We start from the raw sequence: 57,671 nt of genomic DNA, 5'->3' as shown, positions 1-57,671 counted from the left end.
ATTCCGGATCTCGTAGCGGCCTTTTTCCTGGCTGAAGATGGCAATGGTAGACCAGAACTGTGCGATCTCGAAAATGACCTCTGCTCCGTAAAAAGTAAGGAACTCCCTGTCGTGGGTGGCCTGGTAATACTGCCATACATTATAGGCAACGGCTGCGTTTATGTGCCGCTGTAGAAAAGTGTTATCCGGCACCCATCTGCCCGACTTTGGATTGAGGTGAATGATCTGGCTCTCTTCGCGGCCATTGCTGCCGCTTTGCCACGGGTACATAGCGCCGCGATAACCTGCCTCCACTGCTGCGTACCTTGCCTCAGGTAGCCTACGATACCGGTACATTAGTAAGGCTATTGTAAGGTCGGGCAGGCGCAGGTTCAAAAAAGGGAAAATGAAGAGTTCATCCCAGAAAATATGCCCACGGTACGCCTCGCCGTGCCACCCGCGAGCCGGCACACCAACATCACGCCCCACTGTATTGGCAGAAACGGTTTGCAGCAAATGGAACACATGTAAACGCAGCACCGGTTGCACCTCCTGGTTACACGCCATTTCAAGATCACACCGCTTCCATACCCGTAGCCACGCGCGGCGGCTGGATGCCAGAAGCTGGTCAAAACCGCCTAGGCGTTCGATCTTTTCGCAGGCTTCTAGTAAAGGCTCTGAAATGGCAAAATCCCTGGAAGTATAAATCAGCACGACTTTCTCCACAGCTATGGCCTGCTTCTGGCTACAACTGACCCGAAGCACCTGTTCAGCATAATCAGGCTCAACTATACTTTGCCGCGGTACCTCCTGCCTTTTACCATCATAGTATACTGTAGTACGCGCAGCCTGCGCCATTCTTAACTTAGACTGCGTGGTCTGGGCAACCAGGTATATGGTGTCTTCGTCCAGTTGGTCTGCTTTAATAGGCTCCAGGTGCCTGCTCTCCAGAGAGCGGTAGCGAGCCACACCACTGTTGATCACTCTTCCATCCAGGGCAGTTCTTATTTCGATCTCACCGGACCAGTTAAGCGGGGTTAATTCCCAGGCCTGGGCAGCCAGGTGCGGGTTAGCCATACTTACAAAGCGCCGGCTCACAAGCAGTGTCTCACGCTGGGCTGTATCCTGAAAACGAATGGTTCTGGTTAGCAATCCCTGCTTCATATCGAGTTCCTGGATAAATTCCAGCACTTGAACTTTTGACAGGCTAAACCATTCTTCTCCAGCAACTCTGAACGAAAGCGGCAACCAGTTGGGCCAGTTAACCAGGTCTTCGTTCTCTATTTTTTCACCGGACACCGTAGATACCAGCCGGTTGTAGCCTCCTGCCAGGTAAGTGCCGGGGTAATGCACTTGCTCATCTGCATTCTCCTCCTCAAAGGCTCCCCTTGTGGCAAAGTGCCCATTCCCAAGCGTACAAAGCGCCTCCCGCAAAGGCTGCTGTTCGGGGTCCCAGGCGTCGTATGTTATTTTCCATTCAGACATCTTCTTGTTTGCTGAGGTGTTCAGTCAGACTTTTAAGAAACTCCTCAACCTCCTCTACACTTTCCAGCCTGTACTCGGCCGCCGTCTGCTCATCGTGCTCGCCTACCAGAATACCTATCCCTTTCCCTTGCAGTTCGGCAAAGGCATCTTCGTCTGTAATATCATCGCCGATGTAGAGTGGCACAATTCCAGGTTTATTCAGGCCGAGTTCTTGCAGCAGCCAGCTCACGGCCTTGCCCTTGTGCCAGTCCAGGTTGGGTTTTAGTTCGATGATCTTTTTGCCAAGACCTTCTTTTAGTTGGGGATGTTCTTTTAAGACAGTTGCCGTAACCTGCTTTACTTCGTCTATGTGGCTGTCGGACACGTTGCGGTAATGCACGGCAATGGCGTAGCGTTTACGTTCCACCATGGCTCCCTCAATGTGGCCGAGTTTCTCTTTTAGCTTTTCTGCGGAGGCATCAAGCGCTGGTAATGCTGTTTTCGCACCGCCAGGTTCTGTTTGCATGTTGCCTGGTCCGGAGATGTCGAAGCCATGTGAGCCAGCAAAGTATAAATTATCAAGCTGTACCAGCCTTGCCACATCAGCCCTGTCGCGGCCGCTTACGATGGCCACGCTGCATACCTCTGCCAGGCCTTGCAGCGTTTGGCGCATGCTGTCGCTAAGTATGGCTTTATCCGGGTCTTTTACGATGTGAGTCAGGCAGCCGTCGTAATCCAGGAACACGGCAGGCTTTTTACCAGCCAGCAGGTCCGGTATACTTTGCAGTGCAGAAGGTAGTTTTTGCGGATCGTGCTTTACAGGGCCAGGTTGATTTTTCATGTGTTGCTTATCGGAAATTTTTGCAGCGCCACTGTGGCGCCGTGTTCTAAAAGTTCGGATGGATTACCTGTGCGATCAACGCCTACTACCAGTGCAAAGCCACCTGCCTTACCGGCCTGTACCCCTGCTATGGCATCTTCAAAAATAGCCGTCTCTTCAGGAGAAACCTTCAGTTGCCGGGCAGCTTCCACAAATACATCCGGGGCTGGTTTGCCTTTCAGGTTTAGCTTTATCGCCTCCACCCCATCTACGCGCGCATCAAAAAGGTGTTCTATTTTGGCGGCGGCAAGTATGGTTTTGCAGTTTTTACTCGCAGATATCACGGCTGTCTTTTTACCCGCTTTACGCTGTTGCTTAAGCCACGCAATTGTGTCTGGGTATAATTTAACGCCGCCTTGCTTCACCAGTTCCTGAAAGTATAGATTTTTAAGATTTCCCAGGCCTGCCACTGTTTCTTTGCCGGCTTCATCTTCCGGGTTGCCTTCCGGAAGTATAATATCCCGCGAGGCAAGAAAATTACGCACCCCATCATACCGCGGAATACCATCAATGTACTGCCGGTAATCCGTTGCTATTTCCAGCGGCGGGTATACTTTACCATCGCGTGCAGCACGTTCGGCCAGGTAGTCGTCAAACATTCTTTTCCAGGCGTTGGCATGTACCTGCGCTGTCTGGGTTATTACGCCATCCAGGTCAAGTATCAGTGCTTTTATATTCTTTTCTGATAGGAGTTGCTCTATACTTTTCTCCATTTAAATAATGGCCTTTGCGATTTATACTTTATTTATACTTTGAGCTCTGTTATACTTTTTGCTTTTCATTATTCTCGTCTTTCATCCATTCCTCCCCTTCCGGTATATCTGGCTGCTGTTTTCCGAAGCGTATTTTTTTATAGATCTCAGCGATCCAGATCACGGTACTGGACAATAAAAATATAACCAGCAGATCAGGAATCGGTAGCGGATCGAACCGGAACAGGTTACTTAAAAATGGTGTGTAGACCACCAGCAGTTGCAGGGCCACCGACACCACAAATGCGATGTTTACATACTTGTTGCTAAAGGCCCCAATGGTGAACAAAGACCTGTCGATGGAGCGCATGTTAAAGGTGTTGAAGACTTGGGTCATGGCGATAACGAGGAAGACCGCAGTGCGGGCTATTTCGGCGCCTTGGGGCAGGTAGTAGTAGAAGGCACCCAACGATAGCCCCAGCATCACCGCACTCATCAGCAACAGATACGGAACAACAGATTTATCCAGGATGTTAGCATCTTTTTCTACAGGCTTCTGTTTCATTATCTCGCCGTGGCCACGCTCTGCTGCAAGGCCCAGTTCCATGACCCCGTCGGTTACCAGGTTTACCCAGAGTATCTGCGTGGCTGTAAGCGGAAAAGGCAAGCCCATGGTTATGGCTACTATAAAGACAAATACGAAGGCAAAGTTGGTAGTGAGCAGGAAAAAGCTTGTCTGCCGCACATTCTGAAACACAATACGGCCCTCGCGGATAGCACGCACAATGGTGGCAAAATTATCGTCTGATAGCACGATATGGGATGCATCTTTGGCCACATCGGTTCCCCGTATGCCCATGGCTATGCCTACATCGGCACGCTTCAGGGCCGGGGCATCGTTCACACCATCGCCGGTCATGGCTATTAGGTGGCCTTTTTCCTGCAGGTGCTCGGCAATGCGCAGCTTGGTGTTGGGGCTTACACGCGTAAAAACAGACACATTATCTACCAGTTCATCAAAGTCATTTTCCCGGTCTTCCAACTCATCTTCCTGCATGGCCTCCGGATAATCCGAATTCTCATTTTCAGGTTCCAGAATGCCTACCTCCCGGGCAATGGCTGCGCCGGTTTTCTTATGGTCTCCGGTTAACATCATGACCCTGATACCTGCCGACTTGCAGGCTCCTACTGCCTTCCGCACTCCACCTCTGGGCGGATCGACAATGCCTGTAATGCCTACCCAAACCAAACCGTCTACCTGCTCTGCACTAACGCTATCTATTCCTCCTTCAGCTTCTTTATAGGCTAGTGCCAGCACGCGCATGGCATGGTCTGCCCAATCGTCCATCTTGTCCTGGATCTGTTGCCGCTGGTCTTCTGTCAGCTCCCGGGGCCCATCTGAGTCTAATATGTGGGAGCTTAGCTTTAATATTTTTTCCGGCGCCCCAACTACCAGTATTTCCCTTTTCCCGTCGGTTTCCACCAAGGTTGCCCTGAACTTCTGTTCTGAGCTGAAAGGTAGGTCATCCAATTGTTGAGCCTCAGGTAGCGCGCCTTCATTTTTAGCTTCTGCTTTTTTGGCAAGTACAAGCAGGGCTATCTCAGTCGGGTCGCCGGAAGCCTTATCGTCTTCGCTTTCCTTATCATTTTCTTCATCTGATCCTGCTTTATCCTTATCACCTGAGAGGCGCGCGTTGTTACACTCTTTAGCTATGAACAAAAGCTTTGCAAGCACTGCGTTTTCTGAAGTGCTTACCGACTCCTCATTATGCGTAATATCACCTTCGGTTGCATAGCCGGAGCCAGACACTTCCAGCTCAGTATCATCACCCAGGAAAATGCTTTTTACAGTAAGTATACTTTTGGTGAGCGTGCCGGTTTTATCGGTAAGTATAACAGAGATAGAGCCCAGCATTTCGGTAGCGGTAAACTCACGGATAATGGCATTCTGATCGGCCATGCGCTTGGCTCCTATAGCAAGCACAATAGAGATCACTGCCGGCAAGCCTTCCGGAATAGACGAAACTAGTGTAGCCACCGTTATCAGCAGTACTTCTTCAAAGGCATAATCCCGCACATAATAGCCAAGTACAAACACCACCAGCGAAGTTACAATGGAAATAACTGCCATCTGCTTGGCCAGCCGCTGTGTTTTTTTCCGGAAGTTAGTGGAGGTTGTTTTGATGTCGCCCAGCGATTTGGATATCTTACCGAGCTCAGTGTGCGGGCCTGTTCCGGTAACCACAGCAGTGGCCGTGCCGCGCGCCACATGCGTGCCTTTAAACAGCATGTTCAGCCGGTCACCCAGGTTGCTTTTCTCGGGCAGCGGGTCTGTTTTCTTTTCAATAGGGAGCGATTCTCCAGTAAGCGAGGCTTCTACGGTTTGCAGGTTTTTACCGGAAACCAGACGCGCATCGGCGGGTATGCTGTCTCCTTCTTCCAGTTTGATGATGTCGCCGGGCACCAGTTGCTTTGCCTCAATGGTTTTGGGTTTTCCATTACGCAGTACAGTGGTCTCCTGCTTAATCATGTTCTTCAGGGCAAGTATGGCCTTCTCTGCTCGATACTCCTGCAGAAAACCAAGTACAGCATTAAACAGAATAACGCCAAGTATGACGTATACATCCACGCGCTGGTCGGCATACCAGGCTACGCCTGCAGCCAGGAAAAGTATAAGTATAAGAAAGTCCTTGAACTGCTTGAGGAAAAGCAGCACAGGATTTATACCTTCCTTGCCGGTTAATTCATTGGGGCCTACTTTATTCAGCCGCTGATTTGCCTCTTCTTCCGTCAGCCCTTCTTTTGTGGCCTGCAGCTTATCAAGCGCCTCATCTACAGGAATGCTATGATAGGGATACCTTTGATCTAACTCCATACATCAGGCTGATTTCAGCAAACGGTTTATTATAGTTTATTACGTTTACATGCTAAGGAATACCTTCCGTGCGTTCCTGAGGTGGAATATCCGGGCCCTGCTCCGGCCTTGTTGAGCTTGTTCTGCCACCAGTAATATATCCTGTTGGCCCCGGAGGAGTGCGTTTGCCATCATCCTCTCGAAGTATTCCTTTTTTCTCTGCCCCTTTACGGGAAGTGTGCTTCTTATCGTTTTTCATAAGTATAATCTGAATTAAATTACCTGCAAAGGCGGTGTATTATACTTTGCATAATAGCTTTTATACATCGCTTTGCTGTTAGTTTAAGTGTTTACGGTAGTTAGTACCTGTCAGGATACAAACAGCTTAAGTATTAGCAGGTTTAGCTGCTGCTAAATAACTTACAGAGCATACTTTTTACATCCTGAACAAATCAGCTCCATACTTTGCACGTCGCATAATATTCATTTTTTTGCATATACCTGATTTATACCGTTAATTTGAGAGATGCCTGTAAAGTGTAAAACAAGTATAAACACTACTTTCGCAACCCGAAGCCCCGAAAAAGAGTAGTTGAGCCCGAACAGGAATCACGAACATACCCGATACACGATGTTAAAAAATTACCCTCCAACCAAAGCCAAAACCTGGCAGAAACTTCAAGATCACTACAAGGCTCTACAGCCTGTGCACTTGAGCGAAATGTTTGCCCGGGATGAGCAGCGCTTCGAAAAATTTTCCCTGCAGTTTGAAGACATACTCTTTGACCTATCAAAGAACCGCGTAACCAAGGAGACGCTGGACCTGCTGGTAGAGCTGGCGGAGGAAATGGATTTGCCGGCTGCGATAGAAAGTATGTTTGGCGGTGATAAAATTAACGCAACCGAAAACCGTGCTGTACTGCACACGGCACTGCGTAGTTTTTCGGCAGAAGGCTTGGAGGTTGACGGTGAAGATGCCTCCGGAGAAGTAAAAGACGTGCAGCAGCAAATGAAGCGCTTCTGCGACAAACTGCACAGCAGCGACTGGAAAGGCTATACCGGAAAATCCATCAGCAAGGTAGTAAACATTGGTATTGGCGGCTCGCACCTGGGTCCGCAAATGGTAACAGAGGCGCTAAAAAGCTACCAGAAAGATGGCATCGAAGTATACTTTATCTCGAACGTAGATGGTACCGATGCCTCAGAAGCACTCAAAAAGCTAGATCCGGAGACGACACTATTCATCATTGCTTCCAAAACCTTTACCACAAAAGAAACCATTGCCAACGTCGAGACTGCACGCGACTGGTTTCTTAAATCTGCCGGTGACAGAGAGCATATAAAAAAGCATTTTGTAGCCTTATCTACAAACACCAAAGCAGTCGCGGAGTTTGGCATAGCCCCGGAGAATACGTTCAGGTTCTGGGATTGGGTGGGTGGCCGTTTCTCGTTGTGGTCTGCCATTGGACTTTCTATTGCCTGTGCAATTGGCTACGACAAATTTGAGGAGTTGCTGCGCGGCGCCGAAGCCATGGACAAGCACTTCCGAAAAACTGACCTGCGCAAAAACATACCTGTGCTAATGGGCATGCTGAGCATCTGGTACACTAACTTTTTCGGGTGCCAGACCCATGCCATACTTCCTTACGACCAGTACCTGCGGCTGCTACCTGAGTTCCTGCAGCAACTGCTGATGGAGAGCAACGGAAAAAGCGCCAGCCGCGACGGAAGTGATGTAAATTACCAGACGCAGCCTGTAATTTGGGGGGCAGCCGGCACAAACAGTCAGCATTCTTTTTTCCAGCTCATACACCAGGGTACATTTCTAATTCCATGTGATTTTCTTGCACCCGTTAACAGCAACAACCCGATTGGCCAGCACCATACCATGCTCCTATCTAACTTCTTTGCCCAGACAGAAGCGCTCATGAAGGGAAAAACAGCAGAAGAAGTACGAGCAGAACTGGAGGCTAAAGGCAACCTGAGCCAGCAGGAAATAGAGGACCTCATCCCTCACAAAGTTTTCGAGGGCAATAGGCCAACCACCTCTATTATGTTCCATCAGCTAAACCCTTATACGCTGGGTGCGCTGCTGGCCATGTACGAGCATAAAACGTTTGTGCAGGGCGTTATCTGGAACATCTACAGCTTCGACCAATGGGGCGTGGAACTTGGCAAGCAACTGGCCGGTAAAATTGAGGAAGAACTTTTGGATACAGGTGTAAAAGGCAACCACGACAGCTCCACCAACAGCCTGATAGCTTACTACAGAGAACACCGCAAAAAATAAGTATAGCTAAAAAGTATAAAGGTTCTTCTAAAACTGCGTATGACGAAAGTACTATGGTAGCATCTTTATACTTTTTGGTTCTAACTTAATTCTCTCTCTGTGCAGATTACGCTCTATCGGTTGGTATTACTGCTGTTTATGGCCTTTGCTTTGGGTAGCTGTGCCGACGAAAACTTTTTTCAGAAGGATGCCCTTGCCACAGTAGAAGAACTAAAAGAGCTAAGCCCTGCCACTAATGATAGTGTTTGGGTGATACCCGGAAGGCATTATGACCGCAGCGGCTTCCATCGTTTTTTCTGGGGAAACCACAACCGCGACATTTGGGCAACACCGGTTAAACTGCCTGTATTTAACTTACACACCCTGCACGGAGGCCTTAAAGTAGAGAAAAAAGGCGGCGGTTACCAATCCACAAGTTTCGAGCTTTCCGATAGCACAGGCCGCGTATACGCTCTCCGGTCCATCGATAAAGACCCTATACATGTGGTAAGCAAGTTCTGGCAACCTACCTTCGTCAGCAATGTGCTCCGCGACCAAACCTCAGCCGGCAACCCCTACGGCGCCGTGGTAGTTCCCATACTTGCTGAGGCAGTCGGACTACCTCACTCAAGCCCCAATTTATACTATATCAGTGCCGCCGATACCAGTTTTGGAGAGTATAATAAGCTTGTGCAAGGCAAAGTGTTTTTGCTGGAAAACAAGTTTGAAAGTCCTGCTGATATAACGCTATACTTTGACGGTGTTGTGGATTTTGAAGATTCTGAAGATGCCCTTCGAAAGCGCTTCCAAAGCAACCACTACCATTTCGACCAGAAGACTTTTGCAAAGGCCAGGCTATTTGATATGCTGCTCGGCGACTGGGACCGGCATAAAGGCCAGTGGGACTGGGCCGTGAAACCGCAGGGGCACGACACCTTATTTGCTCCGATACCAAAGGACCGCGACCAGGTTTTTTTCAGGATGCACGATGGTCTGATACCTTCCATTGCCACGAGCAAAATAATGGCCCGTAAATTCCACTCCTTCGACGACGACTTCAGCGATGTAAAGGCCTACATGATAAATGCCCGGTTTATAGATGAAAGATTGTTAAACGAAGTTACCCGAGAAGAATGGCAGAAGATTGCCCAGCAAATGCAACGCGATTTAACAGACCAGGTGATAGAAAAAGCAGTGCGCCAGTTGCCTGCTACTGTTTATACTTTAAAAGGAGAAGAGATAGCACATAACCTTAAAAGTAGAAGAGATCTGTTACCCAAAGCTGCAGAGAAAGCCTATGCGCAACTGGCCCAAAAAGTAACTATTGCCGGATCAGATAAAGAAGAGCATTTTGAAGTAAAACGCCTGGATGATGAACGCACCGAAGTAACCGTAACACGACCTGCCTCGGGCAATACCCCTTCAAAAGTAATTTACCACCGCATTTTTAACCGCAAAGAAACTAAACAGATCATACTTCACGGCCTGGTCGGGGCAGATAAATTTATACTTTCCGGCAATGTAAAAGAGGGTATCCTGGTGAAAGTATACGGAGGCCTTGGCGACGATGAAATAACGGACAGATCAAGTGTACAGGGCTGGAAAAAGTATACCGAAGTATACGATACCGAACGAGGAAACGAAATAGAATTCGGCTCAGAAACAAAAGACAAAACCACCCGCGACGTACGCGTTCATGCCTTTGACAGAGAAGGGAATTGATTGTTAATTGCTGGTTGTTCGTTGATCGATATTCGGGAATGTAGAAACGCAATACATTGCGTCTTTTTTGCTACAAGGCAGCGCATTTTAAAGTTCGCAATAGCAGACATCTCAAAGTATGAAGTATAATTCACGGAAGTCTGAAGATTTCCCATAACTCTAAGTCACAAGCGATACTTCGTGTAACACATGCACCAAGGGGATAATAATCAAGGGAAAACCAATATCCAATAACGAAACTTACCGCCCTGTAGCAAATAAGACGCAACGTATTGCTTCTCTACATTACCAATAACGAACAACCAATAACGATCAACGAACCTTAGCTCTTTTTACAAGGTAAGAATACAGCACTTTATCGAAGGGTTCGCTGATATCTACAGGTATAAAATCGATCTTATACTGTCCGCATTTTAGAGCCAGCTCTTTTTTGTAGCTTTCTACGGCAGTGCGGTAGTGGTCGCGAACCTGAGAGGGTTGCAGCTTTAACTCCTGCCCTGTTTCAGAGTCTACGAAAATGTATGGCCGCTCTGCAAATTCGAACTCCTCCTCTGTTTTTCGGTCCATCACATGAAAGAGCAATACCTCATGCTTCTGGTGTTTCAGGTGCTGGAGGGCAGCGAAAATAGTATCGCTATCGTCGAGCTTGCTTAGCATGTCGCTGAAGATGATGACCAGTGAGCGCTTCTGTATCTGCTGCGCAATCTGGTGCACTACCTCTGCCACATTGGTGTCTTTGGCAGTTGGCTGTTGCTCCATTTGCTTTTGCAGTAATAACAGCAACGTGTGCAGGTGCGATGCGGTAGAGCGAACTGGTGTTTGCAGCTCTATCTTATCCGAGAAAGTAACCAGACCTACAGCGTCGCGCTGCTTGCGCAAAAGCGTAGCCAGTGCAGCCGCGCAAAGTATAGAAAAAGTGAGTTTGCCGTTGTTTTCGGCGGGGTAATACATCGACGGCGACACGTCCAGCAGCATGTGGCAGCGCAGGTTCGTTTCTTCCTCATAGCGTTTTACAAACAGCTTATCGGTGCGGGCAAAAACCTTCCAGTCTATGTGGCGGGTACTTTCGCCGCTGTTGTAGAGGCGGTGCTCCGAAAACTCTACCGAAAAACCATGGTAAGGTGACTGGTGCAGGCCTGTAATAAACCCCTCTACCAACTGCTTTGCCAGAAATTCCATGTTCTCGAATTTCTGAATGTCGGCTAGCGTTAAGGGCTTTTTCATAAAAACAGGGGCAGTTTAGTTAGAGCTTTTACCTGCTTCTGAAACGGCCAAAGGCGTATCTTGTTGCTTTAGCTCCTCCTTTTCCACCTCTTTTAACTTAACCCTGGCAATGCCGTCCCGGATAAGGCCTATCTCTTCGGCAGCGGCTCTGGAAAGGTCGATGATGATGTGGCGGCTTTTCGCTTTTCTGTCATTGATCTTTACTACTACCGTTTTACCGTTTTTAAGATTGGTTACCTCTACCAGAGTGTTAAAAGGCAGTGTAGAGTGGGCAGCCGTCAGTAATTTTTTGTCGTATTTTTCGCCGTTTGCAGTACGATGCCCGTGCATGCGGTCGGCGTAATATGTAGCTTTACCTTCTGCGGTGTATGATGTGGTATTATTGAAAAAAGAGAGCAGAAGTACTAGTATAATTGAACAGATATTCATAATATACTATAGTTGGTCCGGTGGCAAATATAATATTTAAAATTTAAGAAATTTAAATTCCAAAATTTTTATATATCAGAAGTATATGTTACTTTTAGATTCACTAAGTTGAATTTAACGTTATTTAAGACGGTGGAAGAGAACAACGAAAAAGCTGAGATTTATTCCCAAAGAGTAAGAGCCGGGAAGAGAACGTACTTCTTTGATGTGAAGTCAACTCGTTCAAACGATTTCTATGTGACTATTACGGAGAGCAAAAGAAAGTTTAAAGACGAGACTTTTTCTTACGAGAAACACAAGATTTTCCTTTACAAGGAAGACTTTGTGAAGTTCATGGAAGCGCTTCAGGGGACTATTGATCACGTTAAATCAGAACTGTTAACAGAGGAAGCACTTGCAGCCCTTGAGGCCCCTGCCCCTGTTGCAGAAGTAACTACTGAGGAAACTGAGACAGCTGCCACTTACGATGGCGAGCTGAAGTGGGAATAACCCCTCTGCTATTTTTATAGAATTTATACTTCGAGATAATGAAAGCTCATGGCATCACCATGAGCTTTTTGTTTTTATACCCTCTGCAGTTTAGCCAATCAAAGTATGATCAACTTCTCTGGTGCGGGTATCCAACCCGTGCCGTAAAGTGGGTGCGAGTCTCCAGACTCGCTGCTTCTCGGACTTGCTTCGGGAGAGGGGTTAGGGGCAATGCCGTCAACTTAAGCAAAAGCTGTCATCTCGACGAAAGGAGAGATCTCTTTAAAATTCTTTCTGAATTAATTCTGGATAGATTTCTCACGGTGTTCGAAATGACAACAGAAATATTTAACTTCTTATTTGCAGCATTGAGGGTTAGGGGTGGTTGGCCCCGGTAGAGCAATCTAACACACAACAATTTAACAATTAAACCATTTAACCATACAACCTACAGCATAACTCCCTAAAAACTATTATCTTTGCACCCTGAAATTAATAACTAAGAATACATGGGACTAAGATGCGGTATTGTGGGACTTCCGAACGTTGGAAAGTCTACGCTGTTTAACGCTATTTCTAACGCCAAGGCAGAATCTGCCAATTATCCATTCTGTACTATCGAGCCAAACGTAGGGGTAATTACTGTGCCCGACGAGCGTCTGCAGATACTCGAAGAACTGGTACACCCGGAGCGCGTGCTGCCAACCGTAATTGAGTTTGTAGATATTGCCGGCCTTGTGAAAGGTGCCAGCAAAGGCGAAGGCCTTGGTAACAAATTCCTGGCTAACATCCGTGAGGTTGACGCCATTATCCATGTGGTGCGCTGCTTTGAAGACGAGAACATTGTGCACGTAGACGGTAAGGTAGACCCGATTGCTGATAAAGAAATTATCGATACAGAACTGCAGCTAAAAGACCTGGAGTCTGTCGATAAGAAGATCTTGAAGGTTATCCGCTCTGCGAAGTCAGGTGATGCGAAAGCAAAAAAAGAACTGGCCAGCTTGGAGAAGTATAAAGCGCACCTGGAGTCTGGACAAAATGCCCGTAGCCTGGATGTGAATGAGGATGACCTGGAAGCTGTAGAAGATCTGAAGCTACTTACAGCCAAGCCTGTAATATATGCTGCCAACGTAGACGAGAACTCTATGAATGATGGCAACAAATATTCTCAGACCCTGGCTGAGCACGTGAAGAACGAGAACGCTCAGGTAGTATTGATCTCTGCCTCTATCGAAGCGCAGATCGCAGAGCTGACCGACCCGGAAGAAAAAGAGATGTTCCTGGCAGAGTATGGCTTAACGGAGTCTGGCTTGAACAAGCTAATTAAAGCATCTTACAGCCTGCTTAACCTGATCACATACTTTACAGCCGGACCTAAAGAAGTACGTGCCTGGACAGTTGGCAAAGGCTGGAAAGCTCCTGCTGCTGCCGGTGTAATTCACACAGACTTCGAGAAAGGCTTTATCCGTGCCGAAGTGATCAAACTGAAGGATTACCAGGAGTATAAGTCAGAAGCCAAGATAAAAGAAGCCGGTAAAATGGCCGTAGAAGGTAAAGAGTACGTGGTACAAGACGGTGATATCATGCACTTCCGCTTTAACGTGTAAGCTGATTACCAGCAATATATAAAATAAAAGAGGCCGACTTACATCGGCCTCTTTTATTTTACTGCACTGTTTTGGTTTTCTCAGCTTCTTTCTCCCATCCTTCCGGACGTATCCAGCGAACCGGTGGTGCAGGTTCTGATTTCAGCTTTACTTCTTCAGTTTTCAGTAACTTCAGGGCCTCCTCTACTGCACGCTCCAGCTGCGGGTCGCGGCCGGCAATTACATCGGCTGGCTTGTTCATGATCTCAATGTCAGGTGCTACGCCTTCGCCTTCTACTGCCCATTCTCCCTGTATGTCTACAAAGCCTCCACGCGGAGCCACCATACGGCCACCATCAATAAGCGAAGGCGTATCCCAGGTGCCAACCAGTCCGCCCCAGGTTCTGGTACCAACCAGCGGGCCTATCTTCATCTTACGGAACAGGTAAGGCAGCAGGTCGCCACCTGAGCCAGCCATCTCATTTATGATCATAACCTTTGGCCCCCAAATGCCCGACATTGGCGTTGTAAACGGACGGTGATCGCCAACTTTGCTGTTGAAGTAGCCGTGCAGGTCGCGGTTCATAATATCTACCATGTAGTCGGCAGCAGAGCCACCTCCATTGTTGCGCTCATCAATCACAGCTCCCTTCTTGTCCTGCTGGCCGAAGTAGTAACGGTTAAAAGAAGTATAGCCAGCCTGGCTGGTATTAGGCACATATACATAAGCTAATTTGCCTCCTGAAAGCTGATCTACCTTGCGGCGATTACCTTCAACCCAGGCGATGCGGCGCAGACCACCCTCGTTGCTGATAGGCACTACCGTTACCAGGCGAGAGCCCTCCATGGTTGGTTTGCTGTTGATGCGCAGTACCGTTTGCCTGTCGGCAGTTGCCTCAAAGAACTGGTACAGGTTTTCAGGTGCTTTTACTTCTACGCCATTTACAGCCAGTATATAATCTCCCTGCTTTACGTTAATGCCCGGTGCACGAAGCGGCGCGCGCAGGTCCGGGTTCCAGGCTTCGCCGTCGTAAATGCGACTGATGCGGTAGTAACCTTGTTCTGTTTCGTAATCTGCACCCAGTAAGCCAATTGGTACCCGTTTCACATCCGGAAAATCACCTCCGGAAGTATAAGAGTGACCCACCGAAACTTCACCGCCCAGTATATCCACAATGTAGTGCAGCTCCGAACGATGGCGCACATGCTCCAGCCACGGGCTGTACCACTGGTAAATTTTATCCCATGGTGCACCGTGCACATTGTCCACGTACAGGAAATCGCGCTGGTAACGCCATCCTTCCCTGAATATCTGCTTCCATTCTGCCATTGGGTCTACTTTTACCTTCAGGTCAGATACTTTGAGTTTACAGTCGCTGGCTTTGGGAGCAGCGCCTGTGGTGCTTACAATGTGCCAGTTGCTGCCGCTGCGGTAAAGCATGTTCTTACGATCAAATGAAACAGAGGCTTCGTTAACCTTAGTCATATACTCTGTTGACTTTTGGTCTTTTAAGCTGTAGCGGTGCAGGTTATCTCCGGACTGGTTTGGTATACTTTCCATGTAAAACACCTGCCCTTCCGGCCCGGTGAGCAACGCGGTATAATTACGGGCAGGTACATCAATCGGGATAATTCGCTGGTCCAGGCCTTCCATGTCGATGCGCACCTGCACAGTCTTCTTCACAACTTTCTCTTCCTCCTGCTTCTGGTTACCGTTCTTCTTTTTAGGGTTCTGCTTCTCCTTCTGCGCCTTTGTGTTCAGTTCTTCCTTTTCATTCTCGGCTCTGGCTGATTCCTCATCGCTGCGGGGCAGTAACGGAGATGGCGTATCTTTAGAAAGCACCATCAGGTAAAGGCTGCGGGTAACAGGGCGGTCGTAGCTGCTCATATCAAGCCAACCGGTGTTTAAGCCAAAGTTCGTACTGGCCAGGAAGTATAAATACTTGCCGCTCTCATCCCACACCGGCGAGATAGCATCTGCCATTTTATCTGTTAATTGCAGCGTTTGGTTTGTCTCTACGTTGTGCACCTTTACGGCCTTAAACTGGTTCTCTAAAAGGCGGGTGTACGCTATCCATTTGCTGTCTGGAGACCACACAGGCACCATCGATCTGTTGGGGTGCGCATAGCCTTCTGTATCTGCTTTCTTTATTTTGCCGCTTGCAACCTCTACATACCACAAGTTATAGTCGGTGTCTGTAAAGGCAACATACTTGCTGTTTGGCGACCACTCCGGCCTGAAAAAGAATGTCGGGTTCGGGATATCGATCGTGCGTGGTTTGCTTAGCCCATCCTGGTCGCCGATCATCAGTTTATACTCGCCGGTGGCATCAGAGAACCAGGCTATCTTTTTACCATCAGGAGACCAGGCCGGGTAGCGGTCAGCGGCTCCGGAGGTGCGGGTAATGTTGCGCCAGTCTCCTTCTTCTTTGGGTACTGTAAAGATCTCGCCCCTATGCTCGAACAGAGCACGCTTGCCAGTAGGGCTTAAAGATGCATTAGACAGCCTTGTGGCGGCAACATCTTCCCAGCGTTCGCGCGCCCAATGGAAATCGCCTTTTACCTCAATGGCTAACTGCTTTGTATCGTTTGTTTTTGGGTTGAGATGGTGCAGGTAACCACCCTGCTCATACACGATAGTGCCGGCAGCGGCAGCCAGGTTCTTGCAGTCGAACTGCTTATGAAACGTATGCTGCTTTACCTCTTCTGTTTTCGGGTTATAAGACCAGATATTACTGGTGTAGTCACGCTCCGACAGAAAGTATATCACGCCATCCAGCCACACCGGGTTTGTATGCCTTTCCTGGTTAGCTTGTGGGGTAAGCTTCAGGGAGTAGTCTTTCATGTTAACCAACCAGATAGGCTGTGCCTGTCCGCCACGATAGTTACGCCACTCCGCATCCCAGGAATTGATTGGCTGGTAGGCTATAAAGTTACCATCGTGGGATAAGCTGCCTTTGCTGGCCTGCGGTATTTTAAGGGCTTCCGGCATGCCTCCCTTTACCGATACTTTGTAGAACTTGGAGTTGGCAGTTGGATACCCGTCGCGACTGGAAACGAAAAGTATAAACTGCCCGTCAGGAGTCCAGCCTGAAACTTCGTCGTTGCCCGGGTGCCAGGTAAGCCTTTGCGGCTGGCCGCCCTCTGTTGGCATCAGGTATACATCGGTGTTGCCATCGTACTGTGCCGTAAAAGCGATCCAATTCCCGTCTGGTGAGAAGTGCGGGTTGGTTTCGGCGCCCTCGTTTGTTGTTAAGCGGCGCGCAAGGCCTAGGTCTGTGCTTGTCCCTTTCCGATCGACTATCCAAAGGTCGTTGGCATACACAAAGGCAATGTTCTTTTCGCTGAGGGCAGGCTGCCGAAGCAGGCGGGTGCCCTGGGCCTGTGCCATTTCCGGCATTGCCACCAATGCGCTTAAAGCAGCAAACTGTAAAAAGCTTTTATATCTCATATCCTGAATTTTTGCGATACTTAAATATACAAAAAAATGGATAGGATAAAGGGATCGTTTGGATTAGGAATGTAGAGGAGTTTTTAAGCTATGATGAAGTTAAACTGTTTGGCTTTGGCAAAGAGGGGCGCTGTCTTTTCTTTCCTTTGGGCTAACGTTTAGTGCAGCTGATGAACGAAGCGTAGCTGAGCATAAAAGCTGCACCTTGTTGGTGTTTGGTTTTTCTTTAGTCCGCCTGGTGTATCCAAACATACTTGCCTTCTTTCCAAGCAACTGTAGCGCCACTTTCTTCTTCGGTTCCAATGTAGAAAGCTGGGTTGTCAAGCTTGACGTCTCGGCTTCCTTCAATGTCACCTTCTTCCATGAAAGTAACTTCATAGGTTATGCTGTCAATAACAAGGTTCCAGTTCTTTACCCAATAGAAGTCATCACCACCGTTTCCGAAATTATTTCCAGCACCTATGATAAATTCATCATTAGTATTCCCGTGCTTTATTCTGATGCCCTTCTTATTGTTGATGATAACGGCAAAGGCTGTATCTGAATGACCATCCCCGTTGAAATCAGCTGTTAGGTATTGTGGATTGAGCCAGCTTGCTTCTTTATCAGATACCTTTGTTTCTAGACCACTTTCTATTGCGACTTGCTCAGTTTTAGCTTCTTCAGTTTCAGGATTGTTCCCTTGCTGTTCACATGAAAACAGGCCAACAACAGCTAGGACGCAAAGGCTCTTTTTTATCATTTTCCGTAAATTCAAATACACACCAACTACCAGCTAACAGGAGTACCTACTCCCACTATCTACACTATGTGTGGAGTGCAATTACTGTTGTTAACTCCTTTATTTAAACTTTAATACGTATGCCCGTACCCCGCATACTATAGGCTTATATAGACACAAACCACAACTTAACAACATTACCTCCTGTTAAAGAACAGTTCCTCATACCCTATCAAAAGATCGGCGCGTGAGCCGGGTGGGCGGTAATAGATAAGGATATCGTAGATGTTTTCGGTGGCGAAGTGGCTTCCTTCAAAATAGCTTTCGTCGGTTGCGGTGCCTGTGTTTGGCTTTAAAGTATAGTAGTAGTTGTAGTAGCCCTGTTTTAAAAGCATCTGCCCGCTATACTTATTTCCTTCGGCATTATACCTTAAGCGTGCCTCCTCTTTTTGATTCCAGTTGGTAAGGCCGCCGGTAATGTATACTGCGCCTGGCGCTTCGGCTGCTACATTCAGCTCAAAATCCACTAAAGTATAGTCACCGTTTACCTCACCACTGCCGTACTGCCTGTTGCCGAAAATGCGCATACCATTAATATCTGGCTCCTGGCTGTATACAGCTGTTTGCCTGCTTTTGCCGGGCTCCAGATCTACTGCAATGGGGTTAGTTTGCAGGTTTATACTTTGCACGCCAATACCGTTAAACGTAAGGCTTCGGGTATCGAAAGCCCTGAACTCACTAAGGCCTTTAAACAAGTCTTTTGGCTCGAAGAACACATACTCGAGGCGGCGTTGCGCATCATGTATAAAAGTTGGCCTGCTAATGTTTTTTGCATTGTCCCAGCGGTAGTTCTGCCGAAGTATGGCTTTAACCTCCACGGCTGGGTTAACGATAGGGTAATCTTTGTAGAACACGTTAAACTCTACCGGTTGCCTGGCTTCGCGGCCACTCGGTCCAAGCGGGGCTCCCAGTTTAGCGGTTACAATAACTGTGTTCTGGAAAACCAGCAGGCGTTGCGTTAGCAACAGGTTACCACCCTCCTCCTGCACTACCAGCAAGTAATTGCCACTGAGCTTTACCCGTGGCACCCGGAAACGGTAATGTACATAAGGCACGCGTGTATTTACAGAGTTCTGCACATCGGTAATAAAGAACTCATTAAAATCGTAGAGGTACTGCGTTTCATTCAGGTTTGAGGGCGTCCAGTTGGCATTGCAGTGCACCAGTTTAGCCAACAGGCGCTGCGGCCCCGCGTTCAGTCTGTCGAACTCCAGCAACAGCGGAAACTCCTGCGAAATAGAAGTTACCGGCGGGTTCAGCACCTGGTCAGCTTGGCCGGTAGCCAGGTAGGCCTGCACCGATTGTATGCTTTCGTGGTACACGTAATCTTTATAGCGCATAGCAGCCTGGGCAGCTGAACCGGCACCGCTGCTTTGCGCCTGCTCCTCCAGGGGTACGCAGGCAGTAAGGCTGCAGCTTACAAGTAATGCCAGCACGTACTTTAGTTTATACTTCTTCAATACTTTATACTTTTTCAATCGCATCTGATTATGATCACTTAAACCCCTGAAGTTCATCTGGTATTTCTGGTTATCAATATGTAAACAAATAATCTAAAGCCAGTTAAAGACTTCGGGTTTATACGGGTTTATAAAGAAAATAATTTTCCGGCAATTATCTTTGTATTCAAGAGCTTAAAACTACTATGAAAAAAATATTATTGGCAGGAGCCACCTGAAACCTGGGGCGCTATTACCTTAAAGCGCTTTAGCAACAGGGATATACCGCCAGGGTTTTGGCACGGTCAGTCCAGAAAGCTGAAGCCCTCTCTCCTGCCCCCCGACGAAGTTTTTATAGCAGATGCCACCCAGCCTCATACCCTGATTGGCTGCCGCGAAAGTATAGATGTGGTTATCACTGCCCTGGTTAAAAGCATCAGCCTGACAGACAAAAGCAAGAGCAGTTTTTATGATAGTGATTTTACTGCAAACAACAATCTTCTGCAGGAAGCACAACGCGCCGGCATAATGCAGTTTATTTATACTTAGGCATATAGTGTAGCCCAAAACCCACACCTTGCCTACTTTAAAGCCTATGCTGCTTTTGCTGATACATTAAAAGCCTCTGGCTTAGCCTATACTATACTGGAGCCTACTGCCCTTTTTTCTGCTTTTGAAGAAGAGGTAAGTATGGCCCGAAAAGGACAGATTGGCTCTTTAGGCGTTGGGGATAAACTGACAAACCCCATTTATAAAGGTGATCTGGCACAGGTAGCTGTGCAAAGTATAGGGCAGCCATCGGAGATCATACCTTTGGGCGGACAAAAAATGTACTCCAGGCTGGAGCTGATTCGCATTGCCTGTCAGGCAGCGGGCCACAAAGGTAAGATACCATTGGTGCCTTTTGGAGTAGTAAAATCCATGTTGCCGCTGGTAAAGCTTTTCAACCGCAACATGTTTGATAAGATAGCTTTCCTGGTAGCGGTGTCGGAGGTGGCTTGTGTTGCTCCTAAAGTTGGTTCTCATATGTTAAAGGCATACTTTAGCTTACCACACACAAAACCAGCAAAAGTATAAACTATACTTCAGTTTCCAGTACGGTCTTAACTTTCATACCAGCCACCAGTGTTTTTTGCACGGGGCATCTCGCTGAGATATCTTCAAGCCTTTTGCGCTGCTCTTCAGTTAAATCTCCATACAGCCGCAGGTGTTTGGTGACTTGGGTAAGTCTGGCATTTTCGTCTTCACACTGTTCGCAGTCGCTGGCATGTATCCGTTCGTGGCGCAGTTTCACTTCCGCTTTTTCCAGGGGCCAACCTTTGCGTTGCGCATACATATGCAGCGTTATTACTGTACAGGCACCCAAGCCGCTGAGAATATAATCATATGGGTCGGCACCGGGCTTCAAATCCATTGCCACCCCCGACTCGTCTATCACCATCCTGTCAGAACCAGCCGTGATACGCGCAACCATAGGAGCACTGTTGCTGGCGACTACCGTTACAAAACCTTCTTCTTCTAAAACACTCATGGCAGACTTAAGTTAAAAGTTAAGAGTTAAAGTATATGGATAAAGGCAGGTAAAGGTTTTGTTGTTCGTTGTTGGTGATTGTAGAGACACAATATTTTTCGTTTTTTTCATAAGTGTAAGAAGGCTTGCTCAGAAGACCTCACAGTGTTTTAAAAACCTGTGAGTGGCTGTGCCAGTAGCCTTTGCTTCGTTGAAACAAGACGCTCACAGGTCAGGAAGACGCTGTGAGGTCATCGCGGATTTATACTAAGGCTGATATTTAAAGTATAAAGTATGGCTCACTAAAGTCTGAAGACTTCCCATCATGCAGAGTCACAAGTCACCGCTGCGCCAAGGAAGGTTTATTACTGCGGCAAACAAGACGCAAGGTATTGCGTCTCTACATCTCGAACAACGAATAACCAACAACGAACAACCCATAACGACACTAAAACCGAAGTGTAAACCTGGTACCTTTGCCTAACTCCGATTGTACCGAAATGGAGCCTTTGTGCAGACGCATGATCTGGCGTGATAAACTGAGGCCGATACCAGAACCTGTCTTTTTAGTAGAGTAGAATGGAATAAATATCTTCGTTTGAGCTTCCTGCGTCATGCCGGTACCGTTGTCGGCAACCTCTATGCTAATGCGGCTGCGCTCGTCGTGGTAAGCCCGAAGTATGATCTTTGGTTCTGGCTGCTCCTGCACCGCTTCTATAGCATTTTTTATAAGGTTGATGAGCACCTGCTCAATCATAGAACTGTCTGCAGATAACAACAGCCTGTCCTGGGGTACATCAACCTGAAGCTTCACATGTTTCTGGGCAAGCTGCTCACGCATGAGTGTCTTCATTTCCATCAGCATCTCGTTTACGCTAAACCTGCTTAGCTGCGGCAACGAGATTGCGGTAAGGTTACGGAAGTCGTTCACAAACTTAATCAGCCCGTCAGAGCGTCTGCTGATCGTGTGCAGGCATTGGCTTACATCTACCAGTTCATCCTTCAGCATCGTGATCTCGTCTGCCTCGGTATCGGTGTAGCTGTTTAATTCTTCGTAGGCGCTTGCAGACAAGGAGGCAATTGGTGTTACTGAGTTCATGATCTCGTGGGTGAGCACCTTTATCAGGTTGTGCCAGGCCTCCATCTCTTTCTCCTCCAGTTCCTTTTGTATGTTCTGCAAAGAAGCCAGCCTGATTCTATCACCCAGTATGGAAAGCTCCATTACATGTACCGAGAGGTTTACCTGGTCGGCGCCATGCTTTAAAGGCACCAGCATTTTACCGTTGTGTTCGAGCAGTTGCAGACCCTGGGCCAGTTCCGGACTTTCTGTTTCGAGTTCCTGCACCTGCTGCAACTGGCCAACCTTCAGTAGTTTTTTGGCAGCGTGGTTTAGCAACATGATCGTACCGTCGGGTTTGTAGCTGATGATGCCGATGCCGATGTGCTGCACGATCATCTCGAAGTACTGTAGGTGCGCTTCTTTCTCGGCCCGCACCTCCCGAAACTTATGCATTACCTCGTTTAGCTTTAGAGATAGTTCACGCTGCCTTTTACCTTCTGCGCTTACCTTGAAAAGCTCAGTAAAATCATCGTATTTTACTGAGTTCAGAAAGCGCAGAAACAGTTTGTTTGTACGGTCTTGCAAAAGCACCAGTAGCCATACCTGCACAAGTATTGCAACACCCAATGCGATGTAGGTACCACGGTAAAATGGATCGAAGTTTATGCGGGCAAAAAAGTATATGGTTATGGCCAGCAGCATCACCCTGAACAAAAGCTGGAGCCTGTAATTGTTAAAGCTCATACTTTTCCAGTCTGCGGTAAAGTGCACCTCTTGACAAGCCTAACTCTTTGGCTGCTTTCGAAACATTGCCTTCGTGTTTTTGCATAGCCAGTTGTACTGCCTCCCGCTCCAGATCGTCTAGGTCCAGGCTTTGGGCTTCCAGTTGAGGAGGACCTTGAGTAGCTTCCGTCTCAGCCAGGAAAAAGAAATCATCCGACTCCAATTCCCTGTTATCGCTCATGATAGAGGCACGCTCCAGGGCATGTTGTAATTCACGGATGTTTCCGGGCCAGTTGTACCTTTTTAAGCGCTCAAGCGCTGCTGTCCCAAGCCGTTTTACTGGTTGTTTATACTTGTGGGCATAAGTTGCCAGAAAATGCTCGGCAAACAAAGGAATATCCTCCGCACGGTTGCGCAAAGGTGGCAGGTTCAGTTCTACGGTGTTAATACGGTACAGCAGGTCCTGCCTGAATTCGCTGCGTTGCACCATTTCTTTCAGGGGCATGTTGGTAGCGCAGATCAGGCGCACGTTTACCGGAATGGGTTTGTTGGTGCCCACGCGAATTACTTCGCGGCGCTGCAAAACGGTAAGCAATTTAGCCTGCATCGCCAGCGACAAGTTGCCAATTTCATCGAGGAACAACGTTCCGCCATCAGCTGCCTCTATTCTGCCTATGCGGTCTTCTTTGGCATCGGTAAAAGCGCCTTTCTTATGGCCGAACAGCTCACTCTCGAACAACGATTCTGTCAGGGCACCCATGTCTACGCTTACAAAAACCTTATCGGCCCGTGTGGAGCGCTGGTGTATGGTACGGGCTATTACTTCCTTTCCGGTTCCGTTCTCGCCCAGCAGTAATACATCGGCATCTGTTCTGGCTACTTTGTCTATGATAGAGAAAAGCTGGCGCATGGCTGGGCTCTGGCCTTGTATAATGTCTGGTTGGGGAGCGTTAACCTGGCTGGCTAGTGTGCGGTTTACTTCTTTTAAGTGGCTGACCTCTTTGTAAGATTTACGCAGCTTAGAGGCCGCAGAAAGTGTGGCCACCAGTTTTTCGTTTTGCCAGGGCTTTAGTACGAAGTCGGTTGCGCCTTCCTTCAGGGCTCGCACAGCCATCTCCACATCGCCAAAAGCGGTAATCATAATCACTACTGCTGATGGGTCGTAATTCAGTATCTCCTTTAACCAGTAAAACCCTTCCTGGCCGCTGGTTATGTCGTGGCTGAAGTTCATATCCAGCATGATCAGGTCGAAGTCTTCGTTGTTCATCAGGAACGGGATCTTCTTCGGATTCTTCTCCATCACCACTTCCCTGGCATAGTTCTTCAGCAGCATCTTCGCCGAGAAAAGTATATCTTCATTATCATCGATGACCAGAATACGACCAAGGTTCTTTTCTTCCATAAACCAGTTTTGTATGAGTGATTAAGTGAATGGGTGAATTCTAAAAGGAAAATACTATGCCAGCCCTTTATTTGGTTAAATATAGCTTTTTTAGGACAAAAGTGTTCACCACCGTGTCCATGCATGGACACTTTTTGTCCGCCCATGGACAGGGTATAGCTTGATAGAATGCCTATACTTTCCAAAAACTAACATTTATACTTTTGGCATAGCGCTTGGCAAGTATGAAAACATCCAGGCTTTAAAAACAACAGAACACCCAAACTTAAACTGACCACTAGTACAACCTAACACTATGAAAAAATCCGTTATCGAAACAGTTAATTTGCAGAAGAAGTATGTTACCGACACCGTGGAAACAACTGCGCTGGCAGGTGTAAACATACAGGTTGGCAAAGGCGAATTTGTAGCCATTATGGGACCGTCGGGGTGCGGCAAATCTACTTTGCTAAACATGCTTGGTATGCTGGATGCCCCCACTGCCGGAAGCCTGAAATTTATGGGTACCGAAATAGCCAGTGCAACCGAACGTCATCGCGCTAACCTGCGCAAAGAAAACCTTGGCTTCATTTTCCAGAGTTTTAACCTGATTGACGAGCTTACAGTGCACGAAAATGTGGAGCTGCCGCTTTTCTATCAAGGCCTACCTAAAAATGAGATAAAGCAGCGCGTGGACGCTGCGCTGGAGAGAGTGGGCATAGCGCACCGCCGCAACCATTTTCCGCAACAATTATCAGGTGGGCAGCAGCAGCGTGTGGCTATTGCCCGTGCAGTTGTTGGGCGCCCAAGTCTTATACTTGCCGACGAGCCAACCGGTAACCTGGATTCGCAACATGGACGTGAGGTGATGACTTTGCTCTCGGAGCTAAACGAGGACGGTGCGACGATTGTAATGGTAACGCACTCTCCTTCCGATGCTGAATACGCACACCGCATAATCAACCTGCTGGACGGACAAGTGATTACAGAACGCATACATGCCACCAGCGCAGCCTTAGCGCTTTAATTTCTCACACCAAAAGTTACCGCACTATGTTTAAGATGTATTTCCTGACAGCCTCGCGCTCAATCCTTAGAAATAAAAGCTACAGTATACTTAATATCGCCGGACTTACGCTGGGGATTACCTGCAGTATTCTGCTTTTCCTGGTAATAAAGTATGAGCTCAGTTACGATTCCTTCCACAGCAAAGCGGACAGAATTTACAGGGCCACTACCATCTCGAGCTACCGCGAAGGTGAAGAAAAGAGCTCTGCTGCACACTATCCGCTGGCAGACCTGTTGCGCACTAACAAAAACCTGGGTTTTGAGCAGATTACACAAACGCATGGCGAGGAAGGCGGTCAGATAAATGTGCTGGGTGACGACGGAAATTCCATTAAACGCTTTAGAGAAGAGGCGCATATTGGATTTGTAGAGCCAGAGTTCTTCGACATCTTTGATTTTGAAACAGGTAACCAGAGTGCGGTAGCCAGCCTTTCGGAACCGAATAATGTTATACTTACTGAAACCTTAGCCACAAAGTATTTCGATGGCAAAAATCCACTTGGCCGCCTGATCAAGTTTAACAACAAGCTAACACTGAAAGTAACAGGGGTGATACCTGATTTGCCAAATAACACTGACCTTCCGTTTAGCATGTTTATATCTTATAAATCTTTTATAGACTACTCACCTTACGGGGACGCTAAATCGTGGAACACTTTATCTAGTACACATCAGCTTTATGCCGTATTGCCTGAGAGTAAAACAGAAAAAGAGGCTACCGCAGAGCTTAATAACCTTTTAGTAAACCACATTCCGGACAAAAGTGCAAACCTTCCCAAGGAAGCATATAGCCTGCAGCCACTTAAAGATATACACTTTAATGCAGAGCTAAGCAACTACAGCAACCGAACAGTATCACGAGAGGTAATCTGGTCTATGGCACTGGTTGGTATATTTATGGTAATAGTGGCATGTATCAACTTCGTGAATCTGGCTACGGCACAGGCCATTAAACGTGCCCGCGAAGTAGGAGTACGAAAAGTAATGGGCAGCAGCCAGTTACAATTGATGCTACAGTTTCTGGGAGAGACATTCCTGATCACACTTACTGCTACACTTCTTTCAGTTGTGCTAGCGGAGCTCGCACTTCCATACCTGAACGAGTTGCTGGAACTTGAAATTACCTTCACTGTACTTCAGGATCCTGTATTGCTGTTCTTCCTGGTGGCGCAAGTGCTTCTGGTAACACTATTTGCAGGCATATACCCTGCTCTGATTATGGCACGATTCCAGCCGATTGCTGCGCTAAAGAGCCGCATTAACACCCAAAAAGTAGCTGGCCTTTCGCTGCGCAGTGCGCTAGTGGTGCTGCAGTTTACCATTTGCCAGGTGCTTATTATCTGCACTATACTTGTAAACGAGCAAATGGAATTCTTTAAAAGCAAATCGCTTGGTTTTGATAAGGAAGCCGTCGTAACAGTGTTTTTACCTACAGGCGAGGGTAAAAAGCTGATGCCTATGCGACAGGAACTGGCTAACCACCCAGCGGTTAAAAAAATCAGTCTGGCTTCTTCGCCGCCTTCTGCTAACTTCACTTTTACCGGTAATTTTAAGTTTAATAATTCCAGCGAGGATGTGCCTTTCCATGCAAACTATAAGATGGCAGATGAGAACTACCTTGAACTGTATGACATGAAGGTGCTTGCTGGTCGCCATTACAAAGACAGCGACTCTGCTGCGTATGTTATCAACGAAACCATGCGCCGCAAACTTGGCATTGAGAGTCCGGCTGAGGCAATAAACAAAACCATTGCTTTGGGTAATGGCGAAGTAAAAGGCTACATTATAGGCGTAGTAGAGGACTTCCATCAAAATTCGCTGAGAGACCCGATTGACCCGGCTATTATACTGGCCCGTCCGGATAACTACTGGTTTTTGTCTGCTAAAATAGACATGGCCAACAAACAGGAAGCACTGCAACACCTGGAGAAGGTCTGGAACAAAACATACCCGGATGATGTGTTTGATTACGAGTTTCTGGACGAGACAATTGAACGCTTCTATCAGGATGAAGCACGCCAGAACAAGCTCTTCAAGATATTCTCCATCATCGCCATCTTTATTGGCTGCCTTGGGCTGTACGGTTTAGTTGCCTTTATGGCAGCGCAGCGCACAAAAGAAGTAGGAATTCGCAAAGTACTGGGTGCCTCGATGTTCAATATCACGGTGCTGTTCTCCAAAGAGTTTGTAAAGCTGGTTTTGATAGCCTTTATACTTGCCGTACCAATTGCTTATTACCTCATGAATAAGTGGCTGCAGGACTTCACATACCGCATCACTCTGGATTATTGGCCATTTATACTTGCCGGTGTGGTTACACTTATTATTGCCATTATCACCATGAGTTCGCAAGCTATCAAAGCCTCCCTGACTAATCCTGTTGTGTCGCTTAAAAGTGAATAGCAACTAGTTTTAATGATCTTAAACCAGACAAAACTACCATTAAAACTATGAAATTACCTCTATTGATGGTGTTGCCGCTGGTATGCAATATAGCCGTGTCCCAGGATTGCGATTGCTCCTCAGCGTTCACATTTGTAAAAGTATACTACGAGCAGAACAGCCCGGCCTTTCAGAAGATGAAAAATAACCCACAGGAGTATAGTTAAGGTAAAGGAGGGCAGAATTCCACAGTTTAATTTCTATAAGCCTGATCAAAAAAATGAGCAACCCGAAAAGCCTTACGAGTTTAAAGCACTTGACAAGGAGACAAACTATATCAGGCTAAGCTCTTTTGACCGTGGATTGATAGACGAACTGAATGCCTTTTATGAATCTATTGCAAGCGATCTGAACAGCAAACCCTTCTTGATAATTGACCTGCGTAATAATGGCGGTGGCGATGAGCGTCGATATTTTAAACTGTTGCCCTACTTGTACACATAGCCGCTTACAGTGGACAATGTTGAAGTATGGACTTCTCCGGATAACATAAAACGTTACGAAGAGCAGTCGCAGGGCAAAAGCAGTACCTTAATTGAAAGAATGAAGCAAGCGCAGCCATACACCTTTATTCCACAAGTAGAAAATGCCGTTAACACCTGGAAGCTCGACAGTACCACTGCTTACCCTGAAAAAATAGCTGTTTTATTTAACCGGAACACTGCCAGCTCAGCCGAAGGCATGATTACTTATGCCAGGCAAAGTGACAAAGTTATTACGGTTGGCGAAAACTCCTAAGGTATATTGGCTACGGAAACGTAATGGAAACAACTACCCCTGCGGTAAATATGTACTAAGATGCACTACTACAAAGTATACCGTCAACTCCAAGTATGAGTATATAGGTATTGAACCAACCCATAAACCATCGGCCAGTCAAGACTGGGTAAAGTATGCTCATTCTCTTTTCCAGAATTTTTAGTTTATATTTCTGAAAGGATGAATGGGATCTTGATAACATATTTCACCTTACGATACATCGCACAGTACTTGAATTAAACTACATTGAAAGCAAAAGCGCCATACTAAAGGAGTATGGCGCTTTTGCATTTACTAAAGTATGAGATGCTGATTTAGTACCTCCCTTTTGGAGCAGCATCTGACAGGAAAGTAGTTTTCTGCATTGGCTTATTTACAGTTTTACCATAAGCAGGACAAGCCCCCTGCTGGCATGAAACGGTGGCTGCAAGCATAATGATAAATGCAGTGGTTTTAAGTAGAGTTGCTTTCATTTATAATCTGGTTGTTTGTTTATAATGTTTCCTCTGCACTGCATACCTGCGTTTAATCAAACATACTCAACTGCCTTTTAGCCTTAAAGCCAGTTAAATAGCCTGTGCTATATCTATCCCCAAATAAATAATTACAGGTATAAAAATGAGCTATGTGAAGAGACTACAAATATATGCAAGTTTTAATATACAACAATAGTTACATATTTTATTTGTTATACCATAATCACAAAGTTGATTACTAGCACCTGCATCCCCGCGTTGTATAAGAACATGGATTCAATGCACACTTGCCGTATCTTCAAAAGCCCTGCACCGTACACACGAAACTACTGTATGATCAATGCTTAAAAAAGAATAAACTATGGCCCAGCAACAGTACTTATGGTGGCAAACAGGAATAATTTACCAGGTTTATCCACGCTCTTTCCAAGACAGTGATGGCGATGGCGTAGGCGACCTGAAAGGGATCATCAGCCGGCTGGACCACCTGAAATGGCTTGGCGTTACAGCAGTATGGATATCTCCGATCTACCCTTCTCCAATGGCTGACTTTGGCTACGACATCTCCGACTATTGCGGCATTCATCCCCTGTTCGGAACCATGGATGACTTTGACCAATTACTGAAGGAGGTGCACAAACGGGACATGAAGCTTATACTTGACCTGGTGCCCAACCATAGCTCAGACCAACACCCCTGGTTCCAGGAGTCCAGATCATCCAAAGATAACCCGAAGCGCGACTGGTACATCTGGCAAGACCCAAAAGAAGACGGCAGCGAACCTAATAACTGGCTGTCTGTATTTGGGGGCAGCGCCTGGGAATGGGACGAGAAAACCGGACAGTACTATTACCATGCATTTTTAAAAGAGCAACCCGACCTTAACTGGCGTAACCCGAAACTGCAGCAGGCCATGTACGATGTGATGCGTTTCTGGCTTGATAAAGGCGTGGACGGATTCAGAGTGGATGTGATGTGGCACATGATCAAAGACGAGCAGTTGCGTGACAACCCGCCAAACCCCGAGTATAAGGAAGAACAGGCAACCTACGAGCAACTACTGCCTTCCTACTCCACAGACCAACCCGAAGTGCATGATATTGTAGCACAGATGCGCGCATTAACAGATAAATATAATGAACGGGTTATTATAGGGGAGATTTACCTGCCCATACACCGGTTGGTGACCTATTATGGTGAAGATAACCAGGGAGCTCACCTGCCTTTTAACTTCACGCTGGTAAACCTGGACTGGGACGCCACAAAACTGAAAGCAAACATTGATGAGTACGAAGGTGCCCTGCCGGAAGGCGGCTGGCCTAACTGGGTGCTGGGCAACCACGACCAAAAGCGTATTGCGAGCCGGGTTGGCGCAGCGCAGGCCAGAACTGCCGCTATGCTGCTGCTTACGCTGTGCGGTACACCTACTATATACTATGGCGATGAACTGGGCATGCAGAATGTACCAATTCCTGAAGACCAGGTGCAGGACCCACAGGGGCTTAACATGCCTGGCAAAAACCTGAGCCGCGACCCTGAGCGCACTCCTATGCAGTGGGATAACAGTAAGAACGCAGGATTTTCCAGCGGAGAGCCTTGGTTGCCACTGGCCGATAACTACGAAGAGGTAAACGTAGCTGCTCAGAAGGAAAAAGAAGACTCCATGATCTTGTTGCACCGGCAACTGATACAACTGCGGCAAAGCGAACCAGCTCTTAAAATTGGCAATTATAATCCCGTTTCTGTAGATGCCCCTCTCCTTGCCTACCTCCGGGAACATGAAGAAACTAGGTACCTTATCATATTAAACCTCAGCAGCAAGGCCTGTACGTTTGATACACCACATAACAGCTACTCTGGCAAGATCATACTTTCCACACATCAGAATCGCAAGGAACAAGGACTTCAGAAAAGTATAGAAATACAGGGGGATGAGGGTCTTATCGTTAAACTGGAGAACTAATTATCCTGATTACTTATGGTTGAAGAGAGATTAAGCGACAACCACACGGCTCACACACACTACCAGGACGCGAGCGGGGGCAAAATGAAAGAATAAAACGAACCTGCCCTCAAGAGGGGAATCTCTGCTGCTACTTCAGGCAAAGTAGAAGTATCATAGCTGCAGCCATCATGCGGACAGGTCGCGACCCAATGCCGTCAAAGAAAAAGCTGTCATCTCGACGAAAGGAGAGATCTTTATAAAATTCCTTCTGCACTAATTCTGGATAGATTTCTCACGCTGTTCGAAATGACAACATACATACTTAAATGCTTAAGTTGACGGCATTGGGTCGCGACCTGTCCCTACAAGCTTATACAACTGTAGAGACCCAATCCTTTGCGTCTTGTTTGCTATGGAAAAGATAAGGTTAAAGTATAAACTCCACTCCCGATTAAAAACAAGAACCCCGGCACATCTGCACCGGGGTTCTTTATACTTTTTATACTTTCGGGTTATAATTACTCAGCCAGTTTCGCTTCCAGGTCCTCAACCTCCAGCATCAGCTCTTCCCACTTCTCCTGGGCCTTATCAAGCTCCACCTTTACCTTGTCAAACTTTGCGGTTACCTCCTGCAGCAGCGCTACATCGCTGTATACTTTCGGGTCGGCCATCTCGTTTTCGTGGTCTGCTAACTTTGCCTCCAGCTGCTGCACCTGGTTTTCTACTTCGCTTAGTTGCTTATTTACCTGCTTCAGCTGGTTATTTAGCCGTGTATATTCGCTTTTCTCTTTAGTCTGCTTTGGCTGATTGTTCTGCTTGCTTTCAGGTGCAGGAGCTGACTCTTTTTTAGTGTCTTTTTCACGCTTCTCCTGGAAGGCTTCATATTCATGGTAAGTGCCCGGGTACTCTTTCAGCTGGTAATCCTCAATGTACCATATCTTGGTAGCCACGTTCTCTACAAAATACCTGTCGTGAGAGATGATGATAAACGTTCCCTCATACTGCTCCAAGGCCTGTATTAGAATATTTACCGATTGCATGTCCAAGTGGTTGGTAGGTTCATCGAGCATCAGGAAATTGGCTTCTGAAATAAGCGTTTTCGCCAGCGCAACCCTTGATTTCTCGCCACCCGAAAGTACTTTGATCTTTTTGAACACATCATCGCCGGTAAAGAGGAAAGAGCCCAGCAGCGTGCGCAATTCCATCTCCGTTTTCTTTGACCCGGCTTGTTGCATCTCCTGCAGCATCTCGTTGTCCACGTTAAGCGACTCTAGTTGGTGCTGCGCGTAAAACGACATGATCACGTTATGCCCCAGTTCGCGCTTGCCTTTAATAGGCTCAGTGCCGGCAATTATGCGCAGCAGCGTAGATTTACCTTTACCGTTACCACCGATCAAAGCAATCTTATCGCCGCGCTCCACATGTACATTTGTGTCTCTGAAAATAACTTTATCGCCGTAGGCCTTGCTCATGTGCTCGAGGCGCAGTATGTGGCGGCCAGGGTGTGTGTTAAACTTAAAGCTGAAATTTACTTTAGCGGCATCAGGGGCTACATCTTCAATGCGCTCCATCCTGTCAAGTTGCTTCATTCGGCTCTGGGCCTGCTTGGCCTTAGTGGCCTTTGCCTTAAAGCGTTCTATAAAGCGTTCTGTCTGCCGGATGTGTGCCTGCTGGTTTTCGTAAGCGCCTTTCTGAATTTCATTTCGCAATGCCTTTTCCTCAACATAAAAGCTATAGTTACCGGCATATACGTTTAGCTTCGCGTTGGCTACCTCCACAATCATGTTGGTAGTCTTATCCAGAAATTCACGGTCATGCGACACGATCACGACTGCACCTTCGAAACGCTCCAGGTAAGTCTCCAGCCATTTAATGGAAGGTAGATCGAGGTGGTTGGTAGGCTCATCAAGTAAAAGCAAGGAGGGTTTCTGCAACAGGATTTTAGCCAGCATCACACGCATGCGCCAGCCACCCGAAAACGATGCTAGCGGCTGCTGCAGTTCTTCTGTAGTAAAGCCAAGCCCCTCCAGAATCGCTTCTGCCTCTGCCTGCATGGTATAGCCGCCCAGTGCCTCAAATCGCTCCTGCAAGGCTGCCAGTTTATCTACCAGGTTATCATGGAAGTTATTTTCAAACTCTACCAGTACCCTGTCAATCTCTTTTTGCAGGCTCATGGCCTCATCAAAGGCCTGCATGGCCACAGCAAGTATACTTTCGTGTGTTTCGTAGCTCAGCAAATCCTGGTTCAGGAAACCGATGGTGGTTTCCTTGCTCATTTGTATGCTGCCTCCATCGGGCTTATACTCCCCTACAATTATGCGCAGCAGCGTAGACTTTCCGGTTCCGTTCAAACCGATGAGGCCAATCTTGTCTTTAGGCTTAATGTGCAGGTTGGCATCCTCGTACATAGGGCGGCTGCCAAAGTGAAAATTCAGGTTATTGATGGAGATCATGTGCTATAGCGGGAAATTAGAATACAAAGGTACTTATTTTTGGCCGTGAGATAAAAACATAGCGCAAAGAGAAAAAGTGCTGCACCTCTGTGGCAACTTTAAAAATAAAGTGTAATATGGTGTCCCGATAACTTTATTAGCTGTTTGTAGTATAAGCCTTTCTGATTCATCGCGACAAAACTATATCGCTTATTGATTTAAACATTTATACTTTTACATCGTTTTTTTACTGATGGCCACAGGTACTAAAAGCCTTTCCTTATGATCGCAATTGCTTCGCTTTTAGATAAAAAGACTTCTGAACGGGTTAATGAGCTCACGGAGTATTTAGAGAAGAAATTCGGACTGAATGGTGTCAAAATTACTCCCTATCCGCATTTAACTTTACTTACTGCCGAGGTAGTAGACATGGAGGAACTGAAACAGTACCTGGACATGGCCAGTTACGAAACCGAGCAGTTTACCGTAAGAACTACAGGGTTGGGAATATTTCCGGGTGAAAAACCGGTGGTCTATATCCCGGTGCTCCGAACTCCCCCGCTTAACCGCCTGCATGAGCGACTGCACAAAGACATTTCAGAAATGAGTACCGAAATGGGCGTTTACTACAATAAAAACATGTGGCTGCCCCATATTACCCTGGCCCTCGGCGATACAAGCCCGGAGGTTTTAGGCCCCTTGCTCTCTTACCTGTGCCAGTATAACTTCGACTGGGAGATTACAATCGATAACCTGATCATACTCCAGCGATGCGGGGAGTATTTCCTGAAAGAAGACGAGTTCAGGTTTGGAAGACGGGAGCTGATCAGCTAACAAAGGAGTTGCTCAGGGTTTAGACCTGAAAATATAATTATCTACTGCTACTAATACTACTGCACAAGCAGTTTATACTTTTGTTACGGCTACAATAGGAAATATAAATCAACCCATCTTTAATGCTTCCATGCATACCTCTATAATACTATTGAGCCAGGCATAGCAATATAGTCTTATACTTCAGAAAAAACCCCATCAAAACTACCTCACTGCTTACATTCCTAGTTACACACACCTGCATACATCTGAAAAGAAGTCAATTTTAACCCCATTTTAATGTATTAATTCCTGCAAATAATTCAACAATACACTAATACATGCGTACTGCTTTGAAATATAGGCAGTGTTCTAAGTATAAAACACAAGAGCGGTGCTACCAGAATATACTTTTATACTTCAGGTCCTTTGATCAACTGTTTCATTTACAAGCTATAAAAAACCCATGAAGAAAAACGAAAGCGAAAACAAGCCCACCAATAATGACAAAGCCAGAACTGTAAGTCAGGACAGTAAAAAGCAACAACTGGATCCGTATCGCCAGGAAAAAGAGGGGCATTACATGACCACGGATCAGGGACTGCGCATTAACCACACCGACGACTCGCTTAAAGCAGGATCAAGGGGGCCTACCATAATGGAGGATTTCCACTTCCGTGAAAAAATGACCCACTTCGATCATGAGAATATTCCAGAGCGCGTAGTTCATGCCCGAGGTTCAGGTGCGCATGGCTACTTCCAGGCCTACGATGATTCCATGAAGAAGTATACCAAAGCCAAATTCCTGACGGACCCGAATACAAAAACGCCTGTTTTTGTGCGCTTTTCTACTGTAGTGGGCTCCAGGGGCTCTGCTGATACAGTACGCGATGTGCGGGGCTTTGCCACTAAGTTTTACACCGAAGAAGGCAACTATGACCTGGTTGGCAACAACATGCCAGTGTTCTTTATACAGGATGCAAACAAATTCGCAGACCTGGTGCACTCTATTAAACCAGACCCCGACAACGAGATGCCGCAGGCTTCTGCTGCGCACGACACCTTCTGGGATTTTGCCTCGCTGATGCCGGAGATAAACCACATGATTATGTGGGTATTATCTGACAGAGCCTTACCGCGCAGCTTTAGAATGATGGATGGGTTTGGTGTTCATACTTTCCGTTTTATTAACGAAGAAGGTAAAGCCCGTTTTGTTAAGTTTCATTGGCGCTCTACACTTGGGGCGCACTCGCTGGTATGGGACGAAGCTCAGAAACTAGCTGGTAAAGACCCGGATTGGCTCCGTCGTGACCTGTGGGAAGCGATTGATAGTGGCAACTACCCTGAATTTGAATTAAGTGTGCAGATTGTTGAGGAAGAAGATGAATTTAAATTTGACTTCGACCTGCTGGATGCCACCAAGATAATACCGGAAGAACTGGTGCCGCGCAAACCAATTGGAAAAATGGTGCTGAACCGCAACCCCGATAACTTCTTTGCAGAAACAGAGCAGGTAGCATTCCATCCGGGCAACCTGGTGCCGGGCATTGATGTAACAAACGACCCACTGTTGCAAGGCCGCCTTTTCTCTTACCTCGATACACAGATAAACCGCTTTAGCAGCGCCAACTTTGCCGAGGTGCCCATTAACCGCCCTCTTGCCCCGGTCCATAACAACCAGGAAGCAGGCTTTATGCGCCAGACTATAAACAAGGGCAAGGCAAACTATTGGCCTAACTCTATCGGCGGCGGTTGCCCAATGATGGCCCCCGAAAACCAGGGTGCCTTTGTGCACTACATGGAAAAAGTGGAAGGCCACAAGATACGCGCCCGCAGCCAGAGCTTTAACGACCACTACAGCCAGGCAACCTTGTTCTGGAACTCTATGACAGAGGTAGAGCAAAAGCACATTGTAGAGGCTGCACACTTCGAGTTAGGCAAGGTAGAATCTAAAGAGATACGCCAGCGCATGGTAGGCCACTTCTCTAAAATAGATATGAACTTTGCCAAAATGGTGGCAGCAGGCGTTGGTGTAGAAGTACATGAAAACTTTGATCAGGAGTCTACGGGCCACTACGAGGATAACGAGGCTTCGAAACAAATGAAAAATGGCAAATCTGTGAAGGAGTCGCCGGCAGTAAGTATGGAGCGGAACAAGATTGAAACTGTAAAATCGAGAAAAGTGGCCATACTTGTAGAAAACGGTTTCGACTACAACGAACTGATGCAGGTAAAACAGGCGCTTACAGACGCAGGCGCCATGGTAAAGATAATTTCTAAGTTACATGGCATGAAAAAAGCCAGCAATGGCGAGATGGTAGAAACGGACAAAAGCCATGTAACCACAGGTTCTATTATGTATGATGCTGTTTATATTCCGGACGGCAAAGAAAGTATACATACCCTGATGCGGGAAGGCGATGCGCTACACTTTATAAACGAGGCCTTTAAGCACCACAAAACCATTGCCACCTCCGGACATGGAATTGAATTGCTTCAGAAAACCTCTATTGGAGGGTATGTTTATGCAGAGCCAACATCACGTGATGTAAAAGAACACAAAGGTGTGGTAACAGCCGGCAACGATGCTGATGCAGACGAATTTGCGGAGAAGTTTATAGCTGCCATTAAAAAGCACCGTCACTGGAACCGCGAAGAAAAAATGATGGTACCTGCTTAAGGTATTTATACTTTGAAATATAAAAAGGCGGCTGGGGTATACTTCAGCCGCCTTTTTTTCTTTGTGTTCTGCAGCACCGGGTCCAACCACCCCTGCCCCTCCTTAACCAAGGAGGGGAGTTTTACTTACTGCACCAACTGCCATCAACATAGTCCAAGCAATCCTTATCTGTCATCTTGAAAAGATCTTGGTGGAAGGGAGGTTAAGCACATGCTATAGTGTTTATACTTTCGCTTAGTGTCACCCCTGCCCCTCCTTGGTTAAGGAGGGGCAGGGGTGGTTGGATACTGAACTATAACCCATCTCCCCTACCATATATCCCCTGCAATGCTTATCTTTACATATAGCACAAACTAACCTGCATGAAACAAATCACCTCATATACCCTTAAAACCTGCGCTTTATCTCTTTCACTTTTAGCCGCTGTATCCTGTAGCCAGACGGCCACGCAATCTAATGTTCTTGCCATCGAGTCAGGCGTGTCGCAGCAACTGGCCGTGTATCGCAAAAAAGTGATTAGCAAGATAAATTACAACCTGCATTTAACCATACCACCCCAAAAAAGTGACCCGATTGCAGCATCAGAGGTAATTACGCTTACACTAGCCAGGAATGAGCAACCGCTGCAAATCGATTTTAAGGAGCAGGAAAGTAACATCAAAAGTATAAAAGCCAATGGCAGGACTATACCTATTACCTTCCAGAACGAGCATATCCTGATCGACAAAAAATACCTGAAAGTAGGTGAGAACAAAATTGAAATTGACTTTATTGCCGGTAACATGTCGCTTAACCGCAACGACGATTACCTTTATACTTTGCTGGTGCCTGACAGGGCACGTACCGTTTTCCCGGTGTTCGACCAGCCCGACCTGAAAGCTACTTTTACCTTAACGTTAAGTATACCGCGCAACTGGAAAGCTCTTGCCAATGCTCCCCTGCAGGATATAATAGCAAAGGATGACCAGAAAAGTTACCGCTTCCAGGAGTCCGATACCATTAGCACTTATCTGTTTTCGTTTGTAGCCGGCGATTTTGACCTGGTTACGCGCACTGAAGCTGGCAGGCCCATGAATTTCTACCACCGCGAAACAGACAGCAGCAAACTAAAGCTAAGTATAGATCCTATCTTTAAGATACACGCCGATGCACTGTCTTTTATGGAGGACTACACAAAGATCCCCTACCCTTTCCAGAAGTTCGATTTTATAGCCATACCCGATTTCCAGTACGGCGGCATGGAGCATGTGGGAGCCATCGATTATAAGGCTTCTACCCTTTTCCTGGACGAAGGCGCCACCAAAGACCAACGTGTATCACGCGCCAACCTGATTGCCCACGAAACGGCACACATGTGGTTTGGCGATTTGGTAACGATGCAGTGGTTTAACGATGTGTGGATGAAAGAGGTGTTCGCCAACTTTATGGCCGACAAGATATCTCAGGTTACCATGGCAGACTCAAACTACGACCTGAAATTCCTGCTTTCTCATTTTCCGGCTGCTTACGGCGTAGACCGTACTGCTGGCGCTAACCCAATACGCCAGAAACTGGAAAACCTGCAGGATGCCGGCACCTTGTATGGCAATATTATTTACCATAAAGCACCTATTATGATGCGCCAGTTAGAACGCTTGATGGGAGAAGCTGATTTTAAAGACGGACTTAGGGAATACTTGAAAACGTATGCCAACAGCAACGCCACATGGCCACAGCTTATCGAAATTCTGGATGCACGAACACCTGCTGATCTGCAGGCATGGAACCAGGTCTGGGTAAACGAAACCGGTAGACCACAGTTTAACTACGAACTTAAAACAGCTGAAAATAAAATAACCTCATTTACAATTTCGCAGAAAGGTGAAGACGTCTCTGACAGGCTTTGGCCGCAGTATTTTGAAGTCGCGCTGGTATACCCTGACCGTGTAGAAGAACTGACAGTAAACATGGCTGCCCAGCAGGTAGACTTAAAAGAAGCCATAGGCAAGGAGCAACCTGATTTTATACTCTTCAACTCGTCAGGGCAAGGGTATGGACTGTTCCCTATCGAACAAAAACATGGATCGCTTGAAAGGAAACTGTTATCCATTGCAGGGCTAAAAGATCCTGTTATGCGTGCTTCAGCATATATCAACCTGTATGAAAATATGCTGGCAGGGAACGTAAACCCTGACCTGTTGCTGCACTTTACAGCAACAATGGCTGCAAAAGAAACAGAAGAGCTAAACATCAGGCTGCTAACCAACTACCTGGGTGATGTATACTGGAGGTTCCTGACAACTGAAAGGCGCAGTGAGGTAGCCTCGCTTTATGAAAAAGAGCTATGGCAAACCATGCAGAACCAAAAATCTGCCAATGCAAAGAAACTTCTTTTCAAAGCCTACCAGGATATTGCCCTGACACCGGAAGCTACCAAACGCCTGTACGAGGTATGGAATACGCAGCAAGCACCTAATGGCGTAAAGCTGACAGAGGATGATTATACTTCGCTGGCCCTGGCTCTGGCCCTTCGAGAATACCCTGATGGCAATACCATACTTGACAACCAACTGGAGCGCATTAAAAACCCGGACCGCCGGAAAAGACTGCAGTTCATGATGCCGGCTTTATCGGCTGATGTACAGGTGCGCGACGCTTTTTTCGCCTCGCTTAAAAAAGAAGAGAATCGTGAAAAAGAAGCCTGGGTAGCCTCGGCGCTTGGTTACCTGCACCACCCCTTGCGCAGCCACACTTCTGAAAAGTACCTGCGTGAGAGCCTTGAACTGGTAGAGGAAATCCAATTGACCGGCGATATCTTCTTCCCGACTAACTGGCTTCAAGCTACCTTTAGCACATATCAAAGCGCATCGGCTGCGGCTGTTATCCGGCAGTTTCTGGCGGAACGGCCTAACTACAATCCAAAGCTGAAAGGCAAGATTCTGCAGGCTGCAGATAATGTGTACAGAGCTGAAAAGCTGGTTACACAGCAGCAGTAAAAGTAAAAAAAAAGGCTGGCTGAAGAGAATCAGCCAGCCTTTTAGTTTATCATTCCAAGTCTATTTTAGCATGTACCCTACACGGAAAGATAAAGAGTTATTAATGGTTTTTATACCCGACACAGGAGAAAATCCATTTCCATTCTCGAAACGCAGCTCGGCCAGAATGTTTTTAATTTCGGCACCTATACCTACCTGTAATGATTGCTCATATTTACGAAGATCATCGGTATTCATCTTTTTTTCAGTAGTGGTTTCCTCATCATAGAATCGGTTATAAATTACCTGTCGGCTTTTGTTTGATACTAACAGATTGTGCCCCATCCCGGCCATAATGTATGGTCTGAGTTTGGTATCAGCCACTATGTAGCGCCCTAAAATATTAACGCCTACATACGCCATGTCAAAAGTTGTGGTAGTTGTCTTATAAACCTCTTCCGAAAAGCTGTTCACTTCCTTGCCTGTTCCGCTAGCTTTAAGGGGTTTATACATAATTTCAGTTAGCAGAGAGCTTCTACCCTTACGCCTCGGAAACGTAGAAATAAGCGAGACACCAAAAGTATAACTCACGCCATTATAATCTTTTCCTGAAATTGATTTGTCCGGATCGTTTTTTATGGCCAAAGAAGTATAAGTTAATCCACCACTACCAGCCAGGCGGAACGTCATTTTCTCTTCTGCTGCCTGGAAATCACCTTTTGTGCCGCTAACACAATGGTTATAGTTTTCTATAATGGTTTTTAATGATGTCAGCTTAAAGCTTACGCCAGGAATCTTGCCGGCTACTTCCGGGCAATCTGTAAGCTTGGCAGTAAGCATGCCTTTGTAAATTGCCACTTGCATATACCCCACCCTATCTCCATTCTGCTGCGGAACTGTTCTATATATCAGTTCTACCGGCGCCTCCTCTCCTTTTTTTATAAAGAAATGCTCCTGCGAATCCTGGTCGTTCAGGTAAAACAGGCTTACATTCCCTTTCACTATAGCACGAAGAAATACGGTGTCCCGTACAACTACTGGCTGACTGCCCAGCAAAACAATCTCATCCGCTTTAGCAGAAGATTTTTCAAGGTCCACAATAAAAGCCTCAAACGCATCCCCCGTAGAAAGTGCAAACCCACGGATATCCGTAACATTCAACTTCTGCACCACATAGCTGTTCTGGTCATTTCTGATTTCGATAACAGAAGGGTTCTTCTTCCAGTTCTGGTCGTTGATGTGTGCCTGCACGGTATCGCCGGTGTGCGTGAGGTAGTAACCAGCCACAAAACTTTTCTGGCCAAACGCCAAAGTGCAGGTTAAGAGTAAAAACAAGGTAAAAGTTGCCTTCATATATAGGTTTTTTAAAGTATAAAAACTGCTAAATATAAAGAGCAAAACCATCATAAAAACAGGAGGCCGGAAATTTATCTTCCCGGCCTCCTACTTATATAATTTTTAAAGTACACTGTGTCAGTAAATCTTGTCTCACCAGACTACTTATAACCCTGACAAGGAATACAGCTATTAGCTTTATAATCAATTAAATACTACTTTAAAATGTAGCCGACTTGGAAAGCAAATGTACTTCGGCTCGATCCTAAATAAACATAAGGAGAAAAAGCACTTCCTTTTTCAAACTTACCTTCGGCCAATATTCTTTTTGTACTCAGCCCAAGGCTAAAAAACAAAGCCGGCTCATGCTTGGCATAGTCCTTCATCGGTTCTTCTTGTCTTGTATTCTCTATACCGTAGTATCTTCTGTAGGTTTCCTGAGTACTGTTGTTGTAAACCATTAAATTATAAGAAACTCCAAGACTAACGTATGGCTTTATGGATGCATCCAAAATGTTGTAACGCACTGATGTATTCAATCCTGCATAACCTATATCAAATTTAGTATGTACGCTAGTGTAATTTTCCTGTCCACTGTTATTGCCTGTTTCATGCTTATTTTCAGCTTTCAAAGGCTTAAACATCAGATCATTTCGAATAGCCCATTTGGCTCGTGCCCTTGGCAAAGTTGATAGAAGAGAAACACCAACAGTGTAGTTAGTACCCTTGAAATCTTTACCAATCAAGTTAGGATAATCGGTACCTGTAAAGTCAAGTGTAGTAAAAGTGCCTCCGGCAAGTGTTACTATATTATGCTTTATTGCTTGCTTCTTAGCTGTATATGTGTTTGTTGTGCCGCTTGTGCATGTGTTGTAATCTTCTACTAAACTCATTAAAGCATTCATCTTAAACGGCACCTTGGAAATCTTTTCCGATATTTCATTGCATGCAGTGAGCTTTGCGCTAAGCATTCCTTTGTAAATAGGTACTCTGGATACACTTGTACCGCTTTCATTCTCTAAAAGTGTAACTTTATAAATCAGCTCCAACGGTGTCTCATCTCCTGTTTTCAAAAAATAATGTTCTTTTGATGCACCGTCTTTTAAATAGTATAGCTCCGCATTACCTGTTACTAATGTTTTCAGAAACACCGTATCACGCTCTATCAATGGCAGATCATCTAATTTCAGTTGGTTAAGCTCTACTGGAGACTTATCAACATCTACAATATAACGTTCATACTTATCTCCTGTGGATAAGGAAAAATCCTTAATATCTTTTACTGTTAGTTTTTGTACTGCTGATGCTGAGTTTACTTTTACTTCAATATGCAAAGGATTACGGTCCCAGTTTAAGTCGTTTATCTGTGCTTGAACTTTTTCGCCTTGCAATGTGGTGTAGGTGCCAGGCACCCAGTTTTGCTGGGCAAATGCTAAAAAGGTAAGAAATGTAAAAAGAAGAGTAAAAATTGTTTTCATAAAAAAGATTGAAGTTTAAACTCAAAAATATAGTAAATACAATATAAAACAAAAGCCCGGCAACACAGGTTGCCGGGCTTTTGTTTTATATTGTATACTTAGCGATTGTTACATATCCAGCACCAAAGCAAAAATCAGAGGGGCCACAATAGTAGCATCCGATTCGATCATATACTTAGGTGTTTCTTTACCTAGTTTACCCCAGGTAATTTTCTCGTTTGGCACAGCGCCGGAATATGAGCCGTAACTGGTTGTTGAGTCTGATATCTGGGCAAAGTAACCCCACAATGGAACACCGTCGCGCTGCAGATCCTGGTGCAGCATTGGTACCACACAAATCGGGAAATCGCCGGCAATACCACCGCCAATCTGGAAGAAGCCAATCGTAGACTCCTCTTTAGCTGTGTTGGTATACCATTCGGCAAGCTCCATCATATACTGTATACCTGTTTTAACGGTATGCACGTTCTTTACGTCGCCGCTGATCACGTGGCCTGCGTAAATGTTACCCAAGGTTGAGTCTTCCCAGCCCGGGCAGATAATAGGCAGGTTCTTTTTGGCAGCCTCCAGCATCCAGCTGTTCTTTGGGTCAATCTGGTAGTATTGCTCCAAATCACCGCTTAACAGTATCTGGTAAAAGAACTCGTGCGGGAAGTATGATTCACCGGCCTCATCTGCTTTAACCCAATACTTAAGTACCGTGTGCTCTAAACGACGCATGGCTTCCTCTTCCGGGATACACGTATCGGTAACACGGTTCAGGTGGCGGCTTAGCAACTCTTCTTCATCAGCGGCAGAAAGCTCTCTATAATGCGGCACGCGCTCATAAAAGTCGTGGGCCACCAGGTTAAAGATGTCTTCTTCCAGGTTAGCACCTGTACACGAAATCGCGTGGATCTTATCCTGGCGGATCATCTCGGCAAGTATAATACCCATTTCTGCTGTAGACATGGCACCAGCCAGCGTTACCAGCATTTTACCACTGTTGTTCAGATGTGTTTTGTACCCTTCGGCGGCATCAATCAGCGATGCGGCGTTAAAGTGCTTGTAGTGTTTCTTTAAGAAATTTGATACTTCCATAGTAGTTTGCTTTAGGCCAGTACTGCCATACATAGCAGCACGAGGCGGCAAAGGTAAGACTTATTTTGTTATTGGTTATTGGTTATTCGTTATTGGTTTTTTTGTTCTGGTAATGAGTTTCGCAATTCAATTATCGTTATTCGTTATTCGAATGCATAAGGTTAAAAATGATATTTGAAATGCCCCTCAATTTAGCCTACAGGTAAAAACAATTTCTTCTCTGCTAACAACGATTAACCAACAACGATTAACAAAATCTATCGCTCTGTAGCAGACAAGACGCAAAGTATTGCGTCTCTACATTTCCCAATAACGAATAACCAGCAACTAATAACCAACTCCTCCTACTTAGCAGGTGTTTCAATGATCAGGTTATGGTTAGTGTAAATGCAGATATCAGCAGCAATGTTGAGCGACTCGCGCACCATCTCTTCTGCCGATAAATGTGGGGCATGCTTTTTTAGTGCCAAAGCGGCAGCGTGGGCATACATACTACCCGAGCCGATGGCAGCGATCTGGTTATCCGGCTCCAGCACATCGCCAGTACCTGAAATGATGAGGAGTTCATCTTTGTTGGCAACAACCATCATAGCCTCCAGTTTGCGGAGGTACTGGTCTTTGCGCCAGTCTTTGGCCAACTCAATGGCAGCACGTTTCATGTTGCTCTGGTAAGCGTTCAGTTTTTCCTCAAAACGCTCCAGCAAAGTAAAGGCATCAGCAGTTGAGCCGGCAAAACCTGTAACAATCTTTCCATCCAACAGCTTACGGATTTTCTTTACATTGCTTTTGGCAATGTGCTTGTCCATGGTAGCCTGTCCGTCGGCACCCAGGGCTACTTCGCCGTTATGAAAAATTCCGCAGACTGTGGTAGATCTTATTTTAGTCATCTTTTTATACTTGGTCAGATTAAACATACGCAACTGCTGCATTTGGGCTGCACTTGCTGTTTGTAAAGCTAAGCACTCTTCAAACAAAAAGCCAAAGCTATACTTTGCGCCAAAATGTCCGAACCGGTGATTCGGGGGATTTTATAGATTCATTCAGAGATGACCTCACAGTGTCTTAATTACCTGTGAGTGTCTTGGTAGCTAAGAAGCAAAGCCTTTGGCGCAGGCGCTCACAGGTCTCCCGGGGTATTTCGGGACAAGTTACAGACGCTGTGAGGTCTTTTTAGCAGCTATTCTTAATTTTACTTTACACCTCCCATGCAACCATCTGCCCGTATAAAGTATCTAACAGATATATCTTACAACCATTTTATGAAACCTGGTTTATACTTTACATACCTGCTCTGCTGTATGCTGCTTGCGTTAAGCTCCTGCAAAAAAGACACGCTGCGTATTACCGAACAGACAGAAGAATGGCTGCAAACCAAATCAGACACAAAACTGAATTTTACCAGCCATACTGGCGAGAAAGAAGAGCTTACCATTTCGGTTAAAAAAGACACACGCACTTTAACAGGCCCAACCGGTGATAAAAAGTATGAATACTACCTGCTTACATATCAGGGCAAGCAAAATGATCTGGGCTTTGTAGTGCTGGCGGAAAACAATATTCTGGCTATCAGAAACATTGGAGAACAAGACTTTACTGATAATTTTGTAGCCCTTTTAACCGGCAAAACCGCTGCCGACGATTACCTGGATAAGTACCAGGTAGAAGCCGAGTTGATAAACAACCTTACGTTAGATGAGGTAACCTACGACAGGGTATTACGCGTAAAGTTTTACCTGCCGCCAGGCCGGACAGATAAGATCAATGAAGTTTACTACGCTAAAAAGCATGGCCTGGTATTTTTCCAGACAACTGACGGCCAGTTCTGGAGCCTGGATAACTAAGTTGCAGTTATACTTTATGCCAAACATAATCAGGTAATGCCTGTTTACCGCTTAACACTTTAAGTACAAACCTTCGTAAAACTAGTAATTGGTGCACCTCATGGAGTATCACTAAAAGTTTTACGTGCCAGCCTTAAAGCAGGATTAATGCTTAGAGGTGTTCCCAAATGCTATCCGGCTTTTTAGTCCGTATAGATTTTAAAATAATGCAACCGCTACCCTACAACTATGAAAAAAATGAAGTACCTGGTTTTACTCGGGCTTTTAAGCCTGGGTCTTACTTCCTGCGATGATCTTTTCGAATATCACCCCAACCAGATCAGGCTCGAAAGCCACGAACGCGACCTTACAGCGAAAAACCTTGCCCGCCTGCTACAGCAACAACCCGGCGATACACTCCGCATACTTGTAATGGGAGATACCCAGCGCTTTTACGACGATGCTGTAGATTTTGTAAAGCACGCCAACACCTTTGAAAACATTGACTTTGTGATACACCAGGGCGATATCTCTGACTTCGGTTTAACTCAGGAGCACAAGTGGGTGCACGATATTATGGAGCACCTTGAATGGCCCTACCTGACTGTGGTTGGTAACCACGACCTGCTGGCCAATGGCAGCAAAGTGTACCAGCAGATGTATGGTCCGCTTAACTATTCGTTTTCCTATGGCCATACCAAGTTTGTATTTGTAGATACCAACAGCCGCGAGTACGGTTTTAACGGCCAGGTGCCAGACATAGGATGGCTAAGCAAAGAGCTTTACCAGCGTGAAGACGAAGACTTTGCTCAGGCCATTGTAGTTTCGCATGTACCGCCACACGACGGCGACTTCGACAGGAGCCTGGAGGATGCTTACCAGAACGTGCTGGAAACGAGCAAAAAGGTTAAGCTGAGTTTATTTGGCCACATACACAACTTTCATACGGGCCACATCTACGACAATGGCATCGTATACCACGGTACTACTACTGTTAAAAAAAGAGGCTATACCTACCTTAAAGTATGGGCTGATGGTTTTGATATAAAAAGGATAGACTATTAACATGAAGCTGTTCTATACTTGTATACTATCACTGCTTCTCTGCCTCGCAACCTATGTACCTGGCTTTGCACAGGAGCAGACAGCCGATACTGTCGAGACAACTACTCTTGCCTCTCCTGCTGCTTCTGCTTACCACCTTAAAGCACAGTTTGCCGGCGGCATTGGTTTTTTATCGGCTGGCGTAGGGCGTACTTTCTTTAACGAAAAACTGGAAACTGACCTTTTTTTGGGGTACCTACCTGAAAGTATAGGTGGCGACAGGATTGTAACTTCTGCCATCAAAGTAACTTACCGGCCTGTTAAACCAATACAGTTAAAGGCCATAGACTGGCAACCACTACGGATTGGAGCTCAGGTTAGCTATACTTTTGGTAGCGACTATTTTGTAAAGGAGCCCGGCGATAAGTATATAAAAGGCTACTATGGCTTCCCGACTGCCCTGCACGGGAGTATACTTTTAGGCGGACAGATAGACTTTACCAGGATTAACAAGCTAAATAAATTCTCAGCATACTATGAGTTTGGCTCCAGTATGGAGTATCTTATTTCCTACATCCAAAACCCAAAATACCTGAGCCCTGCCAAAATCTTTAAACTGGCGCTGGGGGTCAGGATGAGGCTGTGATTGTAGTTTATATTTAATTTTCTATATTTAACATAAAGTCTATTCGGCTTATCTGTTAAAATTGACAGATAAGCCGAATAGACTTCCGTTTAGCTACTAGTTGGCCGTGATTGGGATTATTTTCAGATTTTAAAAGTGGCGTGTCTTTCAGGCTTTTCAGGGGCTGGAGGGCATCAAAGGCCACTAAAGCGGGCAACGCTCAGAAAAAGAGCCAAAGGAAGAAATGGAGTTTCTGACCCGAAGTCTTGCCTGGGCGGTGCCGGGAGAAAGCCTCGGCTTTCGGACGGGGGCGTCCAGGCAAGACTTTGGTGGGGCGAAGTTATACTTGGGAAATGACAAAGTCAAGGGGCTAGCTTCGGCACGGGTGGCTCTTTTCCAGAGAGTTGCCTGCAATAGAGAGGCCCATGATAGAGTCAGTCTTTCCTTTGGGTGGCCAGCCCGGAGCCCGACGCCTCTGGCAACGTCGCCAATACAACATTAACGGCATTGCCTGCGGCTAAAGCGCCACTTAAAAAGGAATTTAAGAGGAGAAAATAACCCAACCATGCAGGTTGTTCTCCCTAAATAAAAAAAGAAAAAATTACTCGCAGTCCTTACTTGGAAAAAGGGAGAACAACCTCGTCCAACACTGTCTAGATGCCATTGGAGGAATCTTGCAGAGCACAGCGACCCTCCAACGAAACACCATCTAGACTAAACGTTACTCTAAAAAAATTTCCCAAAGATTTATGGAATAGATGTCAAGTCAGCATCATAGTATAAAAAGCCTATGAGACTTGCATTTACTATCCTCTCACTTTTCCTGGTTACGCAGGCATTCTCCCAGACCTTTAAGGAGAAAGAGTTAAAAACAGAGATCAACGAAGTGACGGTGTTCCTGAACGGAGCGCAGCTATTTGAATCCGGAAACACCACTATTCCGCCCGGAAAAACCATCTTAAAAATCAGGAACCTTTCGCCGTACCTTGACGAGAAAAGCATTCAGGTAAAAGCCAGTGGAGATTTTACAATCCTATCCGTAAACCACAAATTCAATTTTCTGGATGAACTAAAAAAGGACGAAAAAATTGACAGCCTGAACAAGTTGGTCAGCGACCTGGAACTGGCTATTTCGCGCGATAAAGCCAGACTATCCGTTCTGAAAGAAAAGCTGAGCTTGTTAAACGAAAACAAAAATTTAGGAGGACAGAATGCGGGAGCCACCATCGTTCAGCTTAAACAGGCCATCGAATTTTATGAAACAGAGATCTCAAAGATCAAAGAGGAAGAGATAAAAACTGAAAACAAAATAGAAGTAAAGAAAAAGCAACAGGCCAAACTGCAGCAACAGCTTAAGGAGTTAAACAACCAGAACGCTTTGCCAGGCAGCGAAATCGAGATCAGGGTCAGTTCTGAGAAACAAGTTAATTCTAAAGTAAGCCTTACCTATTTAGTTGCAAATGCCGGCTGGTATCCGAAGTATGACATCCGGGTAGAAAACATCAAAAGCCCACTGGAATTAACCTATAAAGCCGAAGTATTCCAGAATACCGGCGTGGATTGGAAGAATGTAAAACTAAGATTTTCGAACGGCAACCCGAACCAAAGCGGAATGGTTCCTGAGTTACAAACCTGGAACCTGAACTATGCCCGGAACACTACTTTTGAAAACTCGCTTTACGGAATGGCTATGGCTGGTGCAATCAGGAACGTGAAAGGCACGGTAATAAGCGCTGAAGATGGCATGCCGATACCGGGGGTAAATGTTGTTGTGAAAGGGACCACCATTGGCACTGTAACCGACGTAAATGGAAACTACAGCCTTACCTTACCAAACAACGCTACCACGCTAGTATTTTCTTTTATTGGAATGGTAACCCAGGAGATGCCCATCACCAGACCTGAACTACGTGTTAGCATGCGGACTGATGTAACCCAATTATCAGAAGTTGTGGTAACCGGCTATGGCCTTGAGAGAAGTTTACTGGGAAGGGCTGCCGGCGTTCAGATCAGGGGTAGTAAAAGTATAGCTAATCCCGTCCCGACGACGGTGATAGAGAACCAGACAACAGTTGAAATTGAGGTGGCAACTCCCTACTCCATTAAATCGAATGGGGAAAAGCTTCAGGTTGACTTGAAAAAGCACCAGATAGAGGCTATTTATGAATACTATGCCATTCCCAAATTAGACAAAGACGCTTTCCTGGTTGCCCAAATAATTAACTGGGACCAATATAATTTGCTTGAGGGAGAGGCAAATTTATACTTTGAAGACGCTTATGTAGGCCGCACGGTGCTGGACGCGAAGTCCTTACAGGATACGCTGGGCATTTCGTTGGGCAGGGATAAGAACATTGTTATTGGCCGGGAGAAAGTAGAGCAGTATTCAAGGAAAAAAACGATTGGCAGTAACGTAGTAGAGACACGCGGATTTAAGATAACTGCTCGCAATAAAAAGTCGCAGCCTGTAAAGCTGACAATCTTCGACCAGATTCCGGTGTCGGTAATAGGTGACATTAGTGTTAACCCTGTAGAGCTATCATCGGGGCAACTTGACATCAAGACCGGCAAAGTGACCTGGGAGTTAACCATAGACGGACAACAACAAAAGGAGATCAATCTCCACTACGAGGTGAAATACCCAAAGCGGGAGAAAGTTATTTTGGAGTAGAAAGGTAACGAGATCAATAACTAAAAATTCTAGGTTAGAAGGAAGCCTTTGCTGATTACACTAACCTCAAACCTGTAAAACGAAAAAAAGCCTCTCCGTTCCCGAAGAGGCGTTTTCATGTTAGTTCTATATTCCCAAAGGTCTATTGTCCTTTGTCAATAAATCTTTTGTCCGGAATCTTACACCAGTATTCTCACCGGGTTCTCCAGCAGGTTCTTAAACGTTTGCAGGAAGGCAGAACCCACGGCTCCGTCTACCACGCGGTGGTCGCAGCTTAGCGTCACCTTCATCACGTTGCCGATCTGGATGTTGCCGTTCTTCACCACAGGCGTCTGCTTAATGCCACCTACAGCCATAATACACGCATCAGGTGGGTTGATGATGGCCGTAAACTCCTCGATACCGAACATGCCCAGGTTAGAGATGGTAAAAGTGTTACCTTCCCAGTCTGATGGCTGCAGTTTCTTGCTCTTGGCTTTGCCGCCCAGGTCTTTCACCTCGGCTGCAATAGCAGAAAGCGACTTGTAGTCGGCGTTGCGCACAACCGGTACCAGCAGGCCTTCTTCTACCGCCACAGCCACACCAATGTTAATGTGCTTGTTGTAACGGATCTTATCACCCAGCCACGACGAGTTAACCGCAGGGTGCTGGCGCAATGCAGCAGCAGCAGCCTTAATTACCAGGTCGTTAAACGATACCTTAACCGGAGATACTTCATTTATACTTACACGCGCTTCCATCGCCTTGTCCATGTCAATTTCCATGGTCAGGTAGAAGTGCGGAGCAGAGAATTTACTTTCGGCCAGGCGGCGGGCAATTACCTTACGCATCTGCGATACAGCTACCTCTTCGTAAGAGTCGGCAGGTGCACCTGGTATAGCCTGTGCAGCACTTGGCGCAGCCTGAGGGGCAGCAGCCTGCTGTGGAGCGGCAGATGGCTTAAAGTTCTCGATGTCGCGCTGTACAATGCGGCCACCCTCGCCGGTACCTTTTACCTGGCTCAGGTTAATGCCTTTCTCACTGGCCATTTTCTTAGCCAACGGAGAAGCCTTGATACGGCCATTGCCTTCTGCAGCGCCGGCTTCAGCACCTTCGGCAGGTACTTTTGTTTCTTCTACTTTATCTGAGGTTACTTCCTCCACACCGGCTTCAACAGCTTCTTCAGTTTCTGTGGCTTCTTGTTTACCAGAGCCTTCCACATCTAAAAGTGCCTTGTAGTCAGCACCTTCTTCACCGATAATGGCAATCACAGCATCAATGGCAACTGAGTCGCCTTCGTTAACGCCGGTGTAAAGCAGCGTACCGTCTTCGTAAGACTCCAGCTCCATCGTAGCTTTGTCAGTCTCCACTTCGGCCAGAACGTCGCCAGATTTTACTTTATCGCCAACTTTCTTCAGCCAGCTCACGAGCACACCTTCTGTCATGGTATCGCTCATTTTTGGCATCCGGATAACGTTAGCCTTAATGTTGCTGGTATCTACTGTAGTTTTAGCCGGAGCCTCTGCTTTAGCGGCAGCTGGCTTGGCTTCTTCTTTCTTCTCTTCTTTAGCGGCTGGCTTAGCCTCCTCTGCTTTTTCTTCTTTAGCAGCCGGGGCACTACCGCCTTCAATTTCGCTTAACAGGCCGGAAATATCCTCTCCCTCTTTACCGATAATAGCGATCACAGCGTCTACAGGTACAGATTCACCTTTTTTCGGACCGATGTAAAGAAGTGTGCCATCATCATATGACTCCAGTTCCATGGTTGCCTTATCGGTTTCCACTTCGGCCAGTATATCGCCGGAACTTACTTTATCACCTTCTTTTTTCAGCCAAGATGCAATCACCCCCTCAGTCATTGTGTCGCTCATCTTAGGCATCTTTATTACTTCAGCCATAGTATCGTGTTGTTTAGTCGCCTGTTTTAGGTCAATTCTTATCCGCCCAAAATTAGACCTAAAAATATTTTATTCAAACTATATGGGGCTAATTTGTTCTTAGCTGCTGTAAGCTATCTAATTCCTGTGCATTTTCCTTCAGGTGAGAGGTGTCGCAGTACTTTTTTACCACGAACATACTGCCCGTAAAATCGAGCTGGTACAGGCACAAATTCTGGTGCAGAAACTCGTCCATGCAGCGCAGCGGGTAGTGCAGTAAATTGCTTAAAAGTATGCGCATAGCACGGCCATGCATGCAAATAAGTATAGTCTTTTCTTCGGGCCGGCTTAGGATGAGGTCGATAAAAGGCCTTTGCCTTGCCGTTACCAGGTCAGGGCTCTCCCCTCCTTCTATGCACACGCTCGTATTTCCTTCGCACCAGGTTTGCAGTATGTGGTGGTAATAGGCATCTTCTTCAGGTGTGATGCGCTGCCCTTCGCGGTGGCCCCAGTTTATCTCATTTATACCTGCGTGCTGCTCGTGGGGTATGCCCAGGTCCAGAAACCCTTGCACAGACTGTATGCTGCGCTTCAGCGTGGAAGTATAAACTTTATCGAAAGGCAAGTCTTTATACTTCTGAAAGAACATCGCAGCCTGCTGCTGCCCCACCTCGTTTAGATTAGAGTCAACACCGCTGCCCTGCACAATGCCCTGCTGGTTAAAGTCTGTTTGCCCGTGGCGGATAATGTATACTTTCTTAATACTCAAAATTCTTCTACTTTTGCCTGATTACTTGTTTCAAAGTGCGAATATAGACATCGCTGCGTATGCACAAAACTCCTATTACGTTAGATACCCTTAATGAGTGGCGAAAAAACACCATGGTAGAGCACCTGGGCATTGAGCTGACCGAGTTCGGGGATGGGTACATCTGCGGTAAAATGCCTGTAGACCATCGTACGCACCAGCCCATGGGCCTGCTGCATGGCGGCGCCTCTGTTGCCCTGGCCGAAACGCTGGCAAGTATAGGAGCCAACATACACGTAGATGCAACAACAAAAGCCTGCGTAGGTTTAGAGATAAACGCCAACCACATCCGCAGCGTACGCGAAGGTTGGGTATACGGCAAGGCAACGGCGCTGCACATAGGCAAAAGCACCCAAGTATGGGAAACGAGGATCACAACTGAAGCTGGTGATGTGGTGTGCATCAGCCGCATGACGGTAGCGGTTATTGACAGAAAGTAGTTATTGGGTGTTGGTGGTTTTTGGATGTAGAGACGCAATACTTTGCGTCTTGCTTGCAACAGGGCGGTAGGTTTCGTGATTGATGATTGGTTGATTGAAAATCAGTTATTGTATTTTTTAGCTGTTTCATTTTTATTTATGGCGCGGGAATTATTCCCGTGTCCTACCAATAATGTTGAGTCTCTGACTCCACTGGCCTGGAAGGCCAGGAAATAGCAGGATAATAGCGAGGACGCCCAGAAACAAGTTCCGAACCTGCGATTTAAAAAGGGGACAATCATTCACGAATATTCCACTCTTGAGAGGGGTTGAGGGTGTGTTTGGCAACGGCTTAACCTCCCTTCTACCAAGATCTCCCGAAACGAGTTCGGGATGTACCACTTACAGGATGACAAAAGAAAAAGTAGTAGCCAAGAGTCCTCCTTTGAAGTCGCAGATCCCGGACTTGATTCGGGAGGAGCAAGGGGATGACGAGCCAGGAGAAAAACAGTACAGCATTATACTTTAAAAGATTTACAATGGGTGCAGAAACCCAACATCACACTTTAGAGCAATTCTTTGGTACAGCCATCGTGCAGAATAAGGCAGTGGCCGCGTGGCGTTTGCCACTAACTGAGCAGGTACAGGCATGTATTTCGTTGCAACAGAATATCACCACAAACCAGCCAAACCTGGAGCAGAGCCCTTTTGGTTTCCTGTTTTGCCCCTTCAACATCACAGAGCAGGAACATCAGCTATTCATAAAAGCCGACTTATACTTTGATGCCGCAACCGGAAGTATGACCACTACTGCGGATGCCCCTGCAGAGGCCGCCCAGAACTTTACAGCAGCGCTACAAAGTATAAATCAACCTACATCAAACTGGCACAGTTCAGCCACAAACCAGGCCTCTTACCAAACAGAGCTAGGCTTTAAGGGCGCCGTAGAAAAAGCAATTGCAGCCATTACATCCGAAGAGATGGAAAAGGTGGTACTCTCACGAAACTACAGCGAAAAACTGCCTGCCAACTTCTCTCCTGTCGCTGCTTTTGAGGCCATGCTGCAGGCTTACCCAAACGCTTTTGTTTCGCTGGTTTCGGTGCCGGGTGTTGGCACCTGGATGGGAGTCTCGCCAGAGGTACTGGTAAGTATAAACGAGGAGCAGATCTTTAAAACCGTGGCCCTTGCCGGAACGCAGCCAGCCGTAGAAAAAGTAGGCGATGCCATCTGGCGCCAGAAAGAAATCGAAGAGCAGGGCATGGTAGAGCGTTACATCCTGAGCTGTTTTAAAAGCCTGCGCCTGCGCGAGTACACCGAGGTTGGCCCTAGAACTGTAATAGCCGGTAACCTGATGCACCTGCGCACCGATTTTAAAGTAGACCTGAAAGAAGTGGATTTCCCGACGCTGGGTACAGATATGCTCCGGCTGTTGCACCCCACCTCTGCGGTTTGCGGCTTACCTAAAGAGCCGGCCCTGCAATTTATACTTTCCCACGAAGGCTACAACCGCAGTTACTACAGTGGCTATTTGGGTCCGGTAAACAGCCCTGCCGGCACACACATATTCGTAAACCTGCGCTGCATGCAGGTACGCGACCAGGAAATCATACTTTATGCCGGCGCTGGCATTACCGGGGAATCGAACCCCGAAAAGGAGTGGCAGGAAACCCAGCACAAAATGCAGACAATGCGAAGAATACTGGTTAATTTTGAATGAGCGGTTGAGTGAATGAGTGAATGTTTAGAATTTCTTATTTTGTCATCTCGATCGCCGGAGAGAGATCTTTACAGAATTCTATAGAGATTTCTCATTACTTTCGAAATGACGATTAAAGGGAATAACCAATGCTCAATCAAACAGTTGAAATTATCATTCCTAAATTCACTCACCCACTCATTCACTAATTCACTCATTGAAAAATGATCATCCAACCTGTTGTAAACATTGCTGAGATTTGTGCCCGGAAAGGCGTTGAGAACGTGTTGCTGTCGCCGGGGTCTAGGTGTGCGCCGCTCACGATTGCCTTTGCACGGCATGGCGGTTTTACAGTGAGAACGGTGAGTGACGAACGTGCCGCAGCTTTTATAGCCCTGGGCATGGCGCTTACAACAGGAAAACCTACAGTGCTGGTTTGCACATCAGGTACGGCAGCTTTAAACTACGCTCCAGCGGTTGCAGAGGCATATTTCCAGCAGGTACCGCTGCTTATACTTACCGCCGACAGGCCCACTGAATGGATCGATCAACTGGACGGGCAAACGATAAGGCAGCAAAATGTTTTTGGTCAGCATATCAAACAGAGTTATACTTTCCCGTTGGACGTAACGCACCCGGATGCTATTTGGCATAGCGAACGCATGGTGTCTGAGGCCTTAAACGAAGCAGTGGCCTACCCTGCTGGTCCGGTGCATATTAACGTGCCTTTGCGTGAGCCCTTCTACCCTGCCCCCGGCGAAGAAGTAAAGTATGATGCAAAAGTTAAAGTAATTGAGGAAGAAACCCAAGAGTTTATACTTTCTCAGAACGTTTCGCTGAAACTGCAGGAAGAGATCCTAAAGTATAGCCGTGTGCTGGTGGTGGCCGGCCAGCAAAAGTATAATCTTCACCAGTTGCAAAGCCTTTATGCTTTCACGCAGTCCACAGGTGCCATATTGGTTGGCGATACCATCAGTAACATCCACGAAATGCCAGGTGCTGTGCGCTACCAGGATGTATTCCTTTCGTGCCCGGATGCGGATAAGCTGAAGCTGTTGCAGCCAGACCTGCTTATTACTTTTGGAAAGTCTGTTATCTCTAAAAGTATGAAGCTTTTCCTGAGAAAGTATAAACCGGAGGCACACTGGCACGTTCAGCCAGCCGGTCAGGCAGCCGATACGTTTCAGGCGCTTACTAAAGTTGTAAGATGCACCCCTCCTAGCTTTTTCTATAGCCTGGCAGGAAGTATAAAAAACAAGGCCGCCTTTACAAAAGCTTGGCATGGCATGAACGAAAAAGCTGGTGAATTTCTGCAAACTTATACTTCCAATGCGATTTACAGTGAGTTAAGTGTAGTGGCTAAAGTAATGCAGCAACTGCCGGTAAAAAGTAACCTGCACCTGGCCAATAGTATGGCCGTTCGCTATGCCAACATTATCAGTTTAAAGCCTGAGCAGGAAGTAGAAGTATTTGCTAACCGTGGTACCAGCGGCATAGACGGCAGCACCAGCACCGCTGTTGGCTGTGCACTCTCCGGCAAAAAAATAAACACACTGCTTACCGGTGACATGGCCTTCTTTTATGATCGTAACGGATTATGGCACAATTATCTACCAGACAACCTGCGCATTGTGATCCTGAACAACCATGCAGGAGGAATTTTCAGGTTAATAGATGGCCCGAAACAGCAACCAGAACTAGCTACCTACTTTGAAACAAAACAGGCACTGAACGCTGAAAACACAGCACGCGATTTTGGGATGAAATATATGGCAATTCATACTTTAGAAGAGTTAGATAAAGCTTTGCCTGATTTCTTTGCTGCCAAAGCAGGTGCCAGTATACTTGAGATCTTCACGGATAGCCCCGATAATGCAGAGGTATTTGAAAAGTATAGAAGGGCCATCAGAGGTATAGAGTTTTAGGCTGTTTACTGTTTCCCCGATTTTCTGGCGCGGGTGTCCAACCCGTGCCTACGGTGCGTGCGAGTCTCCAGACTCGCTTGTGCAGTTCTGGGCCCTTCCTCTACCCCTCCGAGGAGGGGAATTCCGCACATGAGTAAATATTCCCCTGTTGGGAGCAGGGCCGTTTCATTCTCTTTTATTCTGTCATCCTGAATGTGGTACATCCCGGACTTGCTTCGGGAAATTTTGGTTGCTGGGAAGAAAGCTTAACCTCCCAGCAACCAGGATCCTTTCAAGATGACAGAATGACAGAAGTTTTTGACCTCTTTTTATCAGAATGAAACGGCCCTACTCTCAAGAGGGGAATCTCCGCCTTTACTTTAGACAAAGTATAAACTTCGTAGCCACAGCCTTCGCGCGGACTGGTCGCGATCTGTCCCTACAAATCAGAGCTATACCTTATTTATAATTATTGCAGCAATACCTGCCAGTAAACACTATTCCATAAAACAACGTCCAAAATAAGCTACAAATCGTTTAACTAATTAAAAGACAACATGTTTCACGTATCAATTTTCAGCCATGAATCTAACACACGACATGCACCGCGTAGAACGCTGGGCTGATACCCACCATCCTATCTGGATAGATTTTCTGAGAATAGGGCTGGGTATTTTTTTAATGGTAAAAGGCATTATTTTTCTGGGTGACTCTGAAGCCATATTTGCCATGCTGCGCAAGAGCGAATTCCCTTGGGTATCCATTGGTTTAGCACATTATGTGGGCTTTGCACACCTGGTTGGCGGCCTTTTTATCGCTATCGGACTTATTACACGGGTAGCTATACTTTTCCAGTTGCCAATTCTGCTGGGCGCCGTATTTTTTATAAATCCGGAGCGGGGCTTTTATTCAGAAAACACAGAATTATGGTCATCCATCATCGTACTGATCCTGTTGATCGTGTTCCTGATTTATGGCTCAGGTAAGTTCTCAGTAGACCGCCTGATCCGCAAACCTAAAAAGGACTGGTTGTACTAATCCTGCGCCTGGTTCTGACTATACTTTAAATGGCAATCTGCCACAGGGAAAACTACGTGCCCATATTTTTATACTTCACTATTCTGGTAATTACTCATTCCTCACTAATAATTAATTCAGGTTGCGAGATGTGAAGCTTATAAATTTCATCTGCTCTTGTAAACCCACTCCTAACCCTTGCCAAGAGGGGAATTACATGCACGAGTGATATTCCCCTCTTGGCAAGGGTTAGGAGTGGATAAGTTATCAGCAGAGAATCAATAATCATTCATCATTACTCACCACTCTTTATTAATTAACTCAAGTTGCGTGATAGTACACGCGGTTTAACACAAAAAATCTGTTCTGCCAGCGGCTGTTGTACGTTTTAAAGTTTGCAGACTTAATTCGTAACAGCCATGACAGAACAGACCAT

The 57,671-nt window shown here is 46.4% G+C and carries 43 protein-coding genes (1 of these 43 running past the window's edge); 22 read left to right on the top strand and 21 right to left on the bottom strand.

What is annotated here, in order from left to right; all coding sequences use genetic code 11:
• The 5 genes in view from K0O23_RS15525 to K0O23_RS15505 are tightly spaced (at most 52 nt apart) and all read right to left on the bottom strand, a layout consistent with a single transcriptional unit that may run on beyond the window.
• A protein-coding gene (locus K0O23_RS15525) for a glycoside hydrolase family 65 protein (protein WP_219878360.1) crosses the window boundary here: on the bottom strand, positions 1 to 1,464 show its 5' portion. It extends 942 nt beyond the left edge of the window; the window shows 1,464 of its 2,406 coding nt (coding positions 1-1,464); the start codon lies at positions 1,462 to 1,464; the stop codon falls past the left edge of the window.
• Positions 1,457 to 2,284, bottom strand: coding sequence for a trehalose-phosphatase (gene otsB, locus K0O23_RS15520; RefSeq protein ID WP_219878359.1), 828 nt, complete (start codon positions 2,282 to 2,284; stop codon positions 1,457 to 1,459). The genes K0O23_RS15525 and otsB overlap by 8 nt, the downstream gene beginning before the upstream one ends.
• Positions 2,281 to 3,036 (bottom strand): beta-phosphoglucomutase family hydrolase, encoded by a 756-nt coding sequence (locus K0O23_RS15515; protein WP_219878358.1) that lies wholly within the window; start codon positions 3,034 to 3,036, stop codon positions 2,281 to 2,283. The genes otsB and K0O23_RS15515 overlap by 4 nt, the downstream gene beginning before the upstream one ends.
• Before the next feature lie 49 nt (positions 3,037 to 3,085).
• Positions 3,086 to 5,890, bottom strand: coding sequence for a cation-translocating P-type ATPase (locus tag K0O23_RS15510; protein WP_219878357.1), 2,805 nt, complete (start codon positions 5,888 to 5,890; stop codon positions 3,086 to 3,088).
• A gap of 52 nt (positions 5,891 to 5,942) precedes the next feature.
• Positions 5,943 to 6,128 (bottom strand): hypothetical protein, encoded by a 186-nt coding sequence (locus K0O23_RS15505; RefSeq protein ID WP_219878356.1) that lies wholly within the window; start codon positions 6,126 to 6,128, stop codon positions 5,943 to 5,945.
• 372 nt (positions 6,129 to 6,500) lie between these two features.
• Here K0O23_RS15505 and pgi point away from each other — a divergent pair, with 372 nt between their 5' ends.
• Both pgi and K0O23_RS15495 read left to right on the top strand, forming a co-directional pair.
• Entirely contained in the window at positions 6,501 to 8,159 is a 1,659-nt protein-coding gene (gene pgi / locus K0O23_RS15500; protein ID WP_219878355.1) for a glucose-6-phosphate isomerase, read from the top strand.
• A 99-nt stretch (positions 8,160 to 8,258) separates the two neighbouring features.
• Positions 8,259 to 9,860: a hypothetical protein gene (locus K0O23_RS15495; protein WP_219878354.1), complete on the top strand. Its 1,602-nt coding sequence runs from the start codon at positions 8,259 to 8,261 to the stop codon at positions 9,858 to 9,860.
• 312 nt (positions 9,861 to 10,172) lie between these two features.
• Here K0O23_RS15495 and K0O23_RS15490 read toward each other — a convergent pair whose 3' ends face one another.
• Complete coding sequence (locus K0O23_RS15490) at positions 10,173 to 11,084, bottom strand: DUF58 domain-containing protein (RefSeq protein ID WP_219878353.1); 912 nt, start codon at positions 11,082 to 11,084, stop codon at positions 10,173 to 10,175.
• A 15-nt stretch (positions 11,085 to 11,099) separates the two neighbouring features.
• The gene (locus tag K0O23_RS15485; RefSeq protein WP_219878352.1) at positions 11,100 to 11,513 is read right to left on the bottom strand and encodes a septal ring lytic transglycosylase RlpA family protein; all 414 of its coding nucleotides are present in this window, start codon (positions 11,511 to 11,513) and stop codon (positions 11,100 to 11,102) included.
• 132 nt (positions 11,514 to 11,645) lie between these two features.
• On the opposite strand from K0O23_RS15485, the gene K0O23_RS15480 reads away from it, so the two are divergent.
• Together K0O23_RS15480 and ychF are read left to right on the top strand one after the other, a co-directional pair.
• On the top strand, positions 11,646 to 12,002 hold the full coding sequence (locus K0O23_RS15480) for a DUF3276 family protein (protein WP_219878403.1): 357 nt from the start codon (positions 11,646 to 11,648) through the stop codon (positions 12,000 to 12,002).
• 488 nt (positions 12,003 to 12,490) lie between these two features.
• Positions 12,491 to 13,588 (top strand): redox-regulated ATPase YchF, encoded by a 1,098-nt coding sequence (ychF, locus tag K0O23_RS15475; RefSeq protein WP_219878351.1) that lies wholly within the window; start codon positions 12,491 to 12,493, stop codon positions 13,586 to 13,588.
• 58 nt (positions 13,589 to 13,646) lie between these two features.
• On the opposite strand, the gene K0O23_RS15470 is transcribed toward ychF, so the two are convergent.
• From K0O23_RS15470 to K0O23_RS15460, 3 genes are all read right to left on the bottom strand, one after another.
• Positions 13,647 to 17,018: a S41 family peptidase gene (locus K0O23_RS15470; protein WP_219878350.1), complete on the bottom strand. Its 3,372-nt coding sequence runs from the start codon at positions 17,016 to 17,018 to the stop codon at positions 13,647 to 13,649.
• A gap of 226 nt (positions 17,019 to 17,244) precedes the next feature.
• Complete coding sequence (locus K0O23_RS15465) at positions 17,245 to 17,760, bottom strand: OmpG porin family protein (RefSeq protein ID WP_219878349.1); 516 nt, start codon at positions 17,758 to 17,760, stop codon at positions 17,245 to 17,247.
• 176 nt (positions 17,761 to 17,936) lie between these two features.
• Positions 17,937 to 19,277 (bottom strand): type IX secretion system plug protein, encoded by a 1,341-nt coding sequence (locus K0O23_RS15460; RefSeq protein ID WP_246597149.1) that lies wholly within the window; start codon positions 19,275 to 19,277, stop codon positions 17,937 to 17,939.
• A gap of 651 nt (positions 19,278 to 19,928) precedes the next feature.
• Here K0O23_RS15460 and K0O23_RS20205 point away from each other — a divergent pair.
• Positions 19,929 to 20,315: a Rossmann-fold NAD(P)-binding domain-containing protein gene (locus K0O23_RS20205; RefSeq protein WP_246597148.1), complete on the top strand. Its 387-nt coding sequence runs from the start codon at positions 19,929 to 19,931 to the stop codon at positions 20,313 to 20,315.
• 1 nt (position 20,316) lies between these two features.
• On the opposite strand, the gene K0O23_RS15450 is transcribed toward K0O23_RS20205, so the two are convergent.
• From K0O23_RS15450 to K0O23_RS15440, 3 genes are all read right to left on the bottom strand, one after another.
• Positions 20,317 to 20,769 (bottom strand): OsmC family protein, encoded by a 453-nt coding sequence (locus K0O23_RS15450; protein ID WP_219878348.1) that lies wholly within the window; start codon positions 20,767 to 20,769, stop codon positions 20,317 to 20,319.
• A 427-nt stretch (positions 20,770 to 21,196) separates the two neighbouring features.
• Entirely contained in the window at positions 21,197 to 22,552 is a 1,356-nt protein-coding gene (locus K0O23_RS15445; protein ID WP_219878347.1) for a sensor histidine kinase, read from the bottom strand.
• Positions 22,542 to 23,933 (bottom strand): sigma-54-dependent transcriptional regulator, encoded by a 1,392-nt coding sequence (locus K0O23_RS15440; protein ID WP_219878346.1) that lies wholly within the window; start codon positions 23,931 to 23,933, stop codon positions 22,542 to 22,544. The genes K0O23_RS15445 and K0O23_RS15440 overlap by 11 nt, the downstream gene beginning before the upstream one ends.
• 295 nt (positions 23,934 to 24,228) lie before the next feature.
• Between K0O23_RS15440 and K0O23_RS15435 the strand changes: the two genes are divergently transcribed.
• From K0O23_RS15435 to K0O23_RS20525, 5 genes are read left to right on the top strand one after another with little or no spacing between them, the layout of a single operon-like run.
• Positions 24,229 to 24,939, top strand: a complete 711-nt coding sequence (locus tag K0O23_RS15435; RefSeq protein ID WP_219878345.1) for an ABC transporter ATP-binding protein — start codon at positions 24,229 to 24,231, stop codon at positions 24,937 to 24,939.
• Positions 24,940 to 24,965: 26 nt separating this feature from the next.
• The gene (locus tag K0O23_RS15430; protein ID WP_219878344.1) at positions 24,966 to 27,383 is read left to right on the top strand and encodes an ABC transporter permease; all 2,418 of its coding nucleotides are present in this window, start codon (positions 24,966 to 24,968) and stop codon (positions 27,381 to 27,383) included.
• Positions 27,384 to 27,430: 47 nt separating this feature from the next.
• On the top strand, positions 27,431 to 27,589 hold the full coding sequence (locus K0O23_RS15425) for a hypothetical protein (protein WP_219878343.1): 159 nt from the start codon (positions 27,431 to 27,433) through the stop codon (positions 27,587 to 27,589).
• Positions 27,567 to 27,866, top strand: a complete 300-nt coding sequence (locus K0O23_RS20530) for a S41 family peptidase (RefSeq protein ID WP_354353605.1) — start codon at positions 27,567 to 27,569, stop codon at positions 27,864 to 27,866. The genes K0O23_RS15425 and K0O23_RS20530 overlap by 23 nt, the downstream gene beginning before the upstream one ends.
• Before the next feature lie 9 nt (positions 27,867 to 27,875).
• Positions 27,876 to 28,160 (top strand): S41 family peptidase, encoded by a 285-nt coding sequence (locus tag K0O23_RS20525; RefSeq protein WP_219878341.1) that lies wholly within the window; start codon positions 27,876 to 27,878, stop codon positions 28,158 to 28,160.
• A 335-nt stretch (positions 28,161 to 28,495) separates the two neighbouring features.
• Here the strand turns inward: K0O23_RS20525 and K0O23_RS15410 are convergent, their stop codons facing one another.
• The gene (locus K0O23_RS15410) at positions 28,496 to 28,654 is read right to left on the bottom strand and encodes a hypothetical protein (protein WP_219878340.1); all 159 of its coding nucleotides are present in this window, start codon (positions 28,652 to 28,654) and stop codon (positions 28,496 to 28,498) included.
• 364 nt (positions 28,655 to 29,018) lie between these two features.
• On the opposite strand from K0O23_RS15410, the gene K0O23_RS15405 reads away from it, so the two are divergent.
• Positions 29,019 to 30,620: an alpha-amylase family glycosyl hydrolase gene (locus tag K0O23_RS15405; protein WP_219878339.1), complete on the top strand. Its 1,602-nt coding sequence runs from the start codon at positions 29,019 to 29,021 to the stop codon at positions 30,618 to 30,620.
• 500 nt (positions 30,621 to 31,120) lie between these two features.
• Here the strand turns inward: K0O23_RS15405 and K0O23_RS15400 are convergent, their stop codons facing one another.
• Complete coding sequence (locus K0O23_RS15400; RefSeq protein ID WP_219878338.1) at positions 31,121 to 33,055, bottom strand: ABC-F family ATP-binding cassette domain-containing protein; 1,935 nt, start codon at positions 33,053 to 33,055, stop codon at positions 31,121 to 31,123.
• A gap of 261 nt (positions 33,056 to 33,316) precedes the next feature.
• Here K0O23_RS15400 and K0O23_RS15395 point away from each other — a divergent pair, with 261 nt between their 5' ends.
• The 3 genes from K0O23_RS15395 to K0O23_RS15385 all read left to right on the top strand — a co-directional run bounded on the left by K0O23_RS15395 (position 33,317) and on the right by K0O23_RS15385 (position 39,502).
• The gene (locus K0O23_RS15395) at positions 33,317 to 33,868 is read left to right on the top strand and encodes a 2'-5' RNA ligase family protein (protein ID WP_219878337.1); all 552 of its coding nucleotides are present in this window, start codon (positions 33,317 to 33,319) and stop codon (positions 33,866 to 33,868) included.
• 445 nt (positions 33,869 to 34,313) lie between these two features.
• The gene (locus tag K0O23_RS15390; RefSeq protein WP_219878336.1) at positions 34,314 to 36,527 is read left to right on the top strand and encodes a catalase; all 2,214 of its coding nucleotides are present in this window, start codon (positions 34,314 to 34,316) and stop codon (positions 36,525 to 36,527) included.
• Positions 36,528 to 36,889: 362 nt separating this feature from the next.
• Positions 36,890 to 39,502 carry a M1 family metallopeptidase gene (locus tag K0O23_RS15385; RefSeq protein WP_219878335.1) on the top strand — a complete coding sequence of 871 codons (2,613 nt, stop codon included), beginning with the start codon at positions 36,890 to 36,892 and terminating at the stop codon, positions 39,500 to 39,502.
• 60 nt (positions 39,503 to 39,562) lie between these two features.
• On the opposite strand, the gene K0O23_RS15380 is transcribed toward K0O23_RS15385, so the two are convergent.
• The 4 genes from K0O23_RS15380 to hslV all read right to left on the bottom strand — a co-directional run bounded on the left by K0O23_RS15380 (position 39,563) and on the right by hslV (position 44,261).
• Positions 39,563 to 40,834 (bottom strand): outer membrane beta-barrel protein, encoded by a 1,272-nt coding sequence (locus tag K0O23_RS15380; protein WP_219878334.1) that lies wholly within the window; start codon positions 40,832 to 40,834, stop codon positions 39,563 to 39,565.
• A gap of 197 nt (positions 40,835 to 41,031) precedes the next feature.
• Complete coding sequence (locus tag K0O23_RS15375; RefSeq protein ID WP_219878333.1) at positions 41,032 to 42,294, bottom strand: hypothetical protein; 1,263 nt, start codon at positions 42,292 to 42,294, stop codon at positions 41,032 to 41,034.
• A 108-nt stretch (positions 42,295 to 42,402) separates the two neighbouring features.
• Positions 42,403 to 43,374 carry a deoxyhypusine synthase family protein gene (locus K0O23_RS15370; RefSeq protein WP_219878332.1) on the bottom strand — a complete coding sequence of 324 codons (972 nt, stop codon included), beginning with the start codon at positions 43,372 to 43,374 and terminating at the stop codon, positions 42,403 to 42,405.
• Between the two features lie 344 nt (positions 43,375 to 43,718).
• Positions 43,719 to 44,261: an ATP-dependent protease subunit HslV gene (gene hslV / locus K0O23_RS15365; RefSeq protein ID WP_219878331.1), complete on the bottom strand. Its 543-nt coding sequence runs from the start codon at positions 44,259 to 44,261 to the stop codon at positions 43,719 to 43,721.
• Positions 44,262 to 44,579: 318 nt separating this feature from the next.
• On the opposite strand from hslV, the gene K0O23_RS15360 reads away from it, so the two are divergent.
• The 4 genes from K0O23_RS15360 (at position 44,580) to K0O23_RS15345 (ending at position 49,534) form a co-directional block, all read left to right on the top strand.
• The gene (locus tag K0O23_RS15360) at positions 44,580 to 45,215 is read left to right on the top strand and encodes a hypothetical protein (protein ID WP_219878330.1); all 636 of its coding nucleotides are present in this window, start codon (positions 44,580 to 44,582) and stop codon (positions 45,213 to 45,215) included.
• A 228-nt stretch (positions 45,216 to 45,443) separates the two neighbouring features.
• Positions 45,444 to 46,259 (top strand): metallophosphoesterase family protein, encoded by an 816-nt coding sequence (locus K0O23_RS15355; RefSeq protein ID WP_219878329.1) that lies wholly within the window; start codon positions 45,444 to 45,446, stop codon positions 46,257 to 46,259.
• 1 nt (position 46,260) lies between these two features.
• Positions 46,261 to 46,884, top strand: a complete 624-nt coding sequence (locus K0O23_RS15350; protein WP_219878328.1) for a hypothetical protein — start codon at positions 46,261 to 46,263, stop codon at positions 46,882 to 46,884.
• Positions 46,885 to 47,653: 769 nt separating this feature from the next.
• A complete protein-coding gene (locus K0O23_RS15345; RefSeq protein WP_219878327.1) occupies positions 47,654 to 49,534 on the top strand; it encodes a DUF4139 domain-containing protein in 1,881 nt (626 codons plus the stop codon).
• A 179-nt stretch (positions 49,535 to 49,713) separates the two neighbouring features.
• On the opposite strand, the gene K0O23_RS15340 is transcribed toward K0O23_RS15345, so the two are convergent.
• Complete coding sequence (locus K0O23_RS15340) at positions 49,714 to 51,411, bottom strand: pyruvate dehydrogenase complex dihydrolipoamide acetyltransferase (protein WP_219878326.1); 1,698 nt, start codon at positions 51,409 to 51,411, stop codon at positions 49,714 to 49,716.
• Positions 51,412 to 51,499: 88 nt separating this feature from the next.
• Positions 51,500 to 52,159 carry a histidine phosphatase family protein gene (locus K0O23_RS15335; RefSeq protein ID WP_219878325.1) on the bottom strand — a complete coding sequence of 220 codons (660 nt, stop codon included), beginning with the start codon at positions 52,157 to 52,159 and terminating at the stop codon, positions 51,500 to 51,502.
• 59 nt (positions 52,160 to 52,218) lie between these two features.
• Here K0O23_RS15335 and K0O23_RS15330 point away from each other — a divergent pair, with 59 nt between their 5' ends.
• From K0O23_RS15330 to K0O23_RS15315, 4 genes are all read left to right on the top strand, one after another.
• On the top strand, positions 52,219 to 52,638 hold the full coding sequence (locus K0O23_RS15330) for a hotdog fold thioesterase (protein ID WP_219878324.1): 420 nt from the start codon (positions 52,219 to 52,221) through the stop codon (positions 52,636 to 52,638).
• 518 nt (positions 52,639 to 53,156) lie between these two features.
• The gene (locus tag K0O23_RS15325) at positions 53,157 to 54,335 is read left to right on the top strand and encodes an isochorismate synthase (protein WP_246597147.1); all 1,179 of its coding nucleotides are present in this window, start codon (positions 53,157 to 53,159) and stop codon (positions 54,333 to 54,335) included.
• A 203-nt stretch (positions 54,336 to 54,538) separates the two neighbouring features.
• Positions 54,539 to 56,239: a 2-succinyl-5-enolpyruvyl-6-hydroxy-3-cyclohexene-1-carboxylic-acid synthase gene (menD, locus tag K0O23_RS15320; protein WP_219878323.1), complete on the top strand. Its 1,701-nt coding sequence runs from the start codon at positions 54,539 to 54,541 to the stop codon at positions 56,237 to 56,239.
• Between the two features lie 561 nt (positions 56,240 to 56,800).
• Positions 56,801 to 57,256, top strand: a complete 456-nt coding sequence (locus K0O23_RS15315; RefSeq protein ID WP_246597146.1) for a DoxX family protein — start codon at positions 56,801 to 56,803, stop codon at positions 57,254 to 57,256.
• Positions 57,257 to 57,671 lie beyond the last annotated feature (415 nt).

The organism is Pontibacter aydingkolensis (assembly GCF_019443125.1).
Lineage (GTDB): Bacteria > Bacteroidota > Bacteroidia > Cytophagales > Hymenobacteraceae > Pontibacter > Pontibacter aydingkolensis.
Note: the sequence above shows the minus strand (reverse complement) of the source record. Positions and strands in the feature narration are given on the sequence as shown.

Bases quoted from the DNA above. Each gene is read 5' to 3' on its own strand.
- K0O23_RS15435 (WP_219878345.1), top strand. From the start codon at position 24,229: ATGAAAAAATCCGTTATCGAAACAGTTAATTTGCAGAAGAAGTATGTT.
- K0O23_RS15325 (WP_246597147.1), top strand. From the start codon at position 53,157: ATGGGTGCAGAAACCCAACATCACACTTTAGAGCAATTCTTTGGTACA.
- K0O23_RS15355 (WP_219878329.1), top strand. From the start codon at position 45,444: ATGAAAAAAATGAAGTACCTGGTTTTACTCGGGCTTTTAAGCCTGGGT.
- K0O23_RS15410 (WP_219878340.1), bottom strand. From the start codon at position 28,654: ATGAAAGCAACTCTACTTAAAACCACTGCATTTATCATTATGCTTGCA.
- K0O23_RS15425 (WP_219878343.1), top strand. From the start codon at position 27,431: ATGAAATTACCTCTATTGATGGTGTTGCCGCTGGTATGCAATATAGCC.
- ychF (WP_219878351.1), top strand. From the start codon at position 12,491: ATGGGACTAAGATGCGGTATTGTGGGACTTCCGAACGTTGGAAAGTCT.
- K0O23_RS15445 (WP_219878347.1), bottom strand. From the start codon at position 22,552: ATGAGCTTTAACAATTACAGGCTCCAGCTTTTGTTCAGGGTGATGCTG.
- K0O23_RS15405 (WP_219878339.1), top strand. From the start codon at position 29,019: ATGGCCCAGCAACAGTACTTATGGTGGCAAACAGGAATAATTTACCAG.
- K0O23_RS15400 (WP_219878338.1), bottom strand. From the start codon at position 33,055: ATGATCTCCATCAATAACCTGAATTTTCACTTTGGCAGCCGCCCTATG.
- K0O23_RS15395 (WP_219878337.1), top strand. From the start codon at position 33,317: ATGATCGCAATTGCTTCGCTTTTAGATAAAAAGACTTCTGAACGGGTT.
- K0O23_RS15450 (WP_219878348.1), bottom strand. From the start codon at position 20,769: ATGAGTGTTTTAGAAGAAGAAGGTTTTGTAACGGTAGTCGCCAGCAAC.
- pgi (WP_219878355.1), top strand. From the start codon at position 6,501: ATGTTAAAAAATTACCCTCCAACCAAAGCCAAAACCTGGCAGAAACTT.
- K0O23_RS15345 (WP_219878327.1), top strand. From the start codon at position 47,654: ATGAGACTTGCATTTACTATCCTCTCACTTTTCCTGGTTACGCAGGCA.
- K0O23_RS15340 (WP_219878326.1), bottom strand. From the start codon at position 51,411: ATGGCTGAAGTAATAAAGATGCCTAAGATGAGCGACACAATGACTGAG.
- K0O23_RS15515 (WP_219878358.1), bottom strand. From the start codon at position 3,036: ATGGAGAAAAGTATAGAGCAACTCCTATCAGAAAAGAATATAAAAGCA.
- K0O23_RS15470 (WP_219878350.1), bottom strand. From the start codon at position 17,018: ATGAGATATAAAAGCTTTTTACAGTTTGCTGCTTTAAGCGCATTGGTG.
- K0O23_RS15350 (WP_219878328.1), top strand. From the start codon at position 46,261: ATGAAGCTGTTCTATACTTGTATACTATCACTGCTTCTCTGCCTCGCA.
- K0O23_RS15370 (WP_219878332.1), bottom strand. From the start codon at position 43,374: ATGGAAGTATCAAATTTCTTAAAGAAACACTACAAGCACTTTAACGCC.
- K0O23_RS15360 (WP_219878330.1), top strand. From the start codon at position 44,580: ATGCAACCATCTGCCCGTATAAAGTATCTAACAGATATATCTTACAAC.
- K0O23_RS15505 (WP_219878356.1), bottom strand. From the start codon at position 6,128: ATGAAAAACGATAAGAAGCACACTTCCCGTAAAGGGGCAGAGAAAAAA.
- K0O23_RS15510 (WP_219878357.1), bottom strand. From the start codon at position 5,890: ATGGAGTTAGATCAAAGGTATCCCTATCATAGCATTCCTGTAGATGAG.
- K0O23_RS15485 (WP_219878352.1), bottom strand. From the start codon at position 11,513: ATGAATATCTGTTCAATTATACTAGTACTTCTGCTCTCTTTTTTCAAT.
- K0O23_RS15440 (WP_219878346.1), bottom strand. From the start codon at position 23,933: ATGGAAGAAAAGAACCTTGGTCGTATTCTGGTCATCGATGATAATGAA.
- K0O23_RS15390 (WP_219878336.1), top strand. From the start codon at position 34,314: ATGAAGAAAAACGAAAGCGAAAACAAGCCCACCAATAATGACAAAGCC.
- K0O23_RS15385 (WP_219878335.1), top strand. From the start codon at position 36,890: ATGAAACAAATCACCTCATATACCCTTAAAACCTGCGCTTTATCTCTT.
- K0O23_RS15465 (WP_219878349.1), bottom strand. From the start codon at position 17,760: ATGATAAAAAAGAGCCTTTGCGTCCTAGCTGTTGTTGGCCTGTTTTCA.
- otsB (WP_219878359.1), bottom strand. From the start codon at position 2,284: ATGAAAAATCAACCTGGCCCTGTAAAGCACGATCCGCAAAAACTACCT.
- K0O23_RS15490 (WP_219878353.1), bottom strand. From the start codon at position 11,084: ATGAAAAAGCCCTTAACGCTAGCCGACATTCAGAAATTCGAGAACATG.
- K0O23_RS15315 (WP_246597146.1), top strand. From the start codon at position 56,801: ATGAATCTAACACACGACATGCACCGCGTAGAACGCTGGGCTGATACC.
- menD (WP_219878323.1), top strand. From the start codon at position 54,539: ATGATCATCCAACCTGTTGTAAACATTGCTGAGATTTGTGCCCGGAAA.
- K0O23_RS20205 (WP_246597148.1), top strand. From the start codon at position 19,929: ATGGCCCGAAAAGGACAGATTGGCTCTTTAGGCGTTGGGGATAAACTG.
- K0O23_RS15380 (WP_219878334.1), bottom strand. From the start codon at position 40,834: ATGAAGGCAACTTTTACCTTGTTTTTACTCTTAACCTGCACTTTGGCG.
- K0O23_RS15430 (WP_219878344.1), top strand. From the start codon at position 24,966: ATGTTTAAGATGTATTTCCTGACAGCCTCGCGCTCAATCCTTAGAAAT.
- K0O23_RS15375 (WP_219878333.1), bottom strand. From the start codon at position 42,294: ATGAAAACAATTTTTACTCTTCTTTTTACATTTCTTACCTTTTTAGCA.
- hslV (WP_219878331.1), bottom strand. From the start codon at position 44,261: ATGACTAAAATAAGATCTACCACAGTCTGCGGAATTTTTCATAACGGC.
- K0O23_RS15330 (WP_219878324.1), top strand. From the start codon at position 52,219: ATGCACAAAACTCCTATTACGTTAGATACCCTTAATGAGTGGCGAAAA.